The sequence below is a fragment of the Wolbachia endosymbiont (group A) of Crataerina pallida genome (genome assembly GCF_964028475.1).
Classification (GTDB): domain Bacteria; phylum Pseudomonadota; class Alphaproteobacteria; order Rickettsiales; family Anaplasmataceae; genus Wolbachia; species Wolbachia pipientis.
Window position 1 is genome coordinate 1,153,430 of the sequence record NZ_OZ034785.1, and the last position, 57,671, is coordinate 1,211,100.

General features: G+C 35.0%; 58 protein-coding genes and 4 pseudogenes (2 of these 62 running past the window's edge). 23 read left to right on the forward strand and 39 right to left on the reverse strand.

Translation table 11 applies throughout. The features are described from left to right. The 4 genes from ABWU55_RS05620 to ABWU55_RS05635 form a co-directional block, all read right to left on the reverse strand. Window positions 1-48 carry the 5' end (the start) of a UbiX family flavin prenyltransferase gene (locus ABWU55_RS05620; RefSeq protein ID WP_010082294.1) on the reverse strand. It extends 528 nt beyond the left edge of the window, so the window shows 48 of its 576 coding nt (coding positions 1-48); its start codon is at window positions 46-48; its stop codon lies off the left edge, out of view. Further along, window positions 41-307 carry a DUF2312 domain-containing protein gene (locus ABWU55_RS05625; RefSeq protein WP_010082293.1) on the reverse strand — a complete coding sequence of 89 codons (267 nt, stop codon included), beginning with the start codon at window positions 305-307 and terminating at the stop codon, window positions 41-43. The genes ABWU55_RS05620 and ABWU55_RS05625 overlap by 8 nt, the downstream gene beginning before the upstream one ends. Before the next feature lie 13 nt (window positions 308-320). Beyond that, window positions 321-1,604, reverse strand: coding sequence for an HlyC/CorC family transporter (locus tag ABWU55_RS05630; RefSeq protein WP_010962674.1), 1,284 nt, complete (start codon window positions 1,602-1,604; stop codon window positions 321-323). 88 nt (window positions 1,605-1,692) lie between these two features. Beyond that, on the reverse strand, window positions 1,693-2,871 hold the full coding sequence (locus tag ABWU55_RS05635; protein WP_006280246.1) for an aspartate aminotransferase family protein: 1,179 nt from the start codon (window positions 2,869-2,871) through the stop codon (window positions 1,693-1,695). A 275-nt stretch (window positions 2,872-3,146) separates the two neighbouring features. On the opposite strand from ABWU55_RS05635, the gene ABWU55_RS05640 reads away from it, so the two are divergent. Continuing rightward, window positions 3,147-4,319, forward strand: coding sequence for an NADH-quinone oxidoreductase subunit D (locus ABWU55_RS05640; protein ID WP_010962676.1), 1,173 nt, complete (start codon window positions 3,147-3,149; stop codon window positions 4,317-4,319). A gap of 27 nt (window positions 4,320-4,346) precedes the next feature. Here ABWU55_RS05640 and ABWU55_RS05645 read toward each other — a convergent pair whose 3' ends face one another. The 8 genes and pseudogenes from ABWU55_RS05645 to ABWU55_RS05680 form a co-directional block, all read right to left on the reverse strand. Continuing rightward, on the reverse strand, window positions 4,347-4,490 hold the full coding sequence (locus ABWU55_RS05645) for a hypothetical protein (RefSeq protein WP_153296793.1): 144 nt from the start codon (window positions 4,488-4,490) through the stop codon (window positions 4,347-4,349). Between the two features lie 589 nt (window positions 4,491-5,079). Further along, window positions 5,080-5,274: pseudogene (locus tag ABWU55_RS05650) on the reverse strand (IS256 family transposase); the annotation flags it as partial. Between the two features lie 84 nt (window positions 5,275-5,358). After that, a complete protein-coding gene (gene rmuC, locus ABWU55_RS05655) occupies window positions 5,359-6,690 on the reverse strand; it encodes a DNA recombination protein RmuC (RefSeq protein WP_038199773.1) in 1,332 nt (443 codons plus the stop codon). Window positions 6,691-6,946: 256 nt separating this feature from the next. Further along, the gene (locus ABWU55_RS05660; RefSeq protein WP_080717647.1) at window positions 6,947-7,117 is read right to left on the reverse strand and encodes a DDE-type integrase/transposase/recombinase; all 171 of its coding nucleotides are present in this window, start codon (window positions 7,115-7,117) and stop codon (window positions 6,947-6,949) included. 255 nt (window positions 7,118-7,372) lie between these two features. Further along, on the reverse strand, window positions 7,373-7,519 hold the full coding sequence (locus tag ABWU55_RS05665) for an IS3 family transposase (RefSeq protein ID WP_080717648.1): 147 nt from the start codon (window positions 7,517-7,519) through the stop codon (window positions 7,373-7,375). Between the two features lie 59 nt (window positions 7,520-7,578). Beyond that, a complete protein-coding gene (locus ABWU55_RS05670; protein WP_255322265.1) occupies window positions 7,579-7,710 on the reverse strand; it encodes a hypothetical protein in 132 nt (43 codons plus the stop codon). After that, window positions 7,710-7,844 (reverse strand): IS3 family transposase, encoded by a 135-nt coding sequence (locus tag ABWU55_RS05675; protein ID WP_007548354.1) that lies wholly within the window; start codon window positions 7,842-7,844, stop codon window positions 7,710-7,712. The genes ABWU55_RS05670 and ABWU55_RS05675 overlap by 1 nt, the downstream gene beginning before the upstream one ends. 105 nt (window positions 7,845-7,949) lie before the next feature. After that, on the reverse strand, window positions 7,950-8,660 hold the full coding sequence (locus tag ABWU55_RS05680; RefSeq protein ID WP_353286241.1) for a class II aldolase/adducin family protein: 711 nt from the start codon (window positions 8,658-8,660) through the stop codon (window positions 7,950-7,952). A 280-nt stretch (window positions 8,661-8,940) separates the two neighbouring features. Here ABWU55_RS05680 and ABWU55_RS05685 point away from each other — a divergent pair. After that, window positions 8,941-9,564 (forward strand): annotated as a pseudogene (locus ABWU55_RS05685) (hypothetical protein). On the opposite strand, the gene tsaB reads toward ABWU55_RS05685, so the two are convergent. The 3 genes from tsaB to ABWU55_RS05700 form a co-directional block, all read right to left on the reverse strand. After that, window positions 9,559-10,143, reverse strand: coding sequence for a tRNA (adenosine(37)-N6)-threonylcarbamoyltransferase complex dimerization subunit type 1 TsaB (gene tsaB, locus ABWU55_RS05690; RefSeq protein ID WP_353286242.1), 585 nt, complete (start codon window positions 10,141-10,143; stop codon window positions 9,559-9,561). The pseudogene ABWU55_RS05685 and the gene tsaB overlap by 6 nt on opposite strands. After that, on the reverse strand, window positions 10,143-11,273 hold the full coding sequence (locus ABWU55_RS05695) for a cation:dicarboxylate symporter family transporter (protein ID WP_353286243.1): 1,131 nt from the start codon (window positions 11,271-11,273) through the stop codon (window positions 10,143-10,145). Before ABWU55_RS05695 ends, tsaB begins: the two co-directional genes overlap by 1 nt. Before the next feature lie 138 nt (window positions 11,274-11,411). Further along, complete coding sequence (locus ABWU55_RS05700; RefSeq protein ID WP_353286244.1) at window positions 11,412-12,401, reverse strand: ribonucleotide-diphosphate reductase subunit beta; 990 nt, start codon at window positions 12,399-12,401, stop codon at window positions 11,412-11,414. Window positions 12,402-12,532: 131 nt separating this feature from the next. On the opposite strand from ABWU55_RS05700, the gene ABWU55_RS05705 reads away from it, so the two are divergent. Then, window positions 12,533-12,871: an outer membrane protein assembly factor BamE gene (locus tag ABWU55_RS05705; RefSeq protein WP_006279908.1), complete on the forward strand. Its 339-nt coding sequence runs from the start codon at window positions 12,533-12,535 to the stop codon at window positions 12,869-12,871. 698 nt (window positions 12,872-13,569) lie between these two features. Here ABWU55_RS05705 and ABWU55_RS05710 read toward each other — a convergent pair. Next, window positions 13,570-14,190 (reverse strand): hypothetical protein, encoded by a 621-nt coding sequence (locus ABWU55_RS05710; RefSeq protein WP_022626225.1) that lies wholly within the window; start codon window positions 14,188-14,190, stop codon window positions 13,570-13,572. A 172-nt stretch (window positions 14,191-14,362) separates the two neighbouring features. Between ABWU55_RS05710 and ABWU55_RS07855 the strand changes: the two are divergent. The 3 genes and pseudogenes from ABWU55_RS07855 to recO all read left to right on the forward strand — a co-directional run bounded on the left by ABWU55_RS07855 (window position 14,363) and on the right by recO (window position 16,315). Next, window positions 14,363-15,386: pseudogene (locus tag ABWU55_RS07855) on the forward strand (PDDEXK nuclease domain-containing protein). After that, entirely contained in the window at window positions 15,386-15,526 is a 141-nt protein-coding gene (locus tag ABWU55_RS05725) for a hypothetical protein (RefSeq protein WP_007548500.1), read from the forward strand. The pseudogene ABWU55_RS07855 and the gene ABWU55_RS05725 overlap by 1 nt, the downstream one beginning before the upstream one ends. A gap of 66 nt (window positions 15,527-15,592) precedes the next feature. Continuing rightward, complete coding sequence (gene recO, locus ABWU55_RS05730; protein WP_010082260.1) at window positions 15,593-16,315, forward strand: DNA repair protein RecO; 723 nt, start codon at window positions 15,593-15,595, stop codon at window positions 16,313-16,315. A gap of 459 nt (window positions 16,316-16,774) precedes the next feature. On the opposite strand, the gene ABWU55_RS05735 is transcribed toward recO, so the two are convergent. Genes ABWU55_RS05735 through clpB form a run of 4 tightly spaced genes read right to left on the reverse strand, consistent with a single transcriptional unit; the run spans window position 16,775 to window position 25,743 of the window. Further along, the gene (locus ABWU55_RS05735) at window positions 16,775-18,157 is read right to left on the reverse strand and encodes a PleD family two-component system response regulator (protein WP_353286246.1); all 1,383 of its coding nucleotides are present in this window, start codon (window positions 18,155-18,157) and stop codon (window positions 16,775-16,777) included. Continuing rightward, window positions 18,129-18,425: a hypothetical protein gene (locus ABWU55_RS05740; protein ID WP_010082258.1), complete on the reverse strand. Its 297-nt coding sequence runs from the start codon at window positions 18,423-18,425 to the stop codon at window positions 18,129-18,131. Before ABWU55_RS05740 ends, ABWU55_RS05735 begins: the two co-directional genes overlap by 29 nt. Before the next feature lie 4 nt (window positions 18,426-18,429). Then, window positions 18,430-23,154 (reverse strand): NAD-glutamate dehydrogenase, encoded by a 4,725-nt coding sequence (locus ABWU55_RS05745; RefSeq protein WP_353286247.1) that lies wholly within the window; start codon window positions 23,152-23,154, stop codon window positions 18,430-18,432. Between the two features lie 27 nt (window positions 23,155-23,181). Then, complete coding sequence (clpB, locus tag ABWU55_RS05750; protein ID WP_209473398.1) at window positions 23,182-25,743, reverse strand: ATP-dependent chaperone ClpB; 2,562 nt, start codon at window positions 25,741-25,743, stop codon at window positions 23,182-23,184. Between the two features lie 495 nt (window positions 25,744-26,238). On the opposite strand from clpB, the gene ABWU55_RS05755 reads away from it, so the two are divergent. After that, a protein-coding gene (locus ABWU55_RS05755) for an IS630 family transposase (protein ID WP_156518142.1) occupies window positions 26,239-27,098 on the forward strand; the annotation gives its coding sequence in 2 pieces (ribosomal slippage) (window positions 26,239-26,563 and window positions 26,563-27,098; 861 coding nt in all). Between the two features lie 55 nt (window positions 27,099-27,153). Here the strand turns inward: ABWU55_RS05755 and ABWU55_RS05760 are convergent. The 9 genes and pseudogenes from ABWU55_RS05760 to ABWU55_RS05800 all read right to left on the reverse strand — a co-directional run bounded on the left by ABWU55_RS05760 (window position 27,154) and on the right by ABWU55_RS05800 (window position 35,769). Then, a protein-coding gene (locus tag ABWU55_RS05760) for an IS5-like element ISWpi1 family transposase (RefSeq protein ID WP_209472412.1) occupies window positions 27,154-27,986 on the reverse strand; the annotation gives its coding sequence in 2 pieces (ribosomal slippage) (window positions 27,154-27,617 and window positions 27,617-27,986; 834 coding nt in all). 20 nt (window positions 27,987-28,006) lie between these two features. Further along, entirely contained in the window at window positions 28,007-28,147 is a 141-nt protein-coding gene (locus ABWU55_RS05765; protein ID WP_353286248.1) for a hypothetical protein, read from the reverse strand. A 437-nt stretch (window positions 28,148-28,584) separates the two neighbouring features. Further along, a pseudogene (locus ABWU55_RS05770) lies at window positions 28,585-28,830 on the reverse strand (PD-(D/E)XK nuclease family transposase); the annotation flags it as partial. A 62-nt stretch (window positions 28,831-28,892) separates the two neighbouring features. Then, complete coding sequence (typA, locus tag ABWU55_RS05775; RefSeq protein ID WP_010962447.1) at window positions 28,893-30,722, reverse strand: translational GTPase TypA; 1,830 nt, start codon at window positions 30,720-30,722, stop codon at window positions 28,893-28,895. 105 nt (window positions 30,723-30,827) lie between these two features. After that, window positions 30,828-31,424 carry an orotate phosphoribosyltransferase gene (pyrE, locus tag ABWU55_RS05780; RefSeq protein WP_006279657.1) on the reverse strand — a complete coding sequence of 199 codons (597 nt, stop codon included), beginning with the start codon at window positions 31,422-31,424 and terminating at the stop codon, window positions 30,828-30,830. A gap of 3 nt (window positions 31,425-31,427) precedes the next feature. Then, on the reverse strand, window positions 31,428-32,612 hold the full coding sequence (locus ABWU55_RS05785; protein ID WP_010082165.1) for a dicarboxylate/amino acid:cation symporter: 1,185 nt from the start codon (window positions 32,610-32,612) through the stop codon (window positions 31,428-31,430). 198 nt (window positions 32,613-32,810) lie between these two features. After that, a complete protein-coding gene (locus ABWU55_RS05790) occupies window positions 32,811-34,136 on the reverse strand; it encodes a dihydroorotase (RefSeq protein ID WP_022626228.1) in 1,326 nt (441 codons plus the stop codon). A 122-nt stretch (window positions 34,137-34,258) separates the two neighbouring features. Beyond that, window positions 34,259-35,500 carry a hypothetical protein gene (locus ABWU55_RS05795; protein WP_006279654.1) on the reverse strand — a complete coding sequence of 414 codons (1,242 nt, stop codon included), beginning with the start codon at window positions 35,498-35,500 and terminating at the stop codon, window positions 34,259-34,261. Window positions 35,501-35,580: 80 nt separating this feature from the next. Continuing rightward, the gene (locus tag ABWU55_RS05800; protein WP_022626229.1) at window positions 35,581-35,769 is read right to left on the reverse strand and encodes a hypothetical protein; all 189 of its coding nucleotides are present in this window, start codon (window positions 35,767-35,769) and stop codon (window positions 35,581-35,583) included. A gap of 22 nt (window positions 35,770-35,791) precedes the next feature. On the opposite strand from ABWU55_RS05800, the gene ABWU55_RS05805 reads away from it, so the two are divergent. The 3 genes from ABWU55_RS05805 to secF all read left to right on the forward strand — a co-directional run bounded on the left by ABWU55_RS05805 (window position 35,792) and on the right by secF (window position 41,309). After that, complete coding sequence (locus ABWU55_RS05805; RefSeq protein WP_022626230.1) at window positions 35,792-37,795, forward strand: heme lyase CcmF/NrfE family subunit; 2,004 nt, start codon at window positions 35,792-35,794, stop codon at window positions 37,793-37,795. Window positions 37,796-37,969: 174 nt separating this feature from the next. Beyond that, window positions 37,970-40,252, forward strand: a complete 2,283-nt coding sequence (locus tag ABWU55_RS05810) for a hypothetical protein (protein WP_353286249.1) — start codon at window positions 37,970-37,972, stop codon at window positions 40,250-40,252. A gap of 181 nt (window positions 40,253-40,433) precedes the next feature. Next, window positions 40,434-41,309 (forward strand): protein translocase subunit SecF, encoded by an 876-nt coding sequence (gene secF / locus ABWU55_RS05815; protein WP_010082185.1) that lies wholly within the window; start codon window positions 40,434-40,436, stop codon window positions 41,307-41,309. A gap of 6 nt (window positions 41,310-41,315) precedes the next feature. Here the strand turns inward: secF and ABWU55_RS05820 are convergent, their stop codons facing one another. Further along, a complete protein-coding gene (locus ABWU55_RS05820; RefSeq protein ID WP_006279648.1) occupies window positions 41,316-41,831 on the reverse strand; it encodes a TIGR02281 family clan AA aspartic protease in 516 nt (171 codons plus the stop codon). 134 nt (window positions 41,832-41,965) lie between these two features. On the opposite strand from ABWU55_RS05820, the gene yidC reads away from it, so the two are divergent. From yidC to ABWU55_RS05855, 7 genes are all read left to right on the forward strand, one after another. Next, window positions 41,966-43,675 carry a membrane protein insertase YidC gene (yidC, locus tag ABWU55_RS05825; protein ID WP_095742636.1) on the forward strand — a complete coding sequence of 570 codons (1,710 nt, stop codon included), beginning with the start codon at window positions 41,966-41,968 and terminating at the stop codon, window positions 43,673-43,675. Further along, window positions 43,653-44,081, forward strand: a complete 429-nt coding sequence (locus tag ABWU55_RS05830; RefSeq protein WP_006279647.1) for a 6,7-dimethyl-8-ribityllumazine synthase — start codon at window positions 43,653-43,655, stop codon at window positions 44,079-44,081. Before yidC ends, ABWU55_RS05830 begins: the two co-directional genes overlap by 23 nt. After that, window positions 44,081-44,563, forward strand: a complete 483-nt coding sequence (gene nusB / locus ABWU55_RS05835) for a transcription antitermination factor NusB (RefSeq protein ID WP_007549265.1) — start codon at window positions 44,081-44,083, stop codon at window positions 44,561-44,563. Before ABWU55_RS05830 ends, nusB begins: the two co-directional genes overlap by 1 nt. A gap of 172 nt (window positions 44,564-44,735) precedes the next feature. Next, window positions 44,736-45,065, forward strand: coding sequence for a transposase (locus ABWU55_RS05840; protein ID WP_007548762.1), 330 nt, complete (start codon window positions 44,736-44,738; stop codon window positions 45,063-45,065). Beyond that, window positions 45,049-45,249 (forward strand): hypothetical protein, encoded by a 201-nt coding sequence (locus tag ABWU55_RS05845; protein WP_010082383.1) that lies wholly within the window; start codon window positions 45,049-45,051, stop codon window positions 45,247-45,249. The genes ABWU55_RS05840 and ABWU55_RS05845 overlap by 17 nt, the downstream gene beginning before the upstream one ends. A gap of 19 nt (window positions 45,250-45,268) precedes the next feature. Beyond that, window positions 45,269-45,676 (forward strand): transposase, encoded by a 408-nt coding sequence (locus tag ABWU55_RS05850; protein WP_353286250.1) that lies wholly within the window; start codon window positions 45,269-45,271, stop codon window positions 45,674-45,676. A 32-nt stretch (window positions 45,677-45,708) separates the two neighbouring features. Then, window positions 45,709-45,876 carry a hypothetical protein gene (locus tag ABWU55_RS05855; protein WP_167471207.1) on the forward strand — a complete coding sequence of 56 codons (168 nt, stop codon included), beginning with the start codon at window positions 45,709-45,711 and terminating at the stop codon, window positions 45,874-45,876. A gap of 121 nt (window positions 45,877-45,997) precedes the next feature. Here ABWU55_RS05855 and ABWU55_RS05860 read toward each other — a convergent pair whose 3' ends face one another. The 4 genes from ABWU55_RS05860 to yihA all read right to left on the reverse strand — a co-directional run bounded on the left by ABWU55_RS05860 (window position 45,998) and on the right by yihA (window position 49,100). Then, complete coding sequence (locus ABWU55_RS05860) at window positions 45,998-46,651, reverse strand: hypothetical protein (RefSeq protein ID WP_182282568.1); 654 nt, start codon at window positions 46,649-46,651, stop codon at window positions 45,998-46,000. A 63-nt stretch (window positions 46,652-46,714) separates the two neighbouring features. Then, window positions 46,715-47,176: a dUTP diphosphatase gene (dut, locus tag ABWU55_RS05865; RefSeq protein ID WP_006279458.1), complete on the reverse strand. Its 462-nt coding sequence runs from the start codon at window positions 47,174-47,176 to the stop codon at window positions 46,715-46,717. A 414-nt stretch (window positions 47,177-47,590) separates the two neighbouring features. After that, window positions 47,591-48,502 (reverse strand): acetylglutamate kinase, encoded by a 912-nt coding sequence (argB, locus tag ABWU55_RS05870; RefSeq protein WP_209473400.1) that lies wholly within the window; start codon window positions 48,500-48,502, stop codon window positions 47,591-47,593. A 4-nt stretch (window positions 48,503-48,506) separates the two neighbouring features. Then, window positions 48,507-49,100 carry a ribosome biogenesis GTP-binding protein YihA/YsxC gene (yihA, locus tag ABWU55_RS05875; protein WP_010962460.1) on the reverse strand — a complete coding sequence of 198 codons (594 nt, stop codon included), beginning with the start codon at window positions 49,098-49,100 and terminating at the stop codon, window positions 48,507-48,509. A 98-nt stretch (window positions 49,101-49,198) separates the two neighbouring features. Here yihA and prfA point away from each other — a divergent pair, with 98 nt between their 5' ends. Continuing rightward, on the forward strand, window positions 49,199-50,278 hold the full coding sequence (prfA, locus tag ABWU55_RS05880) for a peptide chain release factor 1 (protein WP_007548640.1): 1,080 nt from the start codon (window positions 49,199-49,201) through the stop codon (window positions 50,276-50,278). Between the two features lie 27 nt (window positions 50,279-50,305). Here the strand turns inward: prfA and ABWU55_RS05885 are convergent, their stop codons facing one another. Then, window positions 50,306-51,469 carry a multidrug effflux MFS transporter gene (locus ABWU55_RS05885; protein WP_010962461.1) on the reverse strand — a complete coding sequence of 388 codons (1,164 nt, stop codon included), beginning with the start codon at window positions 51,467-51,469 and terminating at the stop codon, window positions 50,306-50,308. A gap of 463 nt (window positions 51,470-51,932) precedes the next feature. Here ABWU55_RS05885 and ABWU55_RS05890 point away from each other — a divergent pair, with 463 nt between their 5' ends. The 5 genes from ABWU55_RS05890 to ABWU55_RS05910 all read left to right on the forward strand — a co-directional run bounded on the left by ABWU55_RS05890 (window position 51,933) and on the right by ABWU55_RS05910 (window position 53,969). Next, entirely contained in the window at window positions 51,933-52,862 is a 930-nt protein-coding gene (locus tag ABWU55_RS05890; RefSeq protein WP_006279391.1) for an AEC family transporter, read from the forward strand. Window positions 52,863-53,071: 209 nt separating this feature from the next. Continuing rightward, a complete protein-coding gene (locus ABWU55_RS05895; protein ID WP_007548354.1) occupies window positions 53,072-53,206 on the forward strand; it encodes an IS3 family transposase in 135 nt (44 codons plus the stop codon). Further along, entirely contained in the window at window positions 53,206-53,337 is a 132-nt protein-coding gene (locus ABWU55_RS05900; RefSeq protein ID WP_255322265.1) for a hypothetical protein, read from the forward strand. Before ABWU55_RS05895 ends, ABWU55_RS05900 begins: the two co-directional genes overlap by 1 nt. A gap of 59 nt (window positions 53,338-53,396) precedes the next feature. Next, window positions 53,397-53,543, forward strand: a complete 147-nt coding sequence (locus ABWU55_RS05905; protein WP_080717648.1) for an IS3 family transposase — start codon at window positions 53,397-53,399, stop codon at window positions 53,541-53,543. Window positions 53,544-53,783: 240 nt separating this feature from the next. Beyond that, the gene (locus ABWU55_RS05910; RefSeq protein ID WP_338062968.1) at window positions 53,784-53,969 is read left to right on the forward strand and encodes a DDE-type integrase/transposase/recombinase; all 186 of its coding nucleotides are present in this window, start codon (window positions 53,784-53,786) and stop codon (window positions 53,967-53,969) included. A gap of 176 nt (window positions 53,970-54,145) precedes the next feature. Here the strand turns inward: ABWU55_RS05910 and ABWU55_RS05915 are convergent, their stop codons facing one another. The 4 genes from ABWU55_RS05915 to pstC all read right to left on the reverse strand — a co-directional run. Next, a complete protein-coding gene (locus ABWU55_RS05915) occupies window positions 54,146-54,325 on the reverse strand; it encodes an ankyrin repeat domain-containing protein (RefSeq protein ID WP_223823054.1) in 180 nt (59 codons plus the stop codon). A 426-nt stretch (window positions 54,326-54,751) separates the two neighbouring features. Further along, window positions 54,752-55,096: a F0F1 ATP synthase subunit epsilon gene (locus ABWU55_RS05920; protein WP_006279902.1), complete on the reverse strand. Its 345-nt coding sequence runs from the start codon at window positions 55,094-55,096 to the stop codon at window positions 54,752-54,754. Between the two features lie 12 nt (window positions 55,097-55,108). Further along, complete coding sequence (gene atpD / locus ABWU55_RS05925) at window positions 55,109-56,536, reverse strand: F0F1 ATP synthase subunit beta (protein ID WP_010962432.1); 1,428 nt, start codon at window positions 56,534-56,536, stop codon at window positions 55,109-55,111. 101 nt (window positions 56,537-56,637) lie between these two features. Beyond that, window positions 56,638-57,671, reverse strand: the 3' portion of a protein-coding gene (gene pstC, locus ABWU55_RS05930) for a phosphate ABC transporter permease subunit PstC (RefSeq protein WP_038199744.1). It continues 55 nt past the right edge of the window; the window shows 1,034 of its 1,089 coding nt (coding positions 56-1,089); its start codon lies beyond the right edge, outside the window; it ends in the stop codon at window positions 56,638-56,640.

A 57,671-nucleotide genomic window follows, 5' to 3' on the forward strand; every position in this document is an offset into this window, starting at 1 on the left:
AATAGAACCAGATGCTCCACTTATTCCAATTACAATTCTGCTATTCACTTAACTCTTCTTCGTAGCTCATTCCCAATGCACGTTTATAGGTATCAAGCAATATTTCTTGTTCCTCTCTGTCATCATCATCCATCTTCCTCAGCCTAATAATTTGTTTCATCACTTTTATATCCCAACCTTCATCTGCGGCTTTTGCATATACATCACGAATGTGATCTTGCACATCCCTCTTTTCTTGTTCAAGTTTTTCGATTCTCTCTATGTAACCCTTCAACTCTTCAGCCGTTATTTTTACTGTATCTTCCATGAAACTCCACTAATTAATTGCTGCCACTAATATTACCAATTTTTACTTGCACTTCAACAACAGTAATAATATTTTTATCTTTTTTTAAAATCTTAAAGCGAAAACCATACATGGAAAACTCCTCGCCTTCGTCAGGAATGCGCTCTATTTCATTCACAATCATACCTGCTAGAGTTGTAGCTTCTTCATCAGGGAGATTCCAGTATAACTGCCTGTTAATGTCCCTAATAGTAGATTTTCCTTCTATGTGATACATATTATCAGATATTTTCTTTATAAAATTCTCCGTAATCAAATCATGTTCATCCGAAATTTCTCCAACTATTTCTTCCAGTATATCCTCAAGAGTTACAATTCCCTGCAGTGCTCCATACTCATCAATAACAAATGCAAGGTGTTTCCTGTTCTTACGGAAGTTGTGAAGTTGCACGCTGAGCGGTGTACTTTCTGGTATGAACCAAGGCCTTGACATAACTTGGGTAATGTCAACTTCTTCCGCTTTATTATTCTTTTCACGCAAAGCATTTATTAGAGCTTTCACGTGAATTACACCTACAATGTTATCTGGTTCCTTCTGCCATAAAGGTACTCTACTGTGACTGCTGGTTAAAATCTCTCTTATTAACTCTTCTTTATTCCGATCTATATCAAGAGAAAATAGGTTTCTTCTATGGGTCATAATTTGTGATATCTCTGTCTCAGCCAAATCAAGTATGCTGCTTAGCATATCTAAATCCTGTTGCAACATAGTTCCTTCACTGCGGTGAAGAGTAATCATATTACGCATTGCATCCGCTGCAGATATCACTTCCTTATCTTTATGCAGCCCACATAATTTTAGGATGAGGTTAACAATAAATTGAATACCTAGTGTCAATGGAGAAAAAATCTTTACAAAAAACAATACAAAATAAGCAGAAAATGATGCAAATTTTTCAGGATTTTGAATAGCATAAGTTTTTGGTAGAACTTCGCAGAACAATAAAATACAAAATGTCATTATAATTGTTGATAGGAGAATGCCCTCATTTCCAAAAAGATTGATAAATATTGCTGTAAATAAAGCAGAGCAAGTAATATTAATAATTGTATTGCCGAGCAATACCGTTCCTATTGTCAATTCTTTCCTATTTAATAAGCGATCTATTACCCTGGCTTTTTTGTTACCGTCTAGCTTTAGCTTATTAACTCGAGAACGGCTAATTGAGGTTAAGCCTATTTCTGCTCCTGAGAACAAAAACGATAAAACTAACAAAACAAAAATTGCTGATGATACTAAGACCAATAACCAATCCATTAAAGTACGATGTTATTGTGATAAAAAATAAAATTAATTTTACATGTTATGAGAGGCATTTGCAAGCCTGAATTTATATTGCCGAATTTTATATACCTTTAATCTTAAAAAACAAATCATAAAGCATATTACACGCTGCGTTCACATGCTCATCCTCAATGATAAGTGGTGGGGTTACCCTTACTACTTTGTTGTTTAAAACCCTAGTTATTATTAAACCTTTATCAAGAGATCGACTAATAATTTTATCAGCTACAAGAGTTGCTAGTTCTATTCCCATTAGTAACCCTTCTCCACGAACTTCTAAAATCATCTCAGGAAATTCTTTAGCTAAAAGCAACAGCTTTTCTTTTAAATATTTACTAATTCTTTTAACATGATCAAAAAAGCCTTCTTTTAGCATTATATCGAGCACTGCATTACCAACAGTCATGGCAAGTGGATTGCCACCATAGGTTGATCCATGAGTTCCTGGAGTAATTGCTTCTGCTATATAATCTTTCACTAAACATGCAGCTACAGGAAAACCGTTACCCATAGCCTTCGCACAGGTTAGCATATCAGGTTCAATGCCGACATTTTGATAATGAAATAAAGAACCGATGCGTCCATATCCGCACTGCACTTCATCAAAGCACAAAATTATTCCTTGAGCTTTTGTTATTTCCCTTACTTTTTGAAGATATTCTACGTCTAGTGGATATACTCCACCTTCGCTTTGTATGGGCTCTAAAAATACAGCAGCTATTTCATTGTTGATTTTTTCTTCTAATGCTTTAATGTCATTTCTTGGCACTTTATCAAAACCAGAAAGGAGCGGAGCAAAACCTTCGCGTGATTTTTCATTGCCTCCAGCAGAAATTGCAGCAATACTGCGGCCATGAAAGCCTCCTTCAATTGTAATAATACGATTACGTTTTGCTTGCCCTTTTGAATAAAAGTAACGACGAATAAACTTAATTGCAGCTTCTGTTGCTTCAAGCCCACTTGAGCAGAAAAAAACTTTATCTGCAAAAGTAAGGGTTGTTAAACGCTCGGCAAGCCTTTCTTGCTCGGGAATAGTGAAAATGTTAGAGCAGTGCCATAATGAGCTCGATTGCTCTTTCAGCTTATCTGTAATGTATGGATGACAATGCCCTAAAGAAGTTGTAGAAATACCTGCAGCAAAATCTAAATATTTTTTACCATCTTTATCAAAAAGATATGCCCCTTCTCCCCTGACTATAGGAGTGTCAAGTCTATTATACGCATTAACAACATGATCCATTTTATAAGTATTGTGGTATTATCTATACTATACCTGAAATGAATCCATTAACACAAAGCTTTTCCTTTAACCTCTTATGCTACTTCAACTAAAAATTTGGCTAATGCAAACCTTTTTTGTCATTCTATAGCTAAAGTGACTTGGTTTTACCAACACTTATTAGCCATTGTAAAAGTTTTTGTTTCTATTGAATGATAGTTGTAGCCTATGCAAGAAGTTTATTGACTTTGAGCGCACTTTAGCCTATACAATTTTAATATCTTAAACTACTGGACATGCCCGATCTAAAGACAATGATGTTAAATTTTGGACCTCAGCACCCAGCTGCACATGGAGTGTTGCGTCTTGTTTTAGAGATGGATGGTGAAGTGATCGAGAGGGCAGATCCCCATATTGGGCTTTTGCACCGCGGTACTGAAAAATTAATAGAACATAAAACGTATCTTCAAGCTTTGCCTTATTTTGATCGCCTTGATTACGTATCACCAATGTCACAAGAGCATGCATATTCACTTTGTGTGGAGAAATTGTTGCAATGTGAAGTGCCAATTAGGGCAAAGTATTTACGTGTCTTGTTTTGTGAACTGACGAGAATACTAAATCATTTACTGAACGTTTCTTCTCAAGCACTTGATGTTGGAGCAATGACCCCTCTTTTATGGCTCTTTGAAGAAAGAGAAAAAATACTGGAATTTTACGAAAGAGCTTCAGGTGCAAGGTTTCACGCAGCTTACATCAGGCCAGGTGGAATTGCAGCAGATGTTCCAGAAGATTTGATTGAGGATATTGCAAAGTTTATAGAGCAATTTCCAAAATATATAGACGATGTTGATGAACTTTTAACAGAAAATAGGATATGGAAGCAACGCACTGTAGGAATTAGTGAAATATCAATTAAACAGGCACTTGATTGGGGCTTTAGTGGCCCAATGTTGCGCGCTGCTGGGCTTGCTTGGGATTTGCGAAAAAGCCAGCCATATGAGATATATGATCAACTAGATTTTGATATACCGATCGGCCAAAATGGCGACTGTTATGACCGTTATCTAGTTAGAATGGCAGAGATTAGGCAATCTATCAGTTTGGTGAAGCAGTGCATAGAGAAAATGCCTGAAGGGCAAATAAAAACTGAAGATAGAAAAATTTCTCCACCGTCAAGAGCAGAGATGAAAAAATCTATGGAAGCTCTGATTCACCATTTTAAGCTCTATTCAGAAGGATATCACGTACCAGAAGGTGAGGCTTACGCAGTTGTTGAGGCACCAAAAGGTGAGTTTGGAGTGTATATAGTTTCAGATGGTACCAATAGACCTTATAGGTGCCGAATAAGAGCACCTGGCTTTGCGCATTTACAAGCCTTAGACTTTATGGCAAAAGGACACATGCTTGCTGACGTTGCAGCAATTATTGGCTCACTCGATATAGTTTTTGGTGAGATTGATAGGTAATCATTGGTACCCGTTCAGGCAATGGCGTCATGCAAGTAGCTGACACATAACTGTACGAACATTTGTTTGCAAAGGCAGTATGTTAAGTGTTATAGCCGATTTTGCCTCAAACACAAAGGCAGTGCCTTGACTACTTGGATCCAGAAAAATTGATTGTGTACTATACAACATTTTTGATCAAAAGCGTAACCGTTCACTGTTAGACTGCATTCTGTGATTTTTAGCAAAACATGATCTTTCATTTGAGCTTCCTTCAATTTAAAATAAATACAGAAAATTGCTGCCTATAGCTAAACTGACTTAGATTTACCAACAATCGTCATCCCGCTACTTGTTAGCGGCTAAGAGATACCGCGGCGGCATAGCTATCTTCAAAAATATGGTTGAATAATTGTGTGTATAATTATTAATATTTTTAAACACTTTGGCTATGGCTTTATCTAAGTTTCTCGACCCTAAGCTGGATTTAACCTTCAAAAAAATATGTAGGGTCAAGAACTGGCGCGCCTACTTTAGGGTTTGGTGGCTGATCCATTGTTTTCACAATAGGCCTCAATCCAAATTCCCATGTTAACGTTTCCAGCTCCCGCCTCGTCAAACGCAGCATCCGCACTACGCTTTCCTAGCAGATTCTTTACCAAAGTTTATAACATATTGTGCTGGTGATGCTTTCGGTTTGTAATACCTTATTCTATAGTCTGAATATAGACCCAGCGTTTTGTATATCCATTCGCTACTCCACTTCTTCCAACCAAACCCTCTCTTCACTTTCAGCTAATAAGTAATTTTCTATTTCACCTTCCAAACTTGCCTCCAGCAGCTTTTTTATAAATGGTGTAAATGCTCCATCCCTTCCTGTTAATGGTCTGCCTTCCCTTATTGATGACAGTATATTTGCTTCCAGTTCTTTGTAATCTACCAAACCGGTAGTTCTGTTTACTACTTTCTGACTCATTGTCAAACCTCCATTTTTTTTATATCAATTTATTACTTTTTTTTTGGTTTGACACACTTTTTTGAACATTCCCTGTTAAGATGCCTAATCTACTTTCAGCTCCTCAGTATGTAAACTGCGTGGTAAAGACTCTAATTCCTTTGCAGCACTTAAACTTTTATTTTTTGCATGTATACCAAGCTTATTGAATTCTCGAGCAGCAGGAAACACCCTTGCTTCAAGAGAGCCAGCAGTTTTATTATAATGATCAACAGCACTTTTTAAGCTCCTGCGCAAATTATCAAAGTTTTCACCCATTGTGCAAATGCGCTCATATAAAATATGACCTAGTTCACTGATTTTCTTTGCGTTTTCAGCTATCATCTCTTGCTTCCATCCATACGCTATTGCTCTCAGCAACGCAATTAGAGTGATCGGTGTTGCAATGATCACTTTTTTTTCCACTCCAATCTCTATCAAAGCAGGCTCATATTCCAGTGCTGCGCTAAAAACCCCCTCCCCTGTTAAGAAAAGCACCACAAGTTCTGGCGTATTTTCAAATTGATTCCAATACTCTTTTTTACCCAAATCATTTATGTGTTTTTTTATTGCCAGGGAATGATTCTTTAATTTCTCCTTTTGTATTTGCAAATCATTTTGTGATATAGCATCCATGTAAGAATCAAGCGGCACTTTAGCATCTATTATTATTTGCTTTCCAGATGGCATTTTGATTATTAAATCAGGACGCAATAAATTATCCTCGTTTTTATCAACCACTGACGGCTGAGTAAAAAAATCGCAATATTCAATCATTCCCGCCATTTCTACCACCCTTTTGAGTTGCATTTCACCCCACTTTCCTCTGATGTGAGGCTTTCTCAAGGCATTAGCAAGGCTGGAAGTTTGGTTCATCAGCGCTCCAATTTGCTCCTTTAAACCTTCATAGGCCCCTACCCTCTCTTTTTCCAGCTCGCGTATTTCATTATCAAATTTTTCTAATTTTTCTTTTATTGGAGTTACAACTTCGTTGATCGTTGCTTGTCTTTTTTTGAAATCGCTTTCCGTTTCTTTTAATTTACTATCGATTACTTCCTTTGCTAAGTTCAGAAAATTATTGTTATTTGTCTGCAAAGCATCAAGAGAGAGCGCTTTAAAAGTGTTTGTTAATCTCTCCTCTGCTTTTGTTAGTAATTCTATTTCCTTTTTCTTTTCCTCACGTTCTTTTTGCAGAGTTACTTCAAGTTCTGCTTTTTTGACCCTTAAATCAACTATTTCTTCATTCTTCGTAAGCAAAGTTTGCTTTGTTTCTTGAAGTTCTTGCTCTAATTTACATAAATTACCCTCAAGGTTTGCTTTCTTTTCGCTCAGTTTTTTTACGATAATGTAGAAAAATAGTAATAGAGAGACAACCAGAGCTATAGAATTGAAAAGCATCAGAATAAAAAAGCTGTATTTACAATTCTATATGATTTTTGTGTGTATAAGAAAGAAAAAAGGAGCACCTAAAGAGGTGACCTTACCCAGAAAAAGTAGAGAGAAAGTTAAGACGTTTTTATCATGAGAATAAATTGTGCAGGAATGCAATAGTTAATAGTAGAATGTCTACGTTATTTGTTATAAAAGATTTCTATGTATTCAAATATGGTAGTTCTGGTTTGTTGAGCGAGAAGTATCAATAAGCAGCTCCCTTTTAAGTGAACTTTTCTGCAACAGAGTTATCGTAACAACAGCCCTTATGGCTCATGCTGGAAATGATGTTTTTTGTATTCAATAGAAATTGGTAATTTTGAGAGGTATACTGTGACCCTTGATCGCTATGTAACAGCAGATTTTTATCGGGTTTGCGTTTATCAACGGCCATCAATAAAGAATCTATAACTAATTATCATGTTACTCATTAACCACCATGCGTGAATATAGGTCAATTATTGCCGCCAACAACCTTCTTTAGTTTTTATGTAGGTAATCCCAAACTTTATTTGGCTGATCAGTAGTAAAATTTTGATCCAATGTGTTCGGAGCCACAACTCGGTTGCTTATTTGCTGTTTTTTATTTTTGAACCTTCGTCTAAACTTGGCTTTAATGCCATTTTCTTGCATAACACTTTGTACTGTTTTAATTTTTGCCTAAAGCTTTTAATTCAGCGTGAATTTTAGGGGCTCCATATCTGCATTTAGAAGCTTGATGTATTTTTTGAATATCTGCTAGAAGCCCTTCTTTTGCTAATTCTTTACTGCTTTTTTCCTTAGCAACCCATACCACCAGTACAAAACCCTACATAGTTCCTGTGTTTTATAGCAATTTCTATATAAAAGAATACTTTACTCTTTTTCTTTGCCCAGGGCTTTTTTTAAGATGTCTCTTTCTCTTATTAGCTCTTTTTTTAGATCAAATCTTTCTTTGTCATAAGGAGCCTTTGCCTGGAAATGCGTATGCTCCAGACATTTTTCCATCATATTTTCTTACTTAACATACTGCCATCTATACCTAGATCTTTTGCTATTTTTGTACTTGCTTGACCTGTTTCTTTAACCAGCTTAACAGCTTCTAATTTGAATTCTGCTGTATATTCTCTTCTATTTGTCATATTTTGAAAAAACGTTTTATTTTACTCCAAAAACGTCTTAACTTTCTCTCTACTTTTTCTGGGTAAGGTCACTACTTGGATGACAGATAGTAGTGCGAAAGTCTCTTACAACTTACTTTTAATTAGTCTAACCCATGCGTGCCAATCCCTCTCACCAAGATTGCTTTCAAAAGATAGGAGATCCTTTACAGCTTTTGAGCAAATTTCTTCACTTGGAATTGATAACTCCTTATTCATTGCTAACGTTAAACATTGAGTTTTGCACGCTTGTTCTAAATGATACGAGTAAAACATTGCTTCTTGTATAGTCCGACCACACGTTATAGATCCATGATTACGCATTAACATGACAAAATTTTCTTTCAGATCAGCTATTAACCTCTTTCCTTCTGTATCGCTAAGTGCTAGGGAATTATAATTATGGTAAGAGATTTTATTGTAAAAGTGCAGTGCCCATTGACTTATAGGAAGCAGCCCATCTTTGAGAGAAGAAACCGCTACAATAGAAGGTGTATGCAAGTGAAAAATTGCTTGAATATCTTTCCTTGCTTGATAAACAAAACCATGAATTATATAGCCAGTTCTATTATATTGATATTCTTTGCCTTCAACTACATCTCCATCAAATGATACTTTCATTAACGAACGTTCATCTACTTCATCAAAACGCATACCAAACGGATAAATATAAAACGACTTTTGATCTTCAGAACGCACTGAAAGGTGAGTATATGTATGATCATCGAACTTAAGGTAGGACAAAATCTGATAGGCATAGACTAGATCCCTTTTTACTCTGCTCTTTGTTAACAACACAATCCTCTGTTAGAATCTTCTGAAGGTTTATACGCGAAAAGAGACTTGTAGTAAACTAATAAGTCTATGCCACTCTGTCTTGCTTTCTGAATACCAAACACTTTTGTGTTGTAGCTTGCTTAAAAATAGTTATCGTTATTATAGAGTTTATATACAGAATTTATGTTTTTAAATTACATAATATCTTAACTACAAAAATAATTTTCTATATAATATTTCATATGTTTTAAAGCTTCATTTTTATGTTATTATAAATGTAAGTTTCAAGATTGAAAATAATATGGTAAATATTAACACAAAAAAACAGCCAGCAGGATTTTTCATATATCTCTCTGGTCTTTCGGGAAGTGGTAAACTTTCCACAGCAATAGAATTATCTAATATGATAGACGCATTAATTGTAAATAGCAAGTTCTATAACAATGTTCAAGCTTGCTCTATATACGATGGTGTCTTTGAACGTGATCCAATACCTAAAGAAGTTTAAGATAGAATATATGGCATTATGCAAATTATGCTTCAGGTAATAGAAAATTATCCGATTCACTCAAAAAATTACATATTTATTGATGAGTTGATGGAAAATAATGACCAGAACATGAGGATGTATGATTCAATAGTAAGGCTTAGTAAAAAAATGGGCACAGAAATCCTTCCTGTAGTACTCAGGTGCGATCTACTGACATTACAAAAGCGTATTGCATTAAAAAGGCAAAGAAAAAATAGGAAGGTGATTAATCTAAATAGCATGATAGAGCAATGTAGGATTAACAATTTATTTACACCACCGAGTGCTATAGAGATAGAAAATTCAAATATGAGTATAAAAGAAGTAGCTCAAGAGATAGTAAACCAGATGCACAAGCTTAGCCAAATTGCGTGTATGCAAAAAAATAGTCTATAGCAATTTCATATACTGAGGCTCATTTAAATATAGAGCTTCAACTTCATTTAATTTTTGCTTGTTCTTCAGTCTATAATGAACTAATAGCCCTGCATGGCTAGCATTTAAATTGCAATCCATATGTGTACTGCTTGTAGCGTGACCAGGGTCACATGCTGCAGTTGGACCAGACAGCGGCAATAAATTGAAATCAAATAACTGCGTATAAAACCCTTGAGTATTTTTGATTATAGCTCTGATATTTTTTTTGTTATTCATACAAAGCAAAGATATTGCGTAGGCTAGAACTTCCAGCGCACTAACTCCGTATAATGGCTTATTTGTAGCAAGATTTATACCTTGTGCTGCTGATATACCAACTCTAATTCCAGTGAAACTTCCTGGTCCAACTACTACCGCTAAATGGTCTATTTTATCATAGTTATAATTGTGCTTATTAAATAAAGTATTTAAAGTTTTAAAAAATGATTCTGCATGACTATTGCTGGCGGAATTGCGCTCTACAAAACAATTACCATCATAATCAACTATTGCTATTGAACTACCAATACCTACAGTATCAATCGCTAAAATAGACATTACTTAAGCTTATCATAGAGTTTTGTAAACATTATAGCAAAGGCACCATTACCCATAACGTTTGCTGAAGTGATTATTGGATCAAACACTATATACAATGCTGTAATTAACGAAAGCATTTCTGGAGAGAATTTGAGATATTTCTCAAGAATAGGTAGCATTACCATAATTCCTCCTGCCGGCACTGCCACGATAGCAAACTTAAATAACAAAAAATAGAGAAGAAAAGTTACATAATCTATTGTGAACAATGAATAACCGGAGGCAATTATCATTGATAATATTATGATAAAAAAGCAATCACCTACTAAATGAAAGCTAGCAGTTATTGGTACAACAGACGATGCTATGTCAGGTTGCTTTACATTTTTTTTGCTTCCTTCAAGAGTAAGTGGCATAGTTGCATTACTAGACATTGTGCTCATTGCAGTAATAAATGCCGGTATCATATTGCCTATACTAGCTATCCAGCTTGTGATCTTGAATGAATTTGCTGCTCCATATAAGAGGAAAACATAAAGGTAGGTTGCAGATGCTATAATAATGAAAATTATTGAGTAATCCTTAAATATTATAGATAAAACTTGATCATGCTGCATTTTTAAAGCAAGCCCAAGTACAAATATTGGAATAATCGGCGTCAAAAACGTCTTCAAAATAAAGAGAGTTAAATCTAACATTTTGTTCGAAAGCTCTTTGCTTTTCTTGGGTAGCAGTGTGGACACTACTATGCTGGACACAAATCCACAGGCAAGGGCATAAAAATTAGAAAGCAATGCAGGCAGCCTAAACGACCATAAGGGAACAATTGTTTCTTCATACGTTATATCTTGTATTGAATGAGTGTTTTGTATGATAAAATGCCCAACAGAATAAGCTATTAAACTTGAAGCCAGATTTGACAAGAAGATCATTATAATAAGTAACAATATGAACTTTATAGCTGACTGCTTAAGATTGTTAACACTGCTAAAGATTAACGCAAAAATAATAAAAGGCATTATAAATAGCAAAACCTCTTTTATACTCAGGCTCGTTGAGTACAAGAAGGTTTTTGCTTCCATTGGAACTAAATGACCAAAGAATGCAACTGAAGTGATGACCGTGAGTAAGATTAATAGTTGTAGCACGTTCTTATATACCAATGTCCTATGGATATATATATGGTAAGTTAGTTGTTAAGTAAAGCAAAACTGTCTAAACTGCACAGCAAATGGTGTAATGAAAGTAGCTGACACTGGAATGACAAAGAAGAGTGAAATTAGCACTCACTTATTATTCGTGTCGTTTTCAGTAAAAGCCTCCTCCCATGTGCCTTGAGTTGCTGCACGGCTATACTCTGTTACTCTATTTTCAAAGAAATTTGTATGTTCCACGCCATTTAGTATTTCATCAAGCCACGGAATAGGATTATCATTAACATCATATATGGACTCAAGACCTAATTGAATTAACCGTCTGTTTGCTACGTAGCGTATGTAATTGCGCACTTCTTCTGCAGATAGTCCTTCAACATCTCCGAAATTAAAAGCAAGCTTTATAAACTCATCCTCAAGCTCAACAATAGTGCGGCATGCAGAATATAATTCCTCTTTAAACTCGTCGTCCCAAATTTCATTATTCTCTTTAATAAATGTATTAAACAACATGATAATTGAATTGGTGTGCAAAGTTTCATCACGGGCTGACCAGGCAATTATTTGTCCCATGCCTTTCATTTTTCCAAAGCGTTGAAAATTGAGCAAAATTGCAAATGATGCGAATAACTGCAACCCCTCGGTAAATGCACCAAACACCGCTAGAGTTTTAGCTACATGTTTTTTATCGTGTTTTTTGCTTTCCTCGAATTCTAACATGTATTCATACTTCTTTCTCATAGCATCATACTTTAAGAATGCTTGATACTCGCTTTCTGGCATGCCAATTGTGTCTAAAAGATAAGAATAAGCTGCAATGTGTATAGTTTCCATATTGGAAAAGCTTGCAAGCATCATGCATATTTCCGTTGGCTTAAATATATTTGAATAATGCCTCATGTAGCAGTTATTTACTTCAATGTCTGCCTGAGTAAAAAATCTAAAGATCTGGGTTAGTAGATTTTTTTCTACACTTGAAAGTTTAGTTTTCCAATCCTTTACGTCATCAGCAAGCGGAACTTCCTCAGGTATCCAATGGATTCTTTGTTGCTGCAGCCACGCATCATACGCCCAAGGGTAATTAAAAGGTTTGTATATTGGATCTGCTTTTAACAATGACATAAGACACCTATTATTTTCTAAAGTAAATATTATATTAAGTGATATTGAGAATCAGTCAATTTAACTTTTTTGAAATTTGACGGCAGATAATTTATTAGTGTATTATAGCTTCAAGTAATTTATCAACAGAAATGCGAGTATTAATATCTTTTATTTTATTATTTACAGTGAGCTGCACTCACACTATTCACAATCACGGAGCTCCTGGCATTAGTGTTGAATTGTGGAGCAAGATAAAAGTAGGTGACGATAAAGAAAAAGTGGTTCACACTTTAGGATCACCAACATTAGTATCAAAGTTCGATGACAATGTTTGGTACTATGTCTCATATAAAATTAAACAAGCCAATTTTTTAGGAAAAAGGAAGTATAGTAGTAAGTCTCTGCAAATTTCATTCGACCAGGACGGTAAAGTTGAAGATACAAAAGAAACTGACATCTTAGAGAGATCTTTGGCTGTTTCTGATTGAAAGTTTGCTCAGATCTTCCTACGTCATACCGCGGTTCATTCCATAACTGTACGAACATTGCGATTTGGGCCTACCAGAAGGGTGTCATGAAAGTAGCTGACACTAGTTCCTTTATGACGGCAGTGCCCAGACTACTTGGATCCAGGAAACTTAATTGCAAGTAATGCATTGGGTTTGGTAAGTATGGGTTTTGCGTTATAGAATGAAGCACTTTTGGTGAATTTGTAAAGAAAACTGGATCCCAGTGGGCTTTGTTGCATCGCTACTTATGAAAGGCTAACTATAATTAGGATTATAAGCAACTTATTGAAAATCTTGTTTTTTTTGCAATCAATCTGATCAAATTTAAGAATAGTAACTTGTTATTTATATTAATAAATTTAATTCTATTGAAAATAGCTAAAGCATTGAAATTCTTGAATTTTAGCCGGATTAGTGAGTGGTAGTGAAATTTCTTTTACTCAAATTTAGGTATTCACTGACCGTTCTTGTTATAAATACCAGAATAATAAGCTACTGATATTCTCCACCTTTTTTATCTTTAATCCATCATAGCTAGCGATGCAACAAAGCCATCCCAGTGTCAAGCACTGGGATGACACCATTTGTTGTAAACTCACTTTTACTCTATGGTTATACTACCTTGCTGCTATCCTGAACGGATACAGTGGGCTTATTAAATTATAGAATTACTTTAGCTATAGAATAAAATCTAGTGTTACTTCACGCCAAATGTGGTGGTGCTGAGTAGGCAAGCCGGTCAATGGGCTACATTTATATACTGCACGCATTGCATTATCTGCTATCGACCTGAAAAGTGGATTATTTCGATAGGAATCACTGTCTGCTACATCCGCCATAATTATCTCGCCTTGACTGGATAACAATAAGTTAATTTTTATATTAAAATTTTCTTTGTAAGCTATGCTTTCAGGAATGCTCCAGCATTTTGTGAGCTTGTCTCTTATAGAGTTAATAATTTCTGTTACAACTAATTCATCCTTTTTGCTCTCAACGCTTTTTTCGTTTCCTATTTCATTTTTTGCCCCTCTAACATCCCTTCTTAGTTTTTTCTCTACACTTTTTTTTCTTTTTGGAATTGGAATGAATTCTTTACCCTCGTTAATAATGACTTCTTCTTGCATTTCGATAATTTGCCTCGGTTGTGCTACAACAGTGTGCTCAACTATTTCTTTTTTCCTTTGTGGTATAGGAACAGCTAACGTATCATTCGTTTGGGCTTTTGTTGAAGATAACGAAAAAAGCAAAAAACAACATAAAGACAAAAAAAGAATATAATTCGAATAGAAAAAACGCATATGTTAAGCAGCTTGTTTTACTGGTTTAAAGCTAATATTGCACGTAAAGTCAATATATTTTAGTTGATGGACGAGTTTGAAGTCAATAAGGAATCCCTTCAAAGCTGAAGGCAAGCGAAAGATTGTCTTCTCGACAGACAAAGGAATTGTATAATGGATTAAAAGGAACCGTATGACAAAAATTATAGCAAAAGAATATACAGAATTTTTAGAGCAATTGAAGGATCATATTGCAACAAACCGTTATAAAGCAGCACTTGCAGTAAATAGTAAGCTTATTTTGCTTTACCACCATATTGGTACAGAGATCCTAAAACGCCAAAAAGAACATACCTGGGGAGCTAAGGTAATTGATCAATTAAGTAAGGATTTGAGAAGTACATTTCCAGAAATGAAAGGCTTTAGCATGAGAAATCTGAAGTATATGCGTAAGTTTGCCGAAGAATATCCTGATGTTGAATTTGTGCAGGAGCCTCTTGCACAATTAACTTGGTATCACAATATCACTCTTTTGGAAAAAATAGAAAGTCATGAAATAAGATTATTTTATGTAAAAAAAGCTATTGAACATACGTAACATTATGGTGATGCAGATAGAACTTGGACTACATAAACGTCAAGGAAAAGCAATAACTAATTTTAAAGAAAAATTACCATCTCCACAATCCGATCTAGCACATTACACATTAAAAGATCCGTATATTTTTGATTTTTTAAGTATAGGTAAGGATGCTCATGAAAGAGAAGTAGAAAAAGGACTCGTAGGGCATATGGAAAAATTTCTGTTAGAACTCGGTGAAGGATTTGCATTTGTTGGTAGACAATTTCATTTAGATGTTGGTAATAAAGACTTTCATATTGATTTATTATTCTATCATTTAAAGTTACGTTGCTTCGTAGTGATTGAACTAAAAGATAAGGATTTTAAGCCGGAATATGCTGGTAAAATGAATTTTTATCTTTCTGCAGTTGATGATTTACTGAAGCACTCGACAGATCAACCTTCTATAGGGTTAATCTTATGTAAATCTAAAGACGATGTACTTGCTAAATATACACTCCGAGACATGAACAAGCCAATAGGGCTAGCAGAATATCGAATAACTGAAAATCTACCAGAGAACATAAAAACAGCTTTACCGACGATAGAAGAATTAGAAGCTGAATTATCCAAAATTTCAGACGAGGAAAAGTAATGTTACTAAAATCATTCAAACAATTATTTAGCAAACCAAAAGCTCAGTATGAAATGCATCAGGCTCAGGAAGAAGAGTGGCAGCCAATAACTTACTCTCTCATAGCCTTGAAACTTTGGAAGCAAACAGTAACGGAGTAAGTGATTTTTATGGATTACACGCTCTAGGTGCACTATCCTATATATCATACGGTCAATACACTCTAAATGAGATGGAAAGATGAAGGCATCATTATAGCTGCTAAAAAATACGGCGATAAAAACTTAATTCTTTCTCTGTTTACAAAAAATCATGGAAAGCGCAGGGGATTAACTAAGCTAACAAACAATAGCAATTATAAGTTTCAGATAAGTAATCTATTACATGCAGAATGGAGTGCTAAGTTACCTGAAAATCTAGGTTTTTTTAAGTGCGAATTAATCGAATCTCCATTCCATCATTTCTTTCAAGATAGGTTAAAAAGCATTACTATTGTTTCTTTCTCCTCTATTTTAGAAAAAGTGCTTCCAGAAAGTGAACCCTGTGCCATGCTGTATGACAATTTTCGATATTTCATCGATGTAATTAAACACAACAATCAGTCTTGGCAAAGCCATTATCTTAACTTAGAGCTTCTGCTTCTTACGCAATTGGGATTCAAGTTAGACTTATCCAAATGCGCTGTAACAGGTGTTAAGGAAAATTTACAATTTATTTCTCCAAAAACTGGTAGAGCAGTGTCAAAAAAAGTAGGAGATTATTATGCAGATAAACTCCTACCTTTTCCACAAATGTTACATGATGTATACAATAATAACCTACAAAACAGCTACTCATTCCAAGAATTTCAGTTAGGACTGAAAGTCACAGGATATTTTTTAAATAAGTATCTATTTTTGCAGTTAAACGTGAAATTTCCAGAGCTGAGAAACCTCATGTTGTCGCTTTAATCTTAGCAGTCCTACGTCATACCGCGATTCATTCGCGGTATCTCTTAGCATAGATCCAGCTAACAAGTAGCGGGATGACGAACTTATCGTCATGCCACCGCGAACCGTCATACCGTGATTTATTCACGGTATCTCTTAGCATAGATCCAGCTAACAAGCAGCGGGACGACGGTTGTCAGGGTGTCATCCCAGCGCCCCTATGATGTCATCCCAGTGCCCAGACACTGGGATCCAGAAAAGTTTGCTTGTGAACAAGCAAACTAGCATGGAAAGTGGTTACAACGTTTTCGATGAGATTATATGGAAAACTGGATTCCAGTGTCAAGCACTGGAATGACAAGGTATAAACCTTATCGTCATGCTGCCGCGAACCGTCATACCGCGATTCATTCGCGGTATCTCAGCATAGATTCCGCTAACTAGTAGCGGAATGACGGTTGTCGGCAAACTTAAGCCACTTTAGCTATAGCCAGTAACCACTCTATTTCTACCACTGTTTTTTGCTTTATATAAATATTTGTCGGCACGTACTATAAATTCTTTAATATTGTCAAGGTCAGATTCTTGCATTTCTGCAATTCCAATGCTCACAGTTACATCGTGGGTTGTATTTTTATCCGCAAGTATAAAAGGTTTTTTAGCAATAATTTTTCGTATTCTCTCCGCAATAGTATACGCATCTGATACATTGGTATCTGGCATTACAACAACAAACTCCTCACCACCAAACCTAGCTAGTAAATCTGTCACTCTGATATTTTCAGAAATTCTTTTCTGTATTTGCTTTAAAAGTTCATCTCCAGCACTATGCCCAAAACTGTCATTCACTATCTTAAAATAGTCTATATCAAGTATCATAAGAGACAACCTTCTATCCTTTTCCACAGAGTCCTTAACAATGTTTCTTAAGTGTGCATCAAAATATCTTCTATTATAACAGTTAGTTAATGGGTCCTTTATAGACATTTCCGCATTATTAAATAAATTCATTCTCAAGGCATCTTGATATCTTTTGCGTTTTACTTGCGAATTAACCCTTGCTATTAGCTCACCCTCATCCAAAGGTACTGTTAAATAATCATTAGCACCTACATCAAGTGCTTTTACTAAATTGTTTTTATCATAATCCTCAGAAAGAATCAGAATTGGTGTATAACGTGTTTCCACCTTACTACGAAACTCAGAACACAAACGCAAGCCGTCAGTTTTTGAAAATTGCATATCAGAAATGATCAGGTCGTAACCATTCTCAATACCAACCTTCAATGCTTCCATTGGATCACTCAGTATTTTAATTGACCTAAAGCGTTGCTTTAATATATTATATATCTGCTCTGCTTGATGAACATCCTCATCTATAACAAGTATGTTAGCATCAAAAATCTGATTGGAATAATCCATAATACTGTTTCCTGCGACTCCACCAATCTCAGCGTTAGTTTCTCCTCTCAAACGCAATTCATCGATAATCATCTTTAAGCGTGTGAGAGACTTAATTCGTGCAGATAAAGCAGTTTCGTTTATTGGTTTAGTCAGAAAATCATCCGCGCCAGCATTAATACCTTGCACTCTATCATGAGTATCATGCAGCGCAGTTACCATAATTATTGGAATATGGGTTGTCAAGGGATCACTCTTTAGCTCCTTACAAACTTCAAAGCCATTCATCTTTGGCATCATGATATCAAGTAATATAATATCAGGCTGCTGCTTTGCTACTAAATCTATAGCTTCTTCACCATCATGAGCTACGATAACCGTATAGTACTCTGCTTTTAGTCGAGCTTCTAAAAGCTTGACATTAGATAGTACATCATCTACTACCAGAATCTTCGCTGTCATTATCTTTAGATGTATTATCTATATCGTAAGTAGGATAAAGCTTACCATTTTTACCAACTATGTAATTTACTTTCTCAGTATTACACTCTTTATATAAGTCTTCAATTCCGGCATCCTTCAATAACCTTCTGGCTTTTAACCTTACAATTGTAAAATACCTATATATAGTCTTAATAAAATCAATAAATACAGGTACCTTATTTTTATCAAGAACAATTATGCTCACTAAAGCTACAACTAAAATTTCTGAAAGACCTATATTGAACATTTTCCTATGAAGCAAGTACTTTAATCCTTCTGATTATAAATATTAATTTGCTTAAATCAAGTTTAGAAGCAACCATCTCATCTAAAAAACTATTATAACGTTCTATGTAGTCCTTATCATTACAAGCCCAGGTTTGAACCTTATCTTCAGGGTTATCAGTAGCTTTTATGACTTTAACAGCTAGCTTGTGATGGTAATTGCTTAAATCGTCCAATAAATCATTAACTAAGCTGCGATCCCAATAAGAAGAGCGGCTTTTCATCTTGATGGCAATTGTCCTAATCAGATCGAATCTTAACAGCGACTTTAACTCAAAGTATATTTTACCAGCATCAAGAATGGACAAAGATGTCTGTTCAGCAACAGATATAATATCCAGTGCATAAGTAAGAACGCACAGGTCAGCAATTTTTTTTGCTAGATCTTTATCTATATTAAGTTCCACTAAAGAAGTGTATCCATGATTATAGACCTTTAACAGGTGTTCATCTAAAACATCATGGCCTAAAGTTTCAATTGCATCTTTAAATTTTGTAACATCATCCAATTCTACAAAGCTAAGATTTTTTACTAACCAAAACGATACTCTGCCAATAAATTTCTGCACATTTCTCACTATTTGCAAGTATGAGTTAATATCAATTTTTCCATCCAATTCATCAATTTTCTGCCACAGGTTATTTAAATCATATAGGTGGTTAACAACGATATATATGTTAACTGCTTCGTGTACCTTAATTCCAGTATTCTCAACTAAATTATTAATAAATATACAGCCCATCCTATTTACAACATCATTTGCAATGCAAGTGGAGATAATTTCTCTACGAAGTTGGTGTTTTAATATGAAATCCTTAAACTCTGTTAACATCTTTTTAGGAAAATAACCTAGCAAGTAGTCATTAGATATAAGATCTTTTTCAGGCAGATCGGAATGTATAATTTTATTTTTTATTGCTGTTCTAGCATAAGATATTAGAATAGAAAGCTGAGGAGAACTGAAACCTTCTGCACCGGTTAACATCCTTGCTACCTCTTCGTCAGCTGGAAGAAATTCTACGCTTCGGTTTAACAGCCCAGATTTTTCTAAACTGAGCAGTAACCTGTGGTCCTGCTCCAATCTCTCTTTAGCTTGCAAACACTCAAGAAGTAATGCTTTTGTTTCAATTCTGTTGTGGTTCTCAAGCACCTTGGATGCAACTTCATCCACCATACTTGCCAGTATTTCATTCCTTTTTTCTAAAGAAATACCCCCTGCTTTCATAGCTGAAACAAATGCAATCTTAATGTTAACTTCAAGGTCCGAACATATCACTCCGGCTGAATTATCAACAAAATCTGTATTGATATATCCACCTCTTTCAGCATATTCTATTCTCCCAAGCTGTGTACAACCAAGATTTCCACCCTCTATAAACATAGAAGCTCTAATATCCTTACCGTTTACTCTTAATTCATCGTTTGCTTTGTCACCGACCATGCTATGACTTTCACTCTTTGCCTTAACAAACGTGCCGATTCCTCCGTTCCATATGAAGTCCACTTCTGCTTTGAGTAGATATCTAATCAAATCACTTGGAGATAACGTATCTTCCGTTATGTCAAAGCATTTTTTCATTTCTTGAGAAAGATTTACTTGCTTGCTGCTACGCTCAAATACCCCGCCACCCTGAGAGATCAAATCTTTGTTATAATCCATCCAGGTTGAAAATGGTAACTTAAAGAGACGTTTACGTTCTGTGAAACTCTTTTCTGCATCAGGATTTGGATCAATAAAAATATACATATGGTTAAATGCGCCGATTAAATGTATATTTTTTGAAAGCAGCATACCGTTTCCAAATAGATCGCCAGCCATATCCCCAATTCCAATAACAGTTGCATCCTGGTAAATATCCTTATTCATTTTCCAAAAATGCCTCTGTGCTGCAATCCATGCACCTCTTGCTGTAATACCCATTTTCTTATGGTCGTAACCTACTGATCCACCAGATGCAAATGCATCGCCAAGCCAAAAGTTATATTCAGAGGCTATCTGGTTGGCATAATCAGAAAATGAAGCAGTTCCTTTATCAGCAGCAACCACGAGATATGGATCATCTTCATCATACCTAATCACATTCTCTGGTGGAATTATTTTACCATCAACCACGTTATCAGTAATATCAAGCATTCCTCTGATAAAACTCTTATAGCACTCAACACTTTTCTCTCTTAAAATATTCTTATCTTTATAAGCTTGCTTTATTACAAACCCACCCTTTGCACCAACAGGGACAATAACCGCATTTTTTGTCATCTGAGCTTTCATGAGCCCCAAAACTTCAGTGCGAAAATCTTCCGTCCTATCCGACCACCTTAAGCCACCACGGGCTAATTTCCCTCCTCTTAGATGTATTCCCTCAAAAAGGTTTGAATAAATATACAATTCACGATACGGACGAGGATCAGGTAAACCATTTATTTTACTTGAGTCAAATTTTGTAGATAAATATGGTTTATCGTCTTGATAATAACTGGTCCTTAAAATAGCCATTATCAAGTTAAATATCGAGCGCAAAACGTAATCATGTGAAACATTGCTGATCTCTTTTAGAAGTTCCTCAATTTTTTCTCTGACAATGTCCGTAGTTTCTGCTCTATCAATGTCTATGTTAGGATCAAATCTTGCATGAAATAGTTGTATCAAATACTTTACTATTTTTGGATGCTCTGAGACTACCTTTTGGATATATTCTGGATTGTAGTTAAATGACGTCTGCTTTAGGTAAGCACTTAACGCTCTAACCAGAAGCACTTCTTTCCACTTGAGCCCAGCAATAATGATCAAACTATTGAAATAGTCATTTTTAATTTCCTTGCTAAACACTTTCGCAAGTGTTATTTCAAATTGCTCTTTTAGAGTAATGTTGTCTATTAATTCATCGACTCTTGACAACACAAAATGGTGTATCCATATTCCGCCGTTAATTTCTATGTAATAGCCATTATGAGATAGAATCTTAGCTCCCAAATTCTTAGTAATTCTTAATATCTTCGATAATTCAAGACCTCCATTGCTCGAAGTGTAAACCTTTAATTGATAATTAAGATTGTCACGAGTAAGTCTTAAATCGACCTCGCTAACTCTTTTTTTCCTCACTATCTCCAATTTTTTCATATCGTAATATGCGTCATGAGGTTCGAAACTCTCTTGATAGCTTATTGGAAATGCCTTGCAATAACGGATGAATATATCCTCAACAGTGCTAAAAGTATTATATAAATTGTCTATAAAACGATCTTCCCATTTTTCCGTAATGTTCCTTAATTTGTTTTCGATACGCAAAACTTCATCATCAGGAACACTAGCGTTTTTAGCCTTTAGCACCACGTGCAATTTCATTAAGTCATATTCGTTTATAATGTGGTGGTTATAAATATCTGAACTTTCTGCATTTATCTCATCCTTCAATATATTGCTTATCTTGAGCATTAGCCTGGAGCTAGCATAACGCATCGGTATCAGCACTATACAACTAGTAAACGCTCCCTTACTTCTTAAGCATAACTTGACTCTTGGTCTTATTGCAAGGGACATAATAGAAGTACAAATTTGAAATAATTCTTCCTCATTAGACTGGAACAATTCATCACATGAGAATACTTGTAAAATATAAATTAGAGCTTTGTTATTGTGGCCCCCGGTTACAAACCCTGCATTTTTTTCTATAACTTTAACTTTATCTCTTATTATTGGAATAGTTCTAATATCTTGGACCTCCGCTACAGAAGTAAATAGCCCGAAAAAACGCCGTTCCTTTACCACATTACCCTGGTCATCAAATTCTTTTACTCCTATACAATTCATGTATGTACGCCGATGGACTATTGAGATTAGATCTGATCTCAATATGTATAGGGAATCAAGGTTTGCAGAAGGAATCAACGTACTTTGACCTACTCTCATCAGGCCAAGGTCCTTTTTGCTGTCACAGACGAGTTTTTCATCTTTACCAGCAATATATTCTTGATAACCTAGAAATACGAAGTTATTATTCTTTAACCAAACTAGAAAATCTTTTTGCTCTTGATTTCGGTCTGGTGTCATTCCAGTGCGTGACACTGGAATCCACGTGTCCTTTTCCTGGATCCCAGCTGGGATGACAGAAAGACTTGCCTCATCAAGTTTCTTGAGCATTAAGTGCCAATCTTTCACAACGCAATTAACCGCTTTCAGCGTTTTCTGTAGAGATTCTTTTAATGTATCAACAAAGCTGTCACTTATACCTTTGATAATTACATATATGACTGACTCTTTGACTCCATTGCTTTCTTCCAAAGAGTAAATCTCGTCTATTAGGCCATCTTTTCTTTTAATGTTAATTATGCTGTTGCTGTAATAGCATATGGTTAAATCGTGCGACTTAATAGTTGCAATAACGGAGTCAACCAAAAATGGCATATCATCGTTTGTTATCTTAATCGTGGTAAAATCGCCTTCTATTCCTGGTATATCATCTATATTGCTTACTACTAACTTACTTTCATCTTTCTCTTTTTGAGAAACAAAATTGTAAGCATCGTTTACAATATATAGCAAAAACTTATCATTGGCTTTTAGGTCGCTTTTATAAACAAAACTATAAAAATACTTAATAAATTTTTTAATTTTTTCTTTATCTTGCTGATTTTCTTGATCAGCTAACTTAAATAAAGACTCAGTGTCAACATTATGATCTATACACATTTTTTTTAACAAAAATACACAGTGAACTTAAACCTTTTTAACTAAGATTTCATTATCAAGAGCGTACACTATTAGCTCATCATTTTCTACTACTTCCCCTGATAAAACTAATTTAGCTAAATTATTTTGAATACACTCTTGTATAACCCTTTTTAAGGGCCTTGCTCCATATTCAGGGTCATAGCCAGTTTGTGCTATTAGTTCTTTAGCTTCCTGCAACAAACTTATACTCAGTTTACGCTTAGCAAGTGTTTTTTGTAAATAAGAAAATTGAACATCTATAATTTTATAGATGTCATCTCTGGTTAAACTGTGGAATATAATAATTTCATCCAGCCTGTTTAAAAATTCTGGACGAAATGCTGATTTAACTATTTGCATCACTTCATTTCTTACAGAATCAACATTCCCTTTTAGCATTATCTCAGCGCCAAGGTTAGAAGTTAAAATCAGTATGGTGTTGCGAAAATCAATTAATTTACCATGACTATCAGTGAGTCTACCCTCATCCAAGATTTGCAGCAATAGATTAAATATATCTGGATTTGCTTTCTCGATTTCATCAAACAGAATAACCTGATATGGCCTTCTTCTTACCGCTTCAGTTAATCTGCCACCTTGTTCATAGCCAACATACCCTGGAGGCGCGCCAATTAGCTTTGAAACAGAATGTTTTTCCATATATTCTGACATATCAAAACGCAGAAGCGCTGATTGATCGTCAAACAGAAATTCAGCTAAGGCTTTCGCAAGTTCGGTTTTACCAACCCCGGTTGGGCCTAAGAATAAGAATGAACCAAAAGGTCGATTAGTATCTTGCACCCCAGAGCGGGAGCGCCTAACTGCATTACTTATCGCTTCTATTGCATCTTTCTGCCCTATTACTCTTCTTCCTATTTCATTCTCCATGTTAAGAAGTTTTTCCTTTTCACTGTGCATCATGTTATCAACTGGAATTCCTGTCCACTTTGAAACAATGTTTGCAATATCATCTCCAGTCACTTCTTTCTTTAAGAAACTATCAGTAACCTTTTCCTGATTTTTTAATTCATTCTCAAGCTGAGGGATCACACCATACATCAGCTCTCCTGCTTTTCCTAAATTTCCACTCCGCTGAGCCAATTCCAGCTCTTTTCTAGCGTTATCTAATTTTTCGGCTGTTTCTTGTATTCTAGCTATTTTATTCTTTTCCATCTGCCATTTGCTGTTCAAGTCAGCAAATTTGCTATTTAGGTTTTCAACCTTCTCATTTATCTTTTTTAAACGCTGTTTAGAATTTTCATCACTTTCTTTTTTTAAAGCCTCTGCTTCAATCTTTAGCTGTATAACCTTTCTCTCAAGTTCATCAATAACTTCAGGCTTGCTATCCATTTCAATTCTCACCCTACTTGCTGCTTCATCAATCAAATCAATTGCTTTATCAGGTAAAAACCTATCTGTTATATATCTATTGGACAACGTTGCAGCAGCAATTATTGCACCGTCTGTAATTCTTATACCATGATGCACCTCATATCTTTCCTTCAAACCCCTGAGTATTGAAATGGTATCAGTTTCAGTTGGTTGAGAAATAAACACAGGCTGGAAACGCCTTGCAAGCGCAGGATCTTTTTCTATATGCTGACGATATTCATCTAAAGTTGTGGCTCCTATACAGCGAATTTCTCCACGCGCAAGAGCAGGCTTCAGCAGATTCGAGGCATCCATTGCACCACTTGTTGCTCCTGCTCCAACTAAAGTATGAAGCTCATCTATAAACAAGATAACTTTTCCCTCCGCTTTCGAAAGCTCATTAATAACTGCTTTTAACCTTTCTTCAAATTCTCCTCTAAACTTTGTTCCAGCGATTAATGCACCAAGATCCAAAGCTAAGACCTTTGCATCATGCAAACCAAGTGGTACATCGTTTGCAACAATTCTATTTGCAAGCCCCTCAACTATTGCAGTTTTTCCAACACCAGGTTCACCGATCAGCACTGGATTATTTTTTGTCCGCCTCAGTGATACCTGCATAGTTCTTCTGATCTCTTCATCACGACCAATTACAGGATCAAGCTTTCCTTGCATAGCAAGCTCTGTAACATCTTTTGTATATTTCTTTGCCGCGTTTAATTTTTCCTCACTGTTTGGCGAGTCCGCACTGCTGCCCTTTCTCATTTCTGCAACAACTGAGTTCAGTTTTTGTGGAGTCACACCATTCTCTGCCAGAATTTTGCCTACAGTATCATCTTTTTGTGCAGTGAGGCCCTGCAGTAAACGCTCGACAGCAACAAATGAATCTTTATTTCTCTTTGCAATACCAATTGAATCTTCAAAAACTTTTGCTATTTCTCTTGAAAGTTGAAGGCCACCACTTCCTGGACCTTCAATTACTGGCAACTTTTTTATTGCGCTATCCACAGCATCAGAAATACTTTGCACACTTCCACCACAAGCGTTTATCAAATCCTGAACTAAACCTGATTCATCTTCAAGCATCACTTTTAGTAAATGCTCAGGCATAAAAATCTGATGCCCAGCTCCCAACGCTTTCATTTGAGCACTTTGAATTAGACTTTTTGCTTTTTCGGTAAATTTATTTAAGTCCATAACACCAGTTAAATTCGTATTTGCTGATGTATATAACAACTGATTTCATAAATTTAAACCTAAAGTTGTTTATTGTTAGGTATGAAATTTAAAACTTTCTTAAAAAAGGAACTATCATAGTAACCATACAAATATCTTGTATCTCAAGACCTTTGGTTTTTGTTGCTGAAAATGGTTGTATTATTTAAGTTATTAACAATATACAATACTAAGTTAATGTAATTTATTTGGAGATGACAGGAAAATTTATTGTAACTTTATATTTTAAATAGAATAAAGTTCTTTTGTTAGTATTGTCCTTTTTGTAAAAAATATTCCTAATTTCTTCATCATTTCTGTGGGTAAGGTCATCTGCTTCTCTACCTCAAGTGGTTAACAAAGTTTCTTGTCACGAGGGACCAAATGGAAATCTGCTCGTTTTCACGCGAATTATAGCTCTTTCCACAGAAGTCCGGATATGATAAGATTAAGGATAGATGGCGATAAGGAGGTTGGATGCCGGCAGCATATAGTTATGATTTAAGAAAAAAAGCAATGGAAGCACTAGACGAAGGGGAAAGCAGAGAAGCAGTGGCAGCAAGATTTAAAATTGGACGAACTACTTTGTGGGAGTGGCAGCAAAGAAAAAAAGAAACAGGCGACTTTCAGTCAAAAAAACTCGGTAATGGAGGTTACAATCAGAAAATTATCGACTGGAATAAGTTTATCGAATTTGCTAAAAAACACGGTAGAAAAACTCTGTCGGAAATGGCTAAACTTTGGGGCAACGTTAGTATCCAAACGATCCACCGAGCTCTCAGAAAAATTGGATTTACGCGCAAAAAAAGACATATGGATACAAGGAAAGGAACGAAGAAAAACGTGCTGAATTCTTAAAAATTATAGCAACAAAAGAACCAGAAAACTTAGTGTATATAGATGAGTCTGGGATTGATAACACGGAGGACTATCCATATGGGTATTGCCAGAAAGGACAGCGATTTTATGCCCTAAAATCTGGAAAAAAAACTCAACGAATCAGCATGGTTGCAGCCTTAAGTAGAAGAAAGATAGTTGCTCCATTAACATTTGAAGGCCACTGTAATATGGATATTTTTAATGGATGGTTTGAGCAATTTTTGGCACCGATCTTAGAACCTGGACAAACTGTCATTCTTGATAATGCTACTTTTCATAAGTCTGATAAGCTTATCAAGCTCGCTAAAGGAGTCGGTGCAGAAATTTTGTATCTGCCGCCTTATTCTCCAGATTTTAACAAAATTGAGCATCATTGGTTTGCTATAAAAAACAGAGCCAGGAAAAACATTCCTCTATTCGAATCCTTTCGTCGTGCTGTTGATTCTGCCTTCCTATGACCTATTCGGACTATTATGAGAAATGCTATAAGAGGTTGTCCGGAAACTAGTAAATTCAAGCATATTCCCTCTTTAACATAACCCTACTCATAGCTAGGTATATGAAATTCTCAGTGGATGTTGTGAGTAAATCATACTCCTTCGATAGCCTTCTATTCCTATTAACCCAAGCAAAAGTCCTTTCTACAACCCATCTTCTTGGCTGTACTTTAAACCCTTGTTCTCTTGTTGGTAGTAGCTCAGGTGGCGTATCTTTGTGCACCCAAAATCTACATGGAGGCCTTTTAACAATTTCAATATCTATGTCATATTCTTCCTTTATGTGATTCTTTAAATTTCTTCCTTGGTATCCCATGTCAGCCCACATTTTTTTAACTTTAGTATATTTTGTTCTCATATTGTTTAATGCTATTTTAATACCATCTCTATCATTTTCGTTAGCAGCGCCTACGTAACAACCTAGTATAAAACCCTGAGTGTCTGTAATTATATGCCTTTTTCTACCCTTTACTTTTTTACTTCCATCATAGCCTTTGATCCCCCCTTTTCTGTAGTCTTTACAGATTGACTATCTACTATACAGGCACTCGGCTGCTCATTCCTTCCTATTTTTCTTCTACTATATTTTGTAATTTCATAATTCATTTTCTCAAAAATTCCCTGCTTCTTCCATTGCCTGAACTGCTCATACACAGTCTTCCATAGCGGAAAATCATTTGGTAAATACCGCCATTGACACCCTGTACGCAATACATAGAAAATTGCTTCTAATATTTCTTTTTTGCTATACTTTGGCGGCCTTCCTCCTTTCTTGTATGATACTCTGAAGTGTTTTTCTATTCTTGCCCATTCCCTTTCGCTTAGATCTGTTGGATACTTTTTTCTCATCTTTACCCCGTACTAAAATTTCAGATATTATAGCCTTTTACTTGTTTCCGGACAACCTCTAATGTTACAAATTCTATACATTTCGTTACAAAATGGCATTCGCTTTCTCCATTATCCTTTACCTGCATTTTCATCAGCGTTCCTTGCGGTTTGCTTGCCATATAGGCGGAAATACAGGCTTACCCTGTTCCTTCTGTCATACAACAGTGGGTTAGGTGACTTCTCTATACCGGTGATTTGCGTACATCCAGAAATGAAAAATGTCACATTACCTTTTGGTCGGAGCTTATCAGCATCTTTAGCTCTTTAATCGTTACGATACTTATGAAGCTTCACTTACGTTCACCATACCACTAAGCCTAGCTCTCCAACCACATGATGCTTGTAGTTTATGCTCCTTTCACGATTGAGCATCTTCTTTTTCAAGAGGAGGTTCATTGTCCGCATCGCTTGGCACCAACCGGTTACCCGATTCGCACTGATGCATAGACTCAGATGGCAAAACATCTGGTTTAATAAGTTTTAGAACTCTTTTAGTTTCTTTCTGAAGGAATTCCTCTCCTTTTAAACAATATGACCGAAGACTTTCAGGTCGCACCATTTCAATAATTAGCTGGGTTCCAGCAGAATCAGTACAGAAAACATCAACAATACTTTGTTTTTTAGAGGCAATCTCAGCATCCATGATAGTGCTGAGAAATTCTATTTCTTCTATTTCATCTTTGCCAGCGAAGCCCAATATATCATTGAGAAAGTGAATGAGAATATCTTTATTTTTCTCAGTGCCAAATATTCTCTTGAACGCGAAATTGTTTTTTGGATCGAGAAATTTCGAAAAGGCCATAATTAAATACAATTAGGAGACGAATAATTATACACTATTTTTCGCAAATGTTCAACCTCTGATTACTCCTTATTCTTTGCCCTTCCTGCACGCTTACGTTCATTTGGATCAAGGAATTTCTTGCGTAAACGTATAGATTTTGGAGTTACTTCCACCAATTCATCATCATCTATATACGCTATCATATCCTCCAGTGTCATTATCTTTGGTGGAGTGAGCTTTATAGCTTCATCACTACCTGAAGCTCTTACGTTTGTTAATTGCTTACCCTTTAACACATTTATCTCCAAATCATTGTCACGGCTATGCTGGCCGACAACCATGCCACAATATACCTTATCCTGTGGCTTAATAAACATAATTCCCCTGTCTTGCAAATTGAAAATTGCATATGCCACAGCCTCACCCTTATCTGTAGAAATTAAAACTCCATTGCGCCTTCCAGAAATTGGACCTCTATGTGGAGCATAACTGTGAAATAAACGGTTAATTATGCCTGTGCCACGAGAATCAGTTAAAAACTCTCCTTGATAACCGATTAATCCTCTTGATGGCACTAAAAACGTTAATCTTGTCCTGCCATTACCAGAAGGTCTCATGTCAGTTACTTCACCTTTACGGAAGCTGAGTTTTTCCATGATGATTCCACTATATTCATCATCTACATCAATTACTACTTCCTCTATAGGTTCAAGTTTTTTACCGCCTTCTTCTTTAAATAACACGCGAGGGCGTGATACCGAAAGCTCAAAACCTTCTCTCCTCATATTTTCAATTAACACTCCAAGCTGTAACTCACCACGCCCACCTACTTCAAATGCTTCACCGCTTGGTGCCAAAGTCACAGTAATTGCAACATTTGTTTCTGCTTCCGCATATAAACGATCCTTTATAGCAGTTGAAGTAAGCTTTGTACCTTCTTGCCCAGCAAAAGGTGAATCATTAACGCTCAGAGTAATCGCCATTGTTGGCGGATCAACTGGAGTTGAGCTTACTGCAGTTGTAACTTCTGGTGCTGCTATAGTATCTGAAACCGAAGCTTCCTCAAGTCCTGCAATTGCAATTATGTCTCCCGCCACAGCTTGTTCTACTGGAATGCGTTTCAAGCCAGAAAATGAGAGCAACTTAGTTAATCTTCCTCGTTCAATTACTTTGCCATCGAGGTCAAGCACCTTAAGATCTGAATTGACTTTTGCAATGCCCTGATAAACCTTTCCTGTCAATATTCTGCCAAGAAACTTATCAGACTCAAGTAGAGTGACCAACATAGCAAAAGGTGCATTTTGATTATAAACAGAAGGTTTTATATAATCTATAACCGTTGAAAATAATGGGCTTAAATCTTTTCTTTCATCAGAAAGCTCCTTAGCACACCAGCCATTTCTACCTGAAGCATACAACACTGGAAAATCTAGCTGCTCGTTGGTTGCATCAAGGTTAAAAAATAACTCATATATTTCATTTAATACTTCATCAATTCTGCTATCTGGTCGGTCGACCTTATTGATTATCACAATTGGCTTCAAATTTGCTTTTAGTGCTTTTGAGAGCACAAATTTTGTTTGTGGCATGGGACCTTCTGCAGCGTCAACCAGCAGCAACACACCATCTGCCATGCACAATACCCTTTCCACTTCCCCACCAAAGTCCGCGTGCCCTGGCGTGTCAATAATATTGATCTTTTCATCGCCCCACATTATTGATGTACATTTTGCAAGTATTGTAATTCCGCGTTCACGCTCTTGATCACCACTATCCATCACTCGTTCTTGAACTTCTTGATTCTCGCGGAATGTGCCACTTTGTTTTAACATGTTATCAAGTAAAGTAGTTTTACCGTGGTCAACGTGTGCGATTATTGCTATATTTCGGATCGATTTAAATTCGTTCATTTTCTATCATTTCAAAATTAATTTAGTAATAAGTATACATAAAATACACTTGGAGTAAATAACTAAAGCTGTGTATAAATGCTGTGTTTCCAAGATATTATAGGATTACTTTGTTAAATATTCCCTACTCCCAGGTTTTGTTATGGGTAGTTGTTTTAATTCACTTGGAAGTTCTTCCTCGCTGTAGTTTTTGATGTTCAGTTCAATCAAAGATATGACAGGAAAAGGCAGTTTCGTTTCACTATTTCTCTTTATCAAAGAAGCTTCAGCAACAACTTTACCTCCTTCCCCTTCTGCACATTCCACTGCTTCAAGTGAAGATTTACCTGTGGTTATTACATCTTCAATGAGCAATATTTTCTCACCCTTTTTGATCTTAAATCCACGGCGTAATTCAAACTTACCATTAACGCGCTCGCAAAACATTGTCTTTATTCCAAGCTGCCTGCCAATCTCATAACCCACAATTATTCCACCAATTGCAGGAGATAATATTAAATCTATGGAGCTATTTAATTCTTTTTTTATTTTATCTGCTAATAATGCGCAAACTTTCATGGCTCTGCTTGGATTTTCAAAAATCTTCGCACACTGTATGTATGTGTCACTATGCAGCCCGGATGATAAAACAAAATGCCCATGCAAAATTGCTTCTGCTTCTTTAAATTCTTTTATTATTAGGTTATTTTCGTCTAATATCATTTTTTAAGTTTCACTATTACATTCTTTATTAATTATCTGAGTGATACAAACATCAGACCACACATTTATTGCAGTTTCAAACATATCGATGATTGTATAAATAGGCAAAATCAGTCCCATAATATGCAGAGGAACATTCATCGACATGAGATAACTGGTTGCCATAAAATAGCACCCCATCGGCACTCCAGCGTTACCAATTGCAGCCCCTGTAGCTAAAAAAATCCATATCAACATTTCGCTTAAGGAAAATACGTATCCGTTCATTTCTGCAACAAACATTACAGTGATTAGTATAAATGCAGCACATGCATTCATGTTAATTGTTGTGCATATTGGTAAAATAAAAGACGATAATTTCTTTGGCACCTTTAGCTTGTTCTGCACACATTCTATAGTTGTTGGCAATGTTGCACTGGATGATTTAGAAAAAAACGCAAGTGTGAGTGCTGGCATAACCCCTTTCAGCGTTTGAATTGGTGATATGCCTTTATACCACATAAATAGCGGTAAAATCAGAAATGCCTGCACAAAATTTGCAGACATTATGCAAACAAAATACCATAAAAGATTGTAGAACTCACTACCGCCTTTTAATTCATGCAAAAAACATGTAATAAAAGACCAAACAGCAAGCGGAATAAATTTTAATAACCCTTGAGCAATTTTAAGTAGCGTATCAAAAAGTGCAGAGAATACTTGATATAATATATCCTGCTTTTCTTTTGAAAGTGAAACAATAGCTCCACCCATCAAAAAAGCGATTAATATGCTACCAATCATATTATTTTCAAGAAAAACTTGCACAAAATTAGAAGGAATGAGTGATTTTAAATATGAAAAATAACTGTGGTTATTGCTGTTAATACTCCCTATTGTATTACTTATGAAATTTTTTCTTGCTGGATCTATTAACAAATAAAACGATAATGCAACAAACGCAGCTATAATAGTTGTAAGCAGAGTATAAAATAGTGTTTTCTTAACTAAGACTTTGATTTCAATTGAGTCTTTGAGCCCGGAAATTGTGGAAACTATGGATAAAAAAACCAGAGGTAAGCTTATTAATTTGAGCAAGCTGATAAAGATATCACTAAATAGCTTTGCTATTTCAAATATGATTTCATTGTTTAGGTAGTAAGCAACTATTGCAAGCAGTATAGAAAAAAGTATTGCAAACTTGTGCATTGAAAATAAAACTTCAAAGTAACATTATACAATAATTTTGCTGTTTTGGAATCAGATTGATAGACAAAATAACTTTACAGATTAGGGAAAGATAAGAGGATGTGTTTATTCGGAGACAGTGTAAGATTTCTTAATTTAAATTTAGGTGCACTTAGCCCATTCTGGTGATAACAAATTGGAATAGATAAGATATGATAACTAACTCTTCTGCGAGTATATAGTTTTGCCGGACACAACAGTACGTACTACGTGTCCTTTTACTTTGCGACCATCGAAAGGAGAATTCTTTGATTTACTAGCAAAGTTGTCAGTTTTAATTTCCCATTCATGATTGAGGTCAACTAAAATTAAGTCTGCAGCAAGGTTTTTTTGTATACGACCACGTGGTATGTGTATTATATCTGCAGGCTTATATGTCAATTTTGCAAGCACATCAAGTAGACCCATTTGCCCACTGTGATAGAGTTCAAGTGAAAGGGGCAGCATTGTTTCAAGACCAACAATACCAAATGCAGCATTTTCAAGTGGTAGATCTTTAGAACTACGATCATGCGGAGCGTGATCAGTTGCAATGCAATCAATCACACCTGTCTTTAAACCTTCAACCATAGCTAAACGATCTTCTTCAGTGCGAAGCGGCGGATTCATTTTTGCAATTGCTCCATGTTGTTTTACTATATCTTCAGTCAAAGTGAAGTGATGAGGGGTTACTTCGCACGTAACATTTAATCCCAAATCTTTTGCACGTTTAATAGCATCAAGTGAATCTTTTGAAGAGACATGTAGAATATGGTAGTGCACATTTTCCATATCCTTCATTAGCAGTATATCACGATTTACCATAACCGATTCTGACGCACTCAAGATCCCCTTTACTCCCAATTCTTCAGAAATTTTACCTTCGTTGATTGCGCCACCAGCAGATAAATTTAAATCTTCTGCATGTTGAGCAATAGGAACATTCAGCATACTTGAATAAAGCAGCGCCTGTCTCATAATCATTGGGTTCATAACTGGCATGCCATCATCGGTGAACCCAACCGCACCTGCTTCCTTTAAAAGTGCCATTTCAGTCAGGTGTTCTTCCGAAGTGGTGATTTTAGCGTAAAATTCAACGTTTACATGTGAAGTTTCAAGTGCTCTATATTTCAAATATTTAGCCAAAATAACGCTATCAATTGCTGGAACAGTGTTTGGCTGACAAACTACAGTTGTAACTCCCCCCGCAGCTGCAGATTTGCTGCCTGTATATATAGTTTCTTTATGTTCCTGGCCTGGTTCACGAAAATGTACGTGAATGTCAATAAGGCCTGGCATTAGAACAAGCCCTTTACAGTCTATTGTTTCATCAACTCCACTTGTTGAAAATAATGATTCACCAAAGTCAACAATTTTATCCCCTTCAGTCAATAATGAACCTTTTATATCAAGTTTAGTTTCCGGGTCGATAATACGAGCATTAGTATACGCAATTTTATAGCCTTCCTTTTGCCCTGTTTGCAACAAATCCCAAGTTTGAGTCATTATATTTGAGTATCGATTATAAAATAAATCTAAAGTTTTTTTAATAAAACACAACCAAATTAAAACACAGACTAAGAGCTGTCTTGAATTAAAGTGCTTTCATTATCCTAAAGATTTGGTTCTTATAACCTAGTTAGCTCAGTTTTAACGTTAATGTGTGAAGCTCTGAGTTCTGTTGAAGGATTTTCCAGCTGAATATCTAGCTCATTCTGTATGTTCGATAAACAAATTAAAGCTGAATCAAAAATTTCATCACACTGCTTTGCTTCATGTATATCATCAATTATTTCCTCGAATTCTTCCACATCATCCATTTCTTGCGGCGCACTTTTTAATATCGCTTTTATTTGGTTTAAGTTTTGACGAATTTTCTCCTGATATCCAACAATTCTCTCTTGATATATATCAATCATTTTTTGACATGCGTTGCCTCTAAATGGATGTTCTTTTTTCTCTTTTATGTAAGAATTTTGAAAGTCTTTACAGTTAAGGATTGCTTCTCTATGTTTTTTTATGTCATTAATTGCGCTGATTATCGACTTATCTATTTTCTTTAAATTTTCTTCCCGTTCTTCTCTTTTAATTATACTTTTGGATTCATTTTTTATCTGGTTCATTTTGTCATACAGGTTTCTGCATCCTTTGTAAGATGCCATTGGTTGTAACATTCCTTCTTTTACACCTTTATTGTAAAAATTCTTCAACTCATCACTTGATAGTATTGTTATAGCATCTTCCCTTTTACCTTGTGATTTAGGATACTTTTTATTCAATAAACTAACATGATTTAACAAGAAATCTCTAACTAGCCCTTCTTTTTTTACTTCGGATAATCTTTCTAGTGTTTCTATATATTTCAGAGTTTCCGCAAAGAGCTGTCCACCAGAGGGAGCAAATCCTTGAAGTGATTTACTCTGTGCTTTACAAAAATCGGTTTGTAAAAAATCTTCAGCTTGTTTTTTTATTACTGAAAGTTCATTAAAGGCTTTTTCTGGATTGATTTTTCTCAAAATACTAATAGCTTTTCTAATCGCTTTTTCTCTCTTTTTATTATCTTGCTTTTCATTTAATATGAGATGTTCAGTTTTGGTAAAAGCATTACCTTGATCACTCTTTGCAATGTTACAAACGATGTTTTTTACAACTTCTTCGGTTGCTGCATAATCTATTTCTTTTGCAAAGCAGTCAACAAATGATTGCCAAACTTTTTTATTAACAAGTTTACTTGTCTTATTTTCAAAATCTTCTATATCTTTGAATCCTAAAATAGTATAGAGATTTTTTTCGATTATTGGTTCGGCATGTTGTTTTGCCACTTTACCTTTTATATTGAATGGAAATTTACTAATCTTAGTTGTACCCACAATATTACCTCAATATTAACGCTATCTATAAAAGTATAAAGATTTAATATTTAATTTTTAATTAATACTAGCACAGCTAACTACGGGAGCATTATGCTAGCATCAATTAACACTTTAACTTCTAACTTGTCATCAGTAATATTGTTTATATAAAAACTATAATTTTTTATGCCTGAACTTGGGAATATATTGCTATTGCTAGCCTGCTTATTGTCTTTGACATATTTGTTTTTACCGCTTAGTTCTTGTCGGTTTATTACCACTGCCATATTTTTTTGTGTATCAGCGTCAATGGCTATTTTGATCTACTGCCACATTACAAATGATTTTTCACTTGAAAACGTATACTACCACTCACACACAACAAAACCTTTGATCTACAAGATTTGTGGTGTTTGGGGAAACAAAGAAGGGTCCATGTTGCTTTGGACCTTAGTGCTTGTCATGTATTTATTACTAATGGATATTTATATACCTTCTGTCATCCCAGTTTCCCCCTCTGTCATCCCAGTCTCTTCTTCTGTCATCCCAGTGCCCAGACACTGGGATCCAGACAATTTAATTGCAAATGAGTACATCAAATGGCAGTGTAATAAAAACTGGATTCCAGTGTCAAGCACTGGAATGACACCAGAACGAACTAATGGTAGTAAATTAAAAAAAATATCTCTTATCACTCATGGGCTGATTTGCTTTTGTTTTTTGCTGTTCACTTTAATTGAATCCAGCCCCTTCACTAAAATGCCAGGCATTGAAACAGATGGATTGGGTTTTAATCCGATATTGCAGGATATAGGCCTTGCTATTCATCCACCGATATTATATTTGGGGTACCTTGGATTTAGCGTTCCTTTTTCGCTCTCTATAGCTGGATTAATTTTAAATACTGAAGGAAATGTTTGGGCTAAAATTGTCAGGCCTTGGGTACTTATTTCTTGGTCGCTGCTCACTTTGGGCATCAGCTTGGGTAGCTGGTGGGCATATCGCGAACTTGGGTGGGGTGGATTTTGGTTTTGGGATCCAGTGGAAAACGTTTCTTTGATGCCGTGGCTAATTGCAGTAGCGCTGACACATTTGTTGCTCGTGGTACGGAATTTCAATGTTTTAAGGAACTTTGCTATTTTACTTACGCTTACAACTTTTATATTGAGTGTGACTGGAACATTTCTAGTCCGCTCAGGAATACTTACCTCAGTGCACACGTTTGCAGATGACCCAAGATATGGACTATATATATTAGCTCTACTTGGTGTAATTACAGTCAGTAGCTTAGTAATATTTGTAGTATTTACGAGAAAAAATCACACGCCTGCGATGTCATTCCAATGCTTGACACTGGAATCCAGAAAGAAACTTGCTACTCAAGTGACAGAGGGTAGAAGATTCTTTTCACGCTTTACGATGATACTGATGAACAATTTATTATTCATCACTGCCTTTTTCATCGTGTTCGTTGGCACTTTATACCCTACAGTGCTTGAGTATTTAACCGGTGAATTAATTTCAGTTGGAGCACCATATTACAATTCTTTATTTAACTCTATTGCACTAGCTATTCTAGTGCTCACCATGATCGGGCAATACTGCAGTTGGCAGGGAAATAGTCTATTGCCAATATTCCGTGAATATAGATTTTCATTCTGCAGTGCTGCAGCTATTTTGCCGTTTATCTTTCACATGGAGCTAATAATTGTGCTATCAATTACTATCTCCATAGCATTATTAATCTTTGTTTTAGAAGCATACAGTAAAAGAATTCGTTTATTTAAGGTAGCATTTGGTGAATCAATTTTATTAGCAAGAAGAGTTTCTAAGTCCTACTATGCAATGATGCTTGCTCATGCTGGAGTGGCAATTCTAGTGCTTGGTATAGCTTATTCAGTTGGTTGGCAGGAGAAAAAAGAAAATTACTTAAAAATAGGGGATAGCATAACAGTCAATAAATTTAAAGTTACTTTACGCAATATTGAGCTAATAAAAGAAAAAAATTTCCATGCAGTGAGGGGTACAATGGATATCAGGAATTTGCTGAATAATAAGATATTAGGTGAAGTAACTCCTGAATATAGATTTTACCTTGCGGAAGGTCAGAAAAATGTTGAAAGCAGTATCTACCACAATTTGCTTTCTGATATTTATGTTGTAATTGGAGAGATTGATAAGAGTAAGAGCAAAATCGCAGCCAAAGTGCACTATAAACCTGGAATGTCTATAATCTGGCTTGGATCCTTTCTTATCGCTTTTGGTTCGCTCCTTGCTGCTTTTCCTTTTAGTGGACGAGCAAGGATTGTCTAGCTGTCGTGGATTTTATTAACAACGCTCCTAGGTCCAGAGTGCAACGTATGAGAAATTACCGAGCTATAGATACTGATTTGCAAAGGTTAGAACCAAAGAAAGTTATATTTTTTTATTGACAGACCTATATATTACGATATTCACTAAGGGATTAGTGAGTAATGGTTATACAATATGAATGGTGGGGTATCAGGCAAGGAAAAAGTTATACGCACTCCTTTCGATTTTAAGGAGCCTTACAGCGATTGGCGTCAAATTTTTAAACGTCCTAATCAACAGTATAACCCTTCCAACTATGATTCGTCGAGCGAAATAAATGAACACGATATAGAAACTCAAAAGATTGAAGAAGGTGATGGCCATGATTCAGGTATTAGTTCCGATGATGAGGATGACCGGACAACTTATACAGCAGTACAATTAACTAATGATTCTCTTGATAGCCAAAGATATACAGGAATATGCATTCCAACACCAACTGATGGTTGGGTAGGTGAAAATAATCATCAGACTGGTTTATCAGGTGATTTGCCAGACGTGAGTAATAATCCACAAATTTTTGAAAGTACTGATTCAGTACAGCTAGATAATATTGTTTTTAGCAATCTAATTCAGCTTTCCTTGATTAGTCAAGAGCATAATTCTACCTGCAATGATCATGTAATTTGTGATTCAGGTCACAATTCTGACGATGAGGATCAGATTCCAGAGGACTTTCCTTCAAGGAAACGAGTACGATCGATTGAAATTGATCAGTTTGAACCGTTGTACAAGAAGAGGAAAATAGAAGCACAAAATAATCAAAAATATACAGAAAATGTATGTAATCCAACAAATGGTGGTTTGTTAGGTGAAAGTGATAATCCACAAACTTTTGAAAGCGATCCTTTACAGCATGGTAGTAATGGTTTAGGTTATAACTTCAATGGTTATAGTCAAGCAACTTATAGTAAATTAAGTGCTTCAGATCAAGAAGAGGGTCAAGGCTATTCTTTAGGTGGTTCTTGTGAAAATAAAGAAAATTTGACAAAGGGCGCTGGTGGTAGTAATCAGACTTTTGAAGGTGAACAGAAAAGCTCAGAATTTCCGAAAGTTGACAATTGGTCAGATAGTGATGGGAACTCAGAAGATAGTTCGGACTCAAAAAAGGGTTCGTACTATAGTTCAGGTAATCTTGATTCAATGGAGTTAACAGATGATTTGGATTCAGAAAATGATCGGGACCTAGAAGATGATAATCCTTTTCTAAAAGACTCACTTTTTATGAAACTAAAAATGTCGTTAACTCAAAGTAAACAGGATCTGATTGATAAATGCTGTGGGGAGGTGAGAGGTATAACAGAACAAAATGAACAAAAAGATATAAAAAATACTCCAGAAAGTATTAAGTGCATAGTAGCTAAATACTTAGAAAAAGAAGTAATGTTAAATTTAAAATGTAGTTGTTGTAACAAAACTGTAACAAATACAGTATTTGAAGAAATAAAAGATCTTACTAGTGGTAGTCATATAAGTAACAGAAGTAACACTTTTGTATTTGATAACTTTCCCTATCAAAGTAAAGATAAAAACTGTAACAAAGAAAGTAAAGGTCAAAACTGTAACAAAGAAAGTGAAGATCAAAACTGTAATAAAGAAAGTGAAGATCAAAACTGTAATAAAGAAAGTGAAGATCAAAACTGTAATAAAGAAAGTGAAGATCAAAACTGTAACAAAAAAAATGAAGTGTCCGAAGAGGACATTATCAAAAGCATTGTTAGTAATTTATTGTTAGAAGGTGGGAAAGTAAAACGCCATAATTTTTTCGATGGGAATGAGTTTGAGCAGATAGTTACTTGTAATGGATTTGATGATGGTCTTTCTGAGAAATGTAAGGAAATTGAAAGCAAGCTAAAAGGTTTAGCATATGAAAGTATTGTAAACAAAAGCAAGCAGACTCAAAATGTATTAGGAGTAGACAAGGATAATAGATATTTTTGTATAGAGTACTCGCAAGATAGTATTGTTGAAGTTGCAGAAATCCTAAACAATGAAAAAGCCAAAGACTTAAATTTAAGAGTTGGCATACTCAAAATTGGAGAAAGTATAGTAAGAGTTGAAAATGTAGAAGAAATAGGGGGAAAAAGAAATTACATGGATGTCTCAAAAGGTGGTATTGAAATGTCTTTTACTACTGAGGTAGGAGAGATAAGTATTTATCTAAGTCCTAGTGAGAAAGGCAGCAATAAAATAAAAGTGGAGATTGATGGGGAAAACAGAGCAAGGCTTAATGAGTTAAAAAATAGGGGAAAAAGTTTAGGGGAAAACTGTCTTTTAGGAGGAAAAAGTGTTGAGGAAGCTATAGAGCATGAAAGTTTTGAAAGATATGGCAGTGTACCTAACACTGCTATGAAGGAACCTAGCTTAGGTTGCGTTGCTAACATAGCAAGGGGGGATAAGCTTGCAGAGATAAAATGATGGGCCAAATTGGCAGTATTTCGCTTTTGTAATGTACTTCAAAATGGTAGTATGCAAGCTAGATAGAACTTAATTGACAGACAAGAATTAACTGATGGAAAAATTGACATAATCAAACAATCACAGAATAAACTAGTGAATTTTTTGAAAAGTATATAAAATTCAAGTTTAAGTAAATAGCATGGCACTTAGACTCATTCCAGACAACCTCGATATCAAGTTTAGTAAATATAGGGATTTGACTGCATTAATTAGCATTATTCTTATCATCTTTTCAATATTCACTGTTGTGCTGCGTGGAGTGAACTTAGGCATAGACTTTGCAGGCGGAATTTTGATAGAGATAAAATCTTCAGATGAGAATCACTCTATTCTCGATGCATTAAAAGAAAATGGTTTTACAGTGCAGAGTTCAAAAGCGGGTGATAATTTAGTCATGCGTTTTAAAGATGAAGGAGATGAAGATAAAATCAAAAAGATAAAAAGCATACTAGAAGAAAAGCTGGGGAGCTCAATAAGCTATCGTAAAATAGACTATGTTGGCCCACAAATAAGCTCAACACAAATATTTGAAGGAATGTTATCCATGTTGATCGCGATTGTTGGAATATTTTTTTACGTTTGGTTTAGATTTAATTGGCAATGTGGATTCAGTGGAATAACAGCACTGATTCATGACGTGATTTTAACTGTTGGTTTTATTAGCCTAACTGGCATTGAGTTTAATATTTCATCAGTTGCAGCTCTCCTTACTGTCATTGGTTATTCAATCAATAACTCAGTAATTATATATGATCGGATTCGAGAGTATCGCAGGAGTGGTAAAAGTGGGCGGATGAGTGAGGTAGTAGATGCAAGTATCAACGCTACATTATTTCGCACTATATTAACTTCTGGTACAACCCTTCTTGCTGCTCTTCCTTTGGTATTAATCTGCACAGATGCAGTGAGAGACTTCAGCTTGATCATTTTTTTTGGTATTTTGATTGGCACTTGTTCTGCAATATTTATTTCTGCTCCTATATTGACCTACAGAGCTTTGATAAGTAGATTGTAGAAGTGTTTAGTCGCGGTATAATATCAACTTATTATCTCTTATAGTGAAATGAAAATACCTTAAAAAGCTCATTCCAAGTAGTGAATGAGACATAGAATGAGTGTTAACGCTTGCCTGTACATCATTAATCAAAAAATTTCCTATTTTAACTTGAGGTATTTGAACCACTCCAGCTTTTATTTGACCTTTCGCAGTTTCATATATTTTAAAATCCTGAACATTTTGTAAGTTAATACCAACATGTAATGCGTCTTTTTGTGATAGAACAATATCGGTTGCTCCAGTATCAAGCAAAAACGTTATATTGCGATCATTGACTTGAGCCTGAATATAAAAGTGTCCATCATATGACTTCGTAAATTCAATACTTCCACTATTCTGACCGCTATTTTGAATTCTTCCTTTATATGGTAAAAAAGTACTGAGAAATCTGTCGCTTAGTTTGTCCCTTTGTGAATCAATAAGCATTGCAGTAGTGGCTATTATTAGCAACCAAATAACTAGATTTTTCACCGCGTTCATATTGTTAAAATTTGAAGCTATTAAAATAAATTTTAAAGATCAGCGTTAAAAGTTATTATTAAAAATAAGTAAATTTCATTGTTTTAGTACAATATTTAGTATACACTTTAAGAAGATATGTTTGATTTAATTTCATGTCAGAAGCAAAAAGTTTAATTTTGGCAGCTATCCTTTCCATGTTAATCATGGTGTCTTGGCGTATTATTTATGATAATTTTTTTAGTACAAACCAAAACCAGCCATTGATTGAAAATATTGAACATATCGAATCTTTTAACGACCTTGCTCCTATAATATACCAAAATCGTTCTGAAATTATTAATTCTACTCGAGAACAGAGGGTTAGTTTAACCAATAACATGATTAAAGGATCAATTTCTCTGAAAGGTGCAAGGTTTGATGACTTAATTTTAACTAATTACCACTTAGAACCGAGTTCTTCTTCTCCACAAGTGGTGTTACTGTCACCTGCAGAATCAAAAGATGTATATTTTGCAGAATTTGGGTGGCTCGATCCGAGTAACAAGATTAAAGTTCCAGATTCTAAAGCAGTCTGGCGAGCAGATAAACTTAATCAAAAAGAGGTCAATTTATCTTGGGACAATGAGAATGGCATTTTATTTAGAATGAAAATTAACCTCGACGATAATTACATGTTTAAAGTTGAGCAAGTTGTTGAAAATAATACAAAGGATAATGTAGTTTTGGTTCCTTATGGTAAAATTAACCGTAAACGTGACAATATCAACGAATCTTATTGGATATCCCATGAAGGAGTACTGGGTGCATTTGATAATAAACTAGAGGAGTGGACATATAAGGATATTTCCAAAAAACATTTAATAAAAGCAAGCACGAGTGAAAAAAATTGGTTTGGTTTTGCTGATAAATACTGGCTCACAGCCATCATACCTGAAAAATCTGATAAAATAAATGTAAGCATTAAACACACAAACGTTAATAATACTGATAAATTCCAAGTAGATTTTGTCAAACCTTACAAGAGCATACTTCCTGGTGCAAGCGTTTCTAATGTGAATTATTTTTTTGCTGGAGCAAAAAAGTTGAATTTACTGGATTCTTATAAGGACACTCTCAATATACCCCTGTTTGATAAAGCTGTAGATTTTGGTGTTCTTTACTTTATAACTAAACCAGTGTTTTTACTGCTTGAATATTTTAACTTCGTTTTAAAAAATTTTGGCTTAGCAATATTATTGCTGACTTTAGTAATCAAACTTTTGATGCTTTCCTTATTTAATAGATCATATATTTCGATGTTTAAGGTAAAAAGCCTGCAGCCTGAATTAACTCGTATAAAAGAGTTGTATAAAAATGACAGCTTAAAGCAGCATAAAGAGACAATTGCATTGTTTAAGAGAAACAACGTAAATCCAATGTCGAGCATTTTTCCCATGCTAATACAAATACCGGTATTTTTTGCTCTATATAAAGTATTATTTGTTACTATAGAGATGAGGCATGCTCCTTTTTTTTTATGGATTAAGGATCTTTCAGCTCCTGACCCAACGAACATCTTTACATTATTTGGGTTGTTTAATTATAACTTTCCTATTTCTATAGGCATTTTACCTATAATTTTCGGTGCCACCATGATAATTCAGCAGAAGCTAAGTGAGAAAGATCAAACCAGTAAAGATGATATTCAAGTAAATGTTATGAAGTTTTTACCTTACATTTCTGTCTTTATTTTTTCTTCTTTTCCTGCCGGCCTGGTAATATATTGGATATTTAGTAATATTATAACTCTAATTCAACAGTCATTAATAAAGTTGTTTTTAACAAAAAAAGTGGTAGTAAATGTCGAGAATACTAATAGTTAATTCGATTTATTATACTGAAATAGCGAACCTTTTGCTTGAAGGTGCAATTGATAAATTAAAAGGCAGTAATGCCAGTTACGATGTAGTTGAGGTTCCTGGTACATTTGAGATACCAGCTACAATTCTTTTTGCAGTCAAGAGTGGGCATACTAATTATGATGGTTATTTAGCTCTTGGGTGCGTAATTCGCGGTGAAACCGATCATTATCAATATGTTTGTAAAGGAGTAATTGAAGGCTTAAATGAGGTTGTTATGCATTATGCAATACCCCTTGGTATGGGTGTAATTACCGCTGACAGCAAAGATAAAGCACTAGTTAGAGCTGATAAAAACAAAAAGAACGTTGGTGGCCATGCAGCCTCAACTGTTTTGCGTATGATAGATTTACACAATAAATTAAAATAATGGAGGAAAAACCAGTAGATAAAAAGTGGCGCATAAAAAGAAGCACGGCAAGATTTCTTGCTGTACAAATTGCTTATTCAAATATTTTCGTAGGTTACAACAAAAGCACTTTTAAACTGGAAAATTGTGAGCTTAAGGACTACATAAATAAGTTGAAAGATATATTTGAATGTGAAGAATTTGAACATCAGTTCTTAGAAAACTTGTTATATAAGGTTATAAAAAGCAGTGAAGAATATGATAAAATAATAGAGTCTTATTTACACCCAAGTTGGTCCCTTTCACGGTTAAATCTTATAAGCTTATCTATTTTGCGTGTTGCAATATGTGAGTTAGCTAATTGTGATACGCCAGTTCCAGTTGTCATTAATGAATATACTAACATTGCATCTGATTTACTTGATAAACCAAGCGAAATTGGTTTTATTAATGGGTTATTGGATAAGGCAAAAGATGCAGTTAAATTAAATAAAAATCCTTAGCAATTATAGCCAGCAAGCACAAGGTGTCATCCGAGTAGCTGCTGTATGAACATTGTCTACCAGATCCCAGTGCTTGACACTGGAATGGCTTTGTTGCATAGCAACTGAAAAAATCTGGTGGCTACTGACAAAATTCATTATAAAATAGCCATTTAACCTTGAAAGAAAAAATATGCCACAAAAAATGAGGGTCAGTAACCATAGCGAATATAACAAATTTCTAGAAAAAAGAGGAAATATTTTTCATTATATCAACGAAGCCATAGAAAAGTGGTACGAGAATGGTCCAAAAATACCAGGTGGCAACAATATTTATAGCGATAAAGTTGTAATTTTGGTGCACATAATAACTTGTTTATTTAGAATAGGCCTGAGGCAAACAGTTGGGTTTATAGCAGGATACCTTGAGCAAATTGGGAAAAATTTGCAAGTTATCAGCTATTCACAATCATCAAGAAGGTTTAAGAAACTCAATATTAAGATCAATGATTGCAGAAAATAATATGGAAGATATCGAAATTGCTATAGACAGTACAGGAATTAGTATATACAACAACACTCCTGGTCATAGCAAAGAAAATAGCGAAGATAGAAAGTATCGCAGCTATGAACAGACAAGAAAATTGCATGTAATGTTGAATACAAACAGCAAAAAAGCCATAGCTGTAAAATACAGTAACGGCTGATCACTATGGAGCTTGTGATTTGCTAAAAGAAGTCGATTTTCAGTATGTCATAAAAGTACTATATGCAGATAGGGCATGTGATAGGCACAAGTTTTATAAGTTGTGTAACGAATATGATATAAAGACAAAAATTCCACCAATAAACAATGCGGCAGAACATCCAGAAATAGATTATATGTCTGACAGGAATGCTGCTATTAGGTTAATAAAATTATACGGTGAAGATGGCATGAAAGAATGGAAAAAAGAAGTAAATTATGGGAAAAGATCTTATATTGAAGGGTTTTTCTCAAGATTAAAGCAAATATTCGGATTTAGTTTTAGGAATAAATCTGAGATAAATCGAGAAAAAGAACTGCTAATCAAATGCTATTTGCTTAATAAATTCACTGATATTGGTATGGCTAAATTTGAGATAGTTACATGAATTTACCATAAATCACCATCTCATAAAGTGTGATGCAACAAAGCCATCCCAGTGTCAGCTACTTGGATGACAAGAAAGGGAGCACTGGAATGACATTATCTGTTGTGCAATTTACCTTCAAAAATGAATGTTTGTACAGTTATGTGTCAAGCACTGGGATGACAAGAAAGGGAACACTGGAATTTTTGTTTCAGCATTAGCCATGCATCTAAACAGATACGTTGCCTTGAGAATCGCAACATCCATGCAGTTATGCGCGTAACACTAAAAATCAAAAAAAACAAAGAGGCAGACTTAATCTACCTCTTTTATTTCACTTGGCTATACTGTCTGTTGTTGAGAAGCAACTTGTTCAACAATAAGTGAGCCTAAATAAGTGTTAACCCCTTTAGCACCATCTTTGTCTAAACCTAATGTTTTATTCCACTTTGTTTCATTTACTGCCTCGAACTTACCTTCATCGTTTTTCTCTTTTAGTGAACCTATCTCGAAGAGTAAAGTATTGCCTAGCGTATTGGTAAGCTGATTAATATCAACAATAATACGGTAGTTCTTGCCTTCTAAGCTGAAGGCTATATAATGTTTACCCTTTTCTACCTTACCTTCTTCATCTTTAACTTGGTTATTCCTTGCCATTTCCTTAAATGTGTCTTTTGTTACTAGCAATGCTGTTTCTTTACCGTTTTTTCTATCGTTATTAACAACAATCTTCGGAGCTCTCAACTCAGATATTTCATTGTTTTTGCTGATAGCGTACATTGCTGAACTAACCAGTGCAACAGCAACAATTGCTAATATACCGATTCCAAGTGGTGTAGCTGCAAAAGCTGCAAGTGGAGCAAGCGTGCAAGTTGAAGACACCCAATATGGTGCTGAAAGTGCTACTGCTGCGCCTATGACATACAAAGAAGTAAGTGCAACAAGTGCAGTATTTGTTTTGTGGAATTGACCACAGTGATTTTTGAAAGTTAGCATAAACGACCTCAAATATTAATATGCTTAAATAAAAAAACTGTCATAGTCAAGCTTTTTCGTAAGCTACCTGCCGCTTGAGCCAAAGCCCCCTGCATTGCGACCGGTTTCTTCTGCGCAGAATTCTTCTCTGTCATCCCAAATTACCTGAGATACAGGAGAAATAAGGATTTGTGCGATTCTATCTCCTCTTTTTATTTCGTATGGCTGATTACTTAGATTAATTAGACAAATTTTAACTTCACCTCGATAATCAGAGTCTATAGTGCCCGGAGAATTTAAGACAGTGATTCCATGTTTTGCAGCAAGACCAGAACGTGGGCGGATTTGCCCCTCAAAACCGTTTGGTATTGCAATCACAATTCCAGTTGGAACAAGTAATCTTTCAAGTGGATTTAAAACAGCAGAATCATTCAATGCAGCATAAAGATCCATGCCAGCACTCTGCGTAGTTGCATAACATGGAAGAGACAAGTCTTCTCCGTGTGATAATCTTTTTATTTCTACTTTAATTTTACTTCTTTGCACTCCAATTTACCATCTATGAAGACTTAATTATAGCATGTAAATTGTATCTGCAAAAGTGATAAATGTAAATGATGTCATTCCAGCGCGTGACGCTAGGCCATAAAATTCCTTGACAAGTTCAGTGCTCCTTTTTTTGTCATCCCAGTGCCTCTATGATGTCATTCCAGTCTGGAATCTAGTCCTTATTATGCAGCCACTTGGTTGAAATTAAGTCTTCTGGATCCCAGTGTCTGGGCACTGGGATGACATCATAAGGGCGCTGGGATGACACCCTGACAACCGTCATCCCGCTACTTGTTAGCGGGATCTAGAGATACCGCGAATGAATCGCGGTATGACGTAGATTGTTGTCATTCCAGTGTCAGCTACTTGAATGACACCCTCTTGGTATTCGTGTAGTTGCAAGCAGTATAGCTATAAATCACTCACAATCGATATGCTTGAATTACTCTCAGTAAATAAATCAAGCATAATGTTAGGTATTCTACCATCAACTATGTGAACAACTCCAGCACATTCCTCCGCCATTTTAACGTATGCCATAAGCCTTTCAATAAATTTTTCCCCTTTAATTTTCCCACAATCAATCGATGCATTTAAATTTTTAACAGATATCTTCCTGCCACCAATTTTATCTATTTCTTCATCTGTGTCACTCAAGATTATCATTTTAGATGCAGAAACTGCGATTGCGATTGCGCTTGCAGTGCTATCGGCATCAATATGATATGTTTCCCCATCTTTTCCATGACCAATTGGTGCAATAACTGGTATAAAATCTGATTCTTCAATAAAAAATAATATATCAGGATTGATTTCAGTGGGTCTACCGATGAACCCCATGTCTAATATCTTTTCGATATTATTTGATCTATCTTCTCTAAGCGTAGCGGTTATTTTTTCGGCTTTAATTAAGTTACCATCTTTTCCACATAATCCAATAGCTGAACCACCAGCAGAATTTATATACTGAACAATTTTTTTATTAACTGAACCACACAGTGCCATTTCAATGATTTTCATAGTGTCTTTGTCTGTAAGTCTGATACCATTCACAAACTTACTGTTCATATCCAGCATTTTTAACACTGAGTTAATTTCATATTCTCCGTCATGAATTATTACCGGATTTATACCAAGCTGCTTCAACAAGACAACATTATGCACAAAAGTATTAAATAGTGTTTCATCTAAGATTATTGTACCACCGCATTTAATGACAAAAGTCTCGCCTACAAAGCTAGGTATGTTAGATAGCACTTCAAGTAATATTTCTGCTTTTTGTTCAAATGATACCTCACCCTTTAAAAATTCACTACTCTTCATTTTTTTATCTTGTAAACTTGAAAAACTCATCTCTTACCTTGGTTATTTTATGCTTAACACGGATGCTCATTTGATGAATTGACACATTCTCATTATTAATCCATTTTTGAATATCTTCTATAACAGCACCTAAGCTTTTTTGACTTACTTTATCTATTTTTGTTAGCACAATGTTAAAGTTAATGTTATTATATATTAACCAATAAATGAAGTCTTTGTCTATTTCTTTTAATCCTACCTTGCTATCTATCAACACAAACACTCTTCTTAGATTTTCTCTTTGAATTAGATAATACTCAATTAAGTTTAAATATTGTATAATTTCCTCCTTGCCTGCATGAGAGTAGCCATACCCTGGTAGATCAACAAGTCTGAACTTATCATCGTACATAGAGTAAAAATTTATTTGTCTAGTGCATCCAGGTTTAGAGGAAACTCTGGCAGCTTTTTTGCTGTTTATCAGTAAGTTGATCAGACTGGATTTTCCTACATTTGATCTACCAGCAAACGCAATCTCTGGAGCCGACTCATTTGGTAATGATTTTATATCCGAAGCTCCAAATATGAAATTGCAGTTTGATGTTATCTGTTTTGCCATTATATTCAACTAGAAGGTAGTAGGTATATTATAGTGTTATTGCTTGATATAAGAAATTTTTTATTTCAGTATATATTACTTAGCTAGATCTGTGCTATATGGATATGGAAAATAATTTACAAGACTTAAAGAAAAAATTTAATGATATAGAGAGGAATTTGGAAAATCCTACCAATTTAAGTCAAAAAGAATTCATTACCCTTTCAAAGGAATACTCTGAGCTCAGGCCAATAATCAAGATAATTGATGAATATAACACGCTGAAAGAGGAAATTTCAGACTTAGAAGAAATAATGAAAGATGAAAACAGCGAAGGTGATATAAAAGAGTTAGCAAAAGAAGAATTTTTCGAAAAGCACAAGGTATTATTACCAAAAATAAAAGCAAAATTAAAGTTAGCATTATTGCCCAAAGATGAAGATGACTCAAGAAATGCAATATTAGAAATTAGAGCAGGTACAGGCGGAGAAGAAGCAGCATTATTTGCAGCAATGTTATTTCGTATGTATCAAAAATATGCAGAAAGAAGAAATTGGAAGTTCGAGCCAATAAGCATTTCTAATACAGGTATAGGTGGATATAAGGAAGCTTCTGCACTCATTAATGGAACAGAAGTTTTTGCAAGGTTGAAATTTGAATCAGGAGTGCACAGAGTACAGAGAGTGCCAGAAACTGAATCTTCAGGAAGGTTGCATACCTCTGCCGCTACTGTTGCGATATTACCTGAAGTAGAAGAAGTTGACTTTAAAATAGAAGAAAAAGACTTACGAATAGATGTTTATAGATCCAGTGGTCCTGGAGGGCAATCAGTGAATACAACTGACAGCGCAGTAAGGGTCACCCACTTGCCAACAGGGATAGTTGTGATACAGCAAGATGAAAAATCGCAGCATAAAAATAAAGCTAAAGCGCTCAAAGTATTGAGGGCAAGGCTATACGAAATTGAAAGACAAAAAAAAGAAATGGAAAGGTCAACAATGAGGAAAAGTCAGATTGGCTCTGGTGATCGTTCCGAGCGCATAAGAACATATAATTTCCCACAATCAAGAATAACAGACCACAGAATTAATCTAACTTCACATCGGCTAGAGCAGATTATAAAAGAAGGCGAACTAGATGAATTTATTGAGGCATTAATCTCACGTAATGAAGCAGAAAGATTGGCAGGGGAAAGTTAGCAGCCTACAATGGAATATCTTTATTAATTACATAGGATCTTTTAAACGCAATAGATAGACAGTAAAAACAAGTTCTAGTACTATCGCGGATAAAACAAGAACAGCTACACTAATTGTTTGACCATTGTAAATGTAGCTTGTTAAGCCGATAAAAATAGCCATGATAAAAGCTCTAATGAACGAGACTGCAGAAGAAGCTGTGCCTTTAATTTCAGGGAAAACATTTATTGATGCATTAAAAATCACTGGCTGGAAAATTGCACAACCGATAGAAAAAATAATCATAGACAGTGTTACTAAGTAGAAAGAGTGGGGTACAATTATACTGAATATTACAAGCAATAGAGACCCAATAGCACCCACGCTCGTACCAGAAATTACACACTTTATTGCTCCAAGTTTCTGCAAGATTTTGCCAGCAAATAGACTGATGAGTGAGAAGCACCCAACTATTGCACCTTGATGTAGTGCATAAATAGTGCTAGATAAACCAAAAGTCTTCATATACAGAAAAGGTCCACAAGTAATGAATGACATATACGCAGCAGAAAAGAGGCTTGACATCAAAGACAACGTAACAAACCTCGGATTAGATAGTAGTTTTCTGTAATCTTTCATCGTTTTTTTCAAACTGAAAATATCGCGGTTCTTTTTTGTTTCTGGTAACGCTAAAAGCAGCAAAACCCAAGAGATCAAACAAAGTATTGCAACAGTTGCATAATTACCACGCCATCCTACAATTTCATTGATGAAACTGCCTAACACTGGCGCAATTGCCATGACAACTGTAAGAACAGAATTCATGATTCCAATAAATTTCACCGCTTCGTCGCCTTTGTAGCTGTCTGCAACGATTGCAAACACAACTACAGATGTGCTAACACCAATGCCCTGAACAAAGCGAGAGATTAAAAGCCAAAAAATCGACGGTGCAAAAACACAACCAACAGCGCCGATTAATAACAAAGTGTTACCTATGATCATAATTCTCCTTCTGCCATAGCATTCAGACAATGGACCAAAAAACAACCCTCCTATGCAAAAGCCTAGGAAATTATAAGCAATAGTTAATTGAATTATGCCTTCCGGTACGTTAAAATAGTGCACCATATCAGGAAAACTAGGTACGGAAATGTCAATTTCAATGAACTTGGCAATGAGAGACAGGATTAACAGAAATGGTAGTAACATTTGAGATTTTTAATTAATGAATAAAAATATCACATTTAAAGCGTTGAAAGAAAACATTTTTTACTGTTATTAAAATGGTTAGAAACACCTCATGTGAAGGAATGGTGGATAAATTGGACACTAGGGTTAATTAAAGAAAAATATGACAACTATGTTAAAGCTCTTACTCTCTGTCCTAACTTTACTTATTTCCTCTTACTTTTTCAACAGTCCGTCTAAATTACTACAAGCAGTTTAATTTTTAGTAAATATGTCATTATTCAAAAATATGCAAGAAGCTTTACAGAAACTTAACATAATTTTATCATACAAATGTCATTCTTAAGTCCTATGTAAAAACAAATTTTGGCACTAATTTAATTAACTATGAGCTGGATAAATTGGAAAATAAATTTTGTTTACTTTTACAACACCTTAAGATCTAATGTCACTTTATCAATCAAAAATATTACAATAGGCTAGTATGTTCCTTACTCTTTTTCTCAAAATATTACCTATTTATATTACAATATTTATTGGTTACTTAGCAGGAAAATATCTTAAAATTGATAGAAACACTATATCTCAAATACTTTTTTATATAGCTAATCCAATAGTGATTTTATATGGAGTCTCTCATACAGAAGTTAACTTAAAAGTAATTTCTCTGCCGATTTTGATATGGTTTATAGGTAGCACTATGTCCTTATCAGTGTATTATCTTTCTTCTTTTTTATTTAAGGATAACACAAGAAACATATTAGCATTTAGCTCGGGCAGCACAAGTATGGGTTATTTTGGCCTGCCGATTGCCATGGCTTTATTTGATGAAGATTCAGTATCTGTATATGTTGTTTGTTATATAGGAATGGCGCTATTTGAAAACAGCTTAGGATTTTACATAGCTGCAAATGGTATTTATACCGCAAAAGAATGCATATTAAAGTTGTTCAAACTTCCTTCGCTTTATGCGATGGTTCTGGGCTTCTTTTTAAGTATATACGATATACAAATACCTACTTTTTTAACAGATGTTATGATGAATATTAGAAGTACATTTGTCACATTAGGAATGGTGCTACTTGGAGTGAGCATTGCGAATATTGCAAGCTTTAAAATAGATTGGAAGCTTGCTTTGATCACTATTACAGCAAAGTACGTATTCTGGCCACTGTTTGTTTTAGGAATTGTCCTTTTAGACAAGCATGTTATAGGTATATACGATGAGAGCATATATAAAGCACTGATGTTGCTGGCTATTATTCCAGTTTCTGGGTCCAGTATAATACTTGCTAATATTTTGAATTATCAACCAGATAAAGCTACTCTGTTGCTTCTAATCAGTACTGCAGTGGGACTGTTTTATGTTCCACTAATAATATCATTATTTTTTACTAAACTTGTTCCTTTTTGATCAAAAAATTAAGCGCTTGCACAACCATTATTTGGGTAACAACACAAGACATTGATAAAACTTGAATTTATAGCTAAAGCAACTTCTACAATTTGGTAACCCGTCATCCCGCTACTAGTTAGCGCCGCGGCGGTAAATTGACCTTACCCAGAAAAAGTAGAGAGAAAGTTAAGACGTTTTTGGAGTAAAATAAAACGTTTTTTCAAAATATGACAAATAGAAGAGAATATACAGCAGAATTCAAATTAGAAGCTGTTAAGCTGGTTAAAGAAACAGGTCAAGCAAGTACAAAAATAGCAAAAGATCTAGGTATAGATGGCAGTATGTTAAGTAAGAAAATATAATGGAAAAATGTCTGGAGCATACGCATTTCCAGGCAAAGGCTCCTTATGACAAAGAAAGATTTGATCTAAAAAAAGAGCTAATAAGAGAAAGAGACATCTTAAAAAAAGCCCTGGGCAAAGAAAAAGAGTAAAGTATTCTTTTATATAGAAATTGCTATAAAACACAGGAACTATGTAGGGTTTTGTACTGGTGGTATGGGTTGCTAAGGAAAAAAGCAGTAAAGAATTAGCAAAAGAAGGGCTTCTAGCAGATATTCAAAAAATACATCAAGCTTCTAAATGCAGATATGGAGCCCCTAAAATTCACGCTGAATTAAAAGCTTTAGGCAAAAATTAAAACAGTACAAAGTGTTATGCAAGAAAATGGCATTAAAGCCAAGTTTAGACGAAGGTTCAAAAATAAAAAACAGCAAATAAGCAACCGAGTTGTGGCTCCGAACACATTGGATCAAAATTTTACTACTGATCAGCCAAATAAAGTTTGGGATTACCTACATAAAAACTAAAGAAGGTTGTTGGCGGCAATAATTGACCTATATTCACGCATGGTGGTTAATGAGTAACATGATAATTAGTTATAGATTCTTTATTGATGGCCGTTGATAAACGCAAACCCGATAAAAATCTGCTGTTACATAGCGATCAAGGGTCACAGTATACCTCTCAAAATTACCAATTTCTATTGAATACAAAAAACATCATTTCCAGCATGAGCCATAAGGGCTGTTGTTACGATAACTCTGTTGCAGAAAAGTTCACTTAAAAGGGAGCTGCTTATTGATACTTCTCGCTCAACAAACCAGAACTGCCATATTTGAATACATAGAAATCTTTTGTAACAAATAACGTAGACATTCTACTATTAACTATTGCATTCCTGCACAATTTATTCTCATGATAAAAACGTCTTAACTTTCTCTCTACTTTTTCTGGGTAAGGTCAATTTGGGTCTGCACCATTTTTGAGTAATAGTTTTACTTCTTGTGCATTACCATCTTCTACAGCTAGGAATAATTGTTCTTCCTGTGTTTTTACGCGTGTTTCCACATTAGATATAAAAAATAACAATACTAAACATGCAATACCAATAATGCTAATATATTTTATAACTTTTCTCATAAGATATTTTACAATGCTTCTAATAATATTAGATATCATCTATAAAATTAAAAAATCCATGAAAGGGGATGAAAATATGTAAAAAAGTATTATTGATTAATTAAAAACAGATTTTGATTTGATAATACTAATAAAATCGATTTATCTTAAATTTACGTTGATTTTTACCTGTTATTTTTTGTAGTTTATCCAACGTAAATTCCAGGTAAAACAAAGTCGTTATCTCCAACCGTTACAACCAACTCTCCTTCTTTAATTTTTATTTGATTAGGTGTATGGTCCCATACCATCACACTCTGGGATCATACACCTAAAGTACTCCGACACTGGGATGACACCCCGGGGTTTCTGGGATGACAAAAAAGAGCCCCCTGAGCAAAAATCTTATAGCCACTTGAATGATAATTGACTTTTTGCCTAAAATAACTAAGAAAGAAACTTCTCATCAAGATAACTTAAATATATACTAATTCTCTTATTTTTAAACGATTTCTCATCATGAATTGCACGATCAAAAACCTGAATTTGACTTGTTATAATGCTACAATTATTATTTGCAACTTCTAATACGCCACTATCAATTACAACCTTCTTTTCTGTTTGGTTACTCATTTTAACAGTAATCATACCAGGCAATAAATAAATTAAGTAAGGAGCATGGTGAGCTAAAATCATAAGCTCCCCTTCGAGCCCAGTTACTGAAAGAGAAACCACTCCACTGAATGAAATTTGATCATCAGGAGAGAAAAATTGCACTTTAAAAGTATTCATAATCTTTAACTTTTATTTAGCTTCAGCTTGTATTAATTCAGCCTTTTTTATTGCTTCATCTATATTCCCCACCATATAAAAAGCAGCCTCTGGTAAGTGATCATATTTGCCTTCAACAATCCCTTTAAAACTGGAAACAGTATCAGAAAGTGAAACAAATTTACCAGGCATGCCAGTAAATATTTCTGCAACGTGAAAAGGTTGAGAAAGAAATTTCTGAATCTTACGAGCCCTATCAACAATAATTTTATCTTCATCAGATAGCTCATCCATACCAAGTATTGCGATAATATCTTGCAGTGATTTATAAGTTTGCAATATACGTTTCACCTCAGAAGCTACATTATAATGTTCTTCACCAATGATTTCAGCAGATAAAGACTGAGAAGTTGAATCAAGTGGATCAACAGCAGGGTATATTCCCATTTCAGCTATTTGCCTTGACAACACTGTGGTTGCATCAAGGTGAGAGAATGTAGTTGCTGGGGCTGGATCAGTCAAATCGTCCGCAGGAACATATATAGCTTGCACAGAAGTAATAGAGCCAGAAGTTGTTGAAGCTATTCTTTCTTGCATTGCACCCATATCAGTTGCAAGGGTTGGCTGATAACCAACAGCTGACGGTATTCTTCCAAGTAAAGCAGAAATTTCAGAACCAGCTTGTGTAAATCTAAAGATATTATCCACAAAAAATAGAACATCTTGGTTTTCACGGTCACGAAAATACTCTGCCATAGTAAGTGCTGTTAAAGCAACTCTAGCCCTTGCTCCAGGAGGCTCATTCATCTGACCATAAACCAAAACAGCTTGAGATTTTTCATGCTCATTTATATTTATTACATTTGAAGTGATCATCTCGTGATAAAGATCGTTACCTTCACGCGTTCTCTCCCCTACCCCGGCAAACACAGAAAATCCTTTATGAGCTTTTGCTATATTATTAATTAATTCCATTATTAGGACTGTTTTACCAACACCGGCTCCACCAAATAAGCCAATTTTTCCTCCTTTAAGATAAGGTGCAAGAAGATCTATAACTTTTATTCCCGTAACTAAAACTTCTTCCTGTATTCTCTGTTCAGTAAAACTTGGAGGTGCTCTGTGTATAGGCTCTAAGTTATACTTTCCCTTCAGTGGACCACACTCATCTATAAGCTCTCCAACAACATTAAAAATCCTTCCTAAAGTTGAACGCCCAATTGGCACCGATATTGGTGCACCTGTATCAACAAATTCATCCCCCCTTGACATGCCATCTGTGCTATCCATAGCAATACAACGAACTATATTGTCACCTATATGCTGCGAAACTTCTAAAACCAGTTCCTTATCCTTATATTTTAGTTTGCTTTTTAAAGCATTAAATATTTTAGGCAATTCACCTTCAAATTTTATATCAACAACTGCTTGAGTTACCTTAATCGCTCTACCTATATTCATCTCTTTATTTTTATCACCTAACACTATAATTCCATAAAAGAACTTCTAAAGAAAATAAATTTTATATTATTAATAGAAATTTTGCAACATTAAAACGCTTACTAGTTACGCTTCATTACAAACAATGCAAATGCATTTAATAGCCAAGTAATAATAAACAATACTAAACTAAGCGCATAAGCAGCAAGAGTTTGTACACTATTGAAATCCTGATCTCCGGTAAGTAATGTAGCGATCTGCACGGTAATGGTAGTAACTGAATTAAGAGGGTTAAAAGTCAAATTTGCGTTGATTCCCACAGCCATTAGCACAATCATTGTTTCACCTATCACTCTTGAAATTGACAATAAAATTGCACTTAAAATTGTAGGCATTGCATAAGGTATTGTTATATGCCATATAGTTTCCGCTGGAGTTGCACCAAGTGCCATGAAGCCATAACGCAAGCTTTTTGGAACAGATCTTATGGCATCTTCGAGTAAAGAAATAATAAAAGGAAGAATCATTATCCCAATCGATAAACCGGCAACTAAGGCACTTTCTGAGTGTATACTTAAACCAAAAAAATTTGCTACCTGCTTTATAAAGAAAGACAAAAACACAACCGCGAAATATCCATATACAACCGTAGGAATAGCAGACAAAACTTGCAAAGTTGTATTAACAATATAACGCACTTTCTCACTCGCATATTCACTAATATATATTGCAGAAAATAAACCAAGCGGAACGACAACTAACATTGCTATAATAGTTATAAGTAATGTACCAACTAAAAGCGGCGCTATACCAAAACATCCTATCTTCTCTTCATTGATAGTGACTACATTGTGGCCCCATTTCAAGCAAAACAAGAATTCTGAAATAGCTACTTTATTAAAAAAACTAATGGATTGAATAAAAATAGACAGCATTATAAATAAAGTGATAAAAAATGATATGGCCAAAGCCACAAATAACGAAAGTTTTATTATCTTATTTCTTTTATTTTTAAAGATAAAAGCAAGCATGAAAAAAAGTAACGCTATAGAAATAAAAGTTACAAAACAATTATTATAGAATACTAACAACCAAGTTAGCATCCATACACAACTAAGATATAGATAAGATTTAACCTTATTTACTTCTTGAAACC

What these genes read in the sequence shown, in the direction of transcription:
- ABWU55_RS05625 (WP_010082293.1), bottom strand. Translation starts at nt 307, where the DNA reads ATGGAAGATACAGTAAAAATAACGGCTGAAGAGTTGAAGGGTTACATA.
- ABWU55_RS05630 (WP_010962674.1), bottom strand. Translation starts at nt 1,604, where the DNA reads ATGGATTGGTTATTGGTCTTAGTATCATCAGCAATTTTTGTTTTGTTA.
- ABWU55_RS05635 (WP_006280246.1), bottom strand. Translation starts at nt 2,871, where the DNA reads ATGGATCATGTTGTTAATGCGTATAATAGACTTGACACTCCTATAGTC.
- ABWU55_RS05640 (WP_010962676.1), top strand. Translation starts at nt 3,147, where the DNA reads ATGCCCGATCTAAAGACAATGATGTTAAATTTTGGACCTCAGCACCCA.
- ABWU55_RS05645 (WP_153296793.1), bottom strand. Translation starts at nt 4,490, where the DNA reads ATGTTGTATAGTACACAATCAATTTTTCTGGATCCAAGTAGTCAAGGC.
- rmuC (WP_038199773.1), bottom strand. Translation starts at nt 6,690, where the DNA reads ATGCTTTTCAATTCTATAGCTCTGGTTGTCTCTCTATTACTATTTTTC.
- ABWU55_RS05660 (WP_080717647.1), bottom strand. Translation starts at nt 7,117, where the DNA reads ATGGCCGTTGATAAACGCAAACCCGATAAAAATCTGCTGTTACATAGC.
- ABWU55_RS05670 (WP_255322265.1), bottom strand. Translation starts at nt 7,710, where the DNA reads ATGGAAAAATGTCTGGAGCATACGCATTTCCAGGCAAAGGCTCCTTAT.
- ABWU55_RS05675 (WP_007548354.1), bottom strand. Translation starts at nt 7,844, where the DNA reads ATGACAAATAGAAGAGAATATACAGCAGAATTCAAATTAGAAGCTGTT.
- tsaB (WP_353286242.1), bottom strand. Translation starts at nt 10,143, where the DNA reads ATGTCTATTTTAGCGATTGATACTGTAGGTATTGGTAGTTCAATAGCA.
- ABWU55_RS05700 (WP_353286244.1), bottom strand. Translation starts at nt 12,401, where the DNA reads ATGTCATTGTTAAAAGCAGATCCAATATACAAACCTTTTAATTACCCT.
- ABWU55_RS05705 (WP_006279908.1), top strand. Translation starts at nt 12,533, where the DNA reads ATGCGAGTATTAATATCTTTTATTTTATTATTTACAGTGAGCTGCACT.
- ABWU55_RS05710 (WP_022626225.1), bottom strand. Translation starts at nt 14,190, where the DNA reads ATGCGTTTTTTCTATTCGAATTATATTCTTTTTTTGTCTTTATGTTGT.
- ABWU55_RS05725 (WP_007548500.1), top strand. Translation starts at nt 15,386, where the DNA reads ATGTTACTAAAATCATTCAAACAATTATTTAGCAAACCAAAAGCTCAG.
- recO (WP_010082260.1), top strand. Translation starts at nt 15,593, where the DNA reads ATGAGATGGAAAGATGAAGGCATCATTATAGCTGCTAAAAAATACGGC.
- ABWU55_RS05735 (WP_353286246.1), bottom strand. Translation starts at nt 18,157, where the DNA reads ATGACAGCGAAGATTCTGGTAGTAGATGATGTACTATCTAATGTCAAG.
- ABWU55_RS05740 (WP_010082258.1), bottom strand. Translation starts at nt 18,425, where the DNA reads ATGTTCAATATAGGTCTTTCAGAAATTTTAGTTGTAGCTTTAGTGAGC.
- ABWU55_RS05745 (WP_353286247.1), bottom strand. Translation starts at nt 23,154, where the DNA reads ATGTGTATAGATCATAATGTTGACACTGAGTCTTTATTTAAGTTAGCT.
- clpB (WP_209473398.1), bottom strand. Translation starts at nt 25,743, where the DNA reads ATGGACTTAAATAAATTTACCGAAAAAGCAAAAAGTCTAATTCAAAGT.
- ABWU55_RS05765 (WP_353286248.1), bottom strand. Translation starts at nt 28,147, where the DNA reads ATGGCAAGCAAACCGCAAGGAACGCTGATGAAAATGCAGGTAAAGGAT.
- typA (WP_010962447.1), bottom strand. Translation starts at nt 30,722, where the DNA reads ATGAACGAATTTAAATCGATCCGAAATATAGCAATAATCGCACACGTT.
- pyrE (WP_006279657.1), bottom strand. Translation starts at nt 31,424, where the DNA reads ATGATATTAGACGAAAATAACCTAATAATAAAAGAATTTAAAGAAGCA.
- ABWU55_RS05785 (WP_010082165.1), bottom strand. Translation starts at nt 32,612, where the DNA reads ATGCACAAGTTTGCAATACTTTTTTCTATACTGCTTGCAATAGTTGCT.
- ABWU55_RS05790 (WP_022626228.1), bottom strand. Translation starts at nt 34,136, where the DNA reads ATGACTCAAACTTGGGATTTGTTGCAAACAGGGCAAAAGGAAGGCTAT.
- ABWU55_RS05800 (WP_022626229.1), bottom strand. Translation starts at nt 35,769, where the DNA reads ATGGCAGTGGTAATAAACCGACAAGAACTAAGCGGTAAAAACAAATAT.
- ABWU55_RS05805 (WP_022626230.1), top strand. Translation starts at nt 35,792, where the DNA reads ATGGCTATTTTGATCTACTGCCACATTACAAATGATTTTTCACTTGAA.
- ABWU55_RS05810 (WP_353286249.1), top strand. Translation starts at nt 37,970, where the DNA reads ATGAATGGTGGGGTATCAGGCAAGGAAAAAGTTATACGCACTCCTTTC.
- secF (WP_010082185.1), top strand. Translation starts at nt 40,434, where the DNA reads ATGGCACTTAGACTCATTCCAGACAACCTCGATATCAAGTTTAGTAAA.
- ABWU55_RS05820 (WP_006279648.1), bottom strand. Translation starts at nt 41,831, where the DNA reads ATGAACGCGGTGAAAAATCTAGTTATTTGGTTGCTAATAATAGCCACT.
- yidC (WP_095742636.1), top strand. Translation starts at nt 41,966, where the DNA reads ATGTCAGAAGCAAAAAGTTTAATTTTGGCAGCTATCCTTTCCATGTTA.
- ABWU55_RS05830 (WP_006279647.1), top strand. Translation starts at nt 43,653, where the DNA reads ATGTCGAGAATACTAATAGTTAATTCGATTTATTATACTGAAATAGCG.
- nusB (WP_007549265.1), top strand. Translation starts at nt 44,081, where the DNA reads ATGGAGGAAAAACCAGTAGATAAAAAGTGGCGCATAAAAAGAAGCACG.
- ABWU55_RS05840 (WP_007548762.1), top strand. Translation starts at nt 44,736, where the DNA reads ATGCCACAAAAAATGAGGGTCAGTAACCATAGCGAATATAACAAATTT.
- ABWU55_RS05845 (WP_010082383.1), top strand. Translation starts at nt 45,049, where the DNA reads ATGATTGCAGAAAATAATATGGAAGATATCGAAATTGCTATAGACAGT.
- ABWU55_RS05855 (WP_167471207.1), top strand. Translation starts at nt 45,709, where the DNA reads ATGCAACAAAGCCATCCCAGTGTCAGCTACTTGGATGACAAGAAAGGG.
- ABWU55_RS05860 (WP_182282568.1), bottom strand. Translation starts at nt 46,651, where the DNA reads ATGCTAACTTTCAAAAATCACTGTGGTCAATTCCACAAAACAAATACT.
- argB (WP_209473400.1), bottom strand. Translation starts at nt 48,502, where the DNA reads ATGAAGAGTAGTGAATTTTTAAAGGGTGAGGTATCATTTGAACAAAAA.
- yihA (WP_010962460.1), bottom strand. Translation starts at nt 49,100, where the DNA reads ATGGCAAAACAGATAACATCAAACTGCAATTTCATATTTGGAGCTTCG.
- prfA (WP_007548640.1), top strand. Translation starts at nt 49,199, where the DNA reads ATGGATATGGAAAATAATTTACAAGACTTAAAGAAAAAATTTAATGAT.
- ABWU55_RS05885 (WP_010962461.1), bottom strand. Translation starts at nt 51,469, where the DNA reads ATGTTACTACCATTTCTGTTAATCCTGTCTCTCATTGCCAAGTTCATT.
- ABWU55_RS05890 (WP_006279391.1), top strand. Translation starts at nt 51,933, where the DNA reads ATGTTCCTTACTCTTTTTCTCAAAATATTACCTATTTATATTACAATA.
- ABWU55_RS05895 (WP_007548354.1), top strand. Translation starts at nt 53,072, where the DNA reads ATGACAAATAGAAGAGAATATACAGCAGAATTCAAATTAGAAGCTGTT.
- ABWU55_RS05900 (WP_255322265.1), top strand. Translation starts at nt 53,206, where the DNA reads ATGGAAAAATGTCTGGAGCATACGCATTTCCAGGCAAAGGCTCCTTAT.
- ABWU55_RS05915 (WP_223823054.1), bottom strand. Translation starts at nt 54,325, where the DNA reads ATGAGAAAAGTTATAAAATATATTAGCATTATTGGTATTGCATGTTTA.
- ABWU55_RS05920 (WP_006279902.1), bottom strand. Translation starts at nt 55,096, where the DNA reads ATGAATACTTTTAAAGTGCAATTTTTCTCTCCTGATGATCAAATTTCA.
- atpD (WP_010962432.1), bottom strand. Translation starts at nt 56,536, where the DNA reads ATGAATATAGGTAGAGCGATTAAGGTAACTCAAGCAGTTGTTGATATA.